The organism is Bradyrhizobium sp. YCK136 (assembly GCF_044570075.1).
In the GTDB taxonomy this organism is placed as follows: Bacteria; Pseudomonadota; Alphaproteobacteria; order Rhizobiales; family Xanthobacteraceae; genus Bradyrhizobium; species Bradyrhizobium diazoefficiens.
Genome location: NZ_CP172424.1, coordinates 2,014,413 through 2,070,939, shown reverse-complemented (window position 1 = coordinate 2,070,939; position 56,527 = coordinate 2,014,413). Strand labels below are relative to the sequence as shown.

Genomic DNA, 56,527 nt, shown 5'->3' with positions numbered 1-56,527 from the left:
GGCAACGAGCATAGCGCAACTGAGACTTACGAGTGCGATGTGCTCGTGGCCGGATCGGGCGCCTCCGGCATGTCGGCCGCGATCACCGCGCGCTATCGCGGCCTCGACGTGCTGATCGTCGAGAAGGAGCCGCGTTTCGGTGGCACCACTGCCCGCTCCGGAGGCTGGCTCTGGATCCCCGGCACCTCGCTGGCGAAGGCCTATGGCATCGAGGAGACGCCGGAGCAGGCCCGCACATACCTGCGGCACGAGGCCGGCAACAATTTCGACGGCGCGCGCGTCGATGCATTCCTGAGCGCCGGTCCCGAGGCGGTGGATTTCTTCACCACCAGGACAGCCCTGCGCTTCGACATGCCGCTGGTGTTCCCGGACTATCACGCCGAAGCACCGGGCGGCGCGCAAGGCGGCCGCTCCATGGTGACGCGCCCATTCGACGGCCGCGAGCTCGGCGAGCAGATCAGGACACTCGGCATGCCGCTGCCGGAGCTGACCGTATTCGGCATGATGCTCGGCTCCGGCAAGGAGATCATCCATTTCATGCGGGTGACGAAATCGCTGACCTCGGCGGTCTATGTCGCAAAGCGCCTGTCGCGGCATCTGATGGACGTGCTGCGCTACGGCCGCGGCATGACGCTGACCAACGGCAATGCGCTGGCGGGACGGCTGGCGAAATCCGCGCTCGATCTCAAGATTCCGATGTGGCTGTCTTCTCCGGTGCGCGAGCTGACGGTCGAGAACGGAGCTGTCACCGGCGCGATCGTGTCGCGCGAGGGACGCGAGGTGCGTGTTCGCGCAAGGCAGGGCGTCGTGCTCGCCTGCGGCGGCTTTCCGCATGACGTCGAACGGCGCAAGAAGATGTTTCCGCATGCGCCGACCGGCAACGAGCATTTTTCGCCGGGTCCCACCGGCAACACCGGCGACGGCTTGCGCCTTGCGGAAAGCGCCGGCGGACATGTCGAGGACCGTCTGCCGAATGCCGCGGCCTGGGTGCCGGTGTCGCTCACCACGCGCAAGGACGGCTCGAAGGGCGTGATGCCGCATTTCATCGACCGCGCCAAGCCCGGCGTGATCGCGGTGATGCGCGACGGCAGGCGGTTTGCCAATGAAGGCAATTCCTACCACGACTTCGTCCAGGCCATGGTCAAGGCGGCCAAACCCGGCGAGGAGATCGCGGCGTACCTCGTCTGCGATCACAAGACGCTGCGGAAGTCCGGACTCGGCTGCGTGCCGCCCTTCCCGATGCCGCTGGGTCATCACCTCAGTACCGGCTATCTCATGCGTGGCGACACGCTGGAGGCGCTTGCGGCGAAAGCCGGCATCGACGCCACGGCCTTCGCCGAGACGGTCAGGCAGTTCAATACGACCGCGCCGCTGGGACATGACGCCGACTTCGGCAAGGGCTCGAAGGCCTACAACCGCTACCAGGGCGATGCGCTGCACGGCCCCAATCCGTGCGTCGCGCCGATCGAGAACGGTCCGTTCTACGCCATCAAGATGGTGATCGGCGACCTCGGCACCTATGCCGGCATCGTCACCGATGAGAACGCGCGGGCGCTGGACGCCGAAGGCCGGGTCATCCCCGGCCTCTATGCCGCCGGCAACGACATGGCGAGCATCATGGGGGGCAATTATCCCGGCGCCGGCATCACGCTTGGGCCGGCGCTGACCTTCGGTTACATTGCCGGCCGTCATCTTGCCGACAGCGCCGCCAAGCGCAACGCGGCGTAAGCGGAACGCCAGGAGGCGCATGAAGAGAGAAAGCCGCGGCATCCAGTCGATCGAGGTCGGCGGAGAACTGCTCCGCGCCCTCGTCCGCAGCGGCGAGCCGATGATGCTGCGCGATCTCGCACGCGAGGCCGGCATGACGCCGGCCAAGGCGCATCCCTATCTCGCCAGTTTCTCGCGCATCGGGCTGATCGAGCAGGACGAGACCACCGGCCGCTACGAGATCGGCGCGCTGGCGCTGGAGCTCGGCCTCATCAGCCTGCGCCGCCTCTCCGGCGTGCGGATCGCCGGACCAAAGATCGCGGCGCTTGCGAGCCAGATCGGCCATGCGGTCTCGCTGGCCGTCTGGGGCACGCATGGTCCGACCGTGGTGCAGCTCGAAGAGCCGGGTCAGCCCGTGCACATCGTGATGCGGGCCGGCTCGGTGATGGCGCTGCTGGAGACCGCAACCGGCCGCGCCTTTGCGGCCTTCCTGCCGGAGAAGACCGTCAATGCCGCGCTCGAAAGCGGCCTCGACCGTCACGGCGTCGGTTACAATCCGAAGCGGGCGGTGAAAGGCGCGAAGGTCGCCGACATGCTCACCGAGGTTCGCAAGCACGGCCTCGCCCGCGCGCTGGGCGATCCCCTGCCCGGCGTCAATGCTTTCTCGGCACCAGTGTTCGATCACGCCGGCCATGTCGCGCTGGTCATCACCGCGATGGGGCCGGAAGGCACGTTCGATGCCCGCTGGGACAGCCCGATCGCGCATGCCTTGCGCGACTGCGCCGGCGGGATTTCGAAGCGGCTTGGCTACGGGATGACGATCGCGGCGGAGTGAGCGATAGTTCTCCGAGTCGTCCTGGCGAAAGCCAGGACCCATACCGCGTGATCTATCGAGCGCGGTCGGTCGTCGTACCGAACGTCGAGTTTTCGCCAAATATCTTTCCGGGGTAATGGGTTCTGGCTTTCGCCAGGACGACATCGAAGACATCGCCGACTGCTTCGTCCTCCGCTCGCGATGCCGCGCGCCCCCTACTTCTCCTTCACCGGCACCGTGTAGTTCAGGATCAACCGGCCGCCATCGGGATAGATCGTCTGCCCCGTGATGTAGGACGCATCGTCGCTCGCCAGGAACGCAACAACAGAGGCCACTTCGCTCGGCTCGCCGCCGCGGCCGATCGGTGTACGCGACAGCACGGTCTTGCGCGCATCCTCGGACGTGTAGATCGCGGAGGCCACCATGTCGGTCAGGATCGTGCCCGGCCCGACCGCGACGACACGAATGTTGTGCGGGGCGAGCGCGACGGCCGCGACCGAGGTCAGCTGCTTCATGCCGCCCTTCGACATCGCGTACGTCGCAAGCGCAGGGATCGCCAGCAGCGCGTTCACCGAGGACATGTTGATGATGACCCCGCCGCCGCCCTGCGCGATCATCTGCTTCGCCGCCGCCTGCACGCCGAAGAAGGCGCCTTTCAGATTGATGCCGATGATCTCGTCGAATTCCTCTTCGGAGATCTCGAGGATGTCCCGGTTGCGGGCGACGCCGGCATTGTTGACCATGATGTCGAGCCGGCCGAACTCCTTCACGGCGGTCGCAACGAGCTGGTCGACGTCGGTGCGCTTGGCGACGTTGCCGACGACGGCGCGCAAGGCATCCGGCCGCCCAAGCTCGGCGGCCGTCGCGGCGAGGCCCTCGGCATCGACGTCCGAGATCACGACCTTGACGCCGTCGTCGAGGAACCTCTTCGCGCAGGCCTTGCCGATGCCGCGTGCCGCGCCGGTGATGGCGGCGACCTTGCCGGATAGTCTCATGGTCTCACTCCAGGATAGCTGCTTAGGCAGCGAGCTATCCCGGAGAGGACCCCGGTTCAAGCCGCCGCAAATCCGAGATGAGCACGGAACCGGTTCTTGATAAAGACGGCATCGCGCGAGGGCAGCGAGCGCGGCGGATTTTCCGCCAGAACCTTGATGACGAAGAGTCGCGGCCCCTCGCCCGGGGAGGCAATCTGCGCCGCGAGACGTTCCACCTCGGCGATCGTCCGCGCGGTTCCGGTCGCGGCAAAGGCGCAGGCCATGGCAATCGCGGTGAGATCGACGCCGCGCCCGGTGTGGCTCGCCTGCATCCCGGTCTCGCCGAAATGCTGGTTGTCGATCACAACGATGTCGAGATTGCGCGGGCGCGCGACGCCGATGGTGGCGAGACCGCCGAGCCCCATCAATTGCTCGCCGTCCCCGGTCAAAGCGAGGACGCGCTTTCCGGGCTGCGCCTGCGCCAGTCCAAGCCCGATCAGCGCGGCACCGCCCATCGCGCCCCAGAGATAGAAATTGCCGTCGTGGTCGCCGACGGAATGCAGGTCGTAGGTGGGCGAGCCGAGACCGGAGACGACCAGCGTGTCCTTGCGGTCCTTCAGGAGCGCGGCGACAGCGGCGCGACGATCGAGTTGAGACATATTGGACATCGACATCACCATTTCTTCTTGCCGATCAGGCGTTGCCCGATCAGGACGGCGATCTGCTGGTCGGAGTCGTAAGCGAGCGAGGCCGCGGATTCGACCGTCTCGACCAGATCTTCCGCCGTCTCCGCCCGCATCACCTTCAGGCCGATCGCCTCCAGCGAGGGCTGCGTGGCCCGGCTCATCGGCACCTGCCAGGGATTGAACTCGGCCCACTCTCCGCGCATCGTCACCAGCATCAGCAGTGGAAAGCGGCCGATCGCCGACAGCGACAGCATGTTGATGCAATTGCCGACCCCGCTCGACTGCATCAGCAGCACGCTGCGCTGGCCGCCGAGCCAGGCGCCGGCGGCAATCGCGACGCCCTCCTCTTCCGTCGTCAGCACGTTGGTAGTGACATCGCGGTCGGCCGAGAACATGCGGATGAGCTGGCTGTGGCCGGCATCCGGGACGTATGACATCTGCCTGACGTCGGCGGCCTTCAGGACGCGATAGAGCTCGGACGGCCAATCGTCACTGGTCCGCGTTTCGAGATGAGGTTGAGGGCTGTGCACCGCTTGTCTCCGTGAAATTCGAGCGGCAAACTAGTACCCGGAATCAGAGCTGAGTGATACGGCGGCCTTTGAAACGGCGTTGACGGACCTTTTTCTTGGTCCAGACGAAGGGCTCGGCTCTGTCGTTGTATGCGTTGACGTAGGCATCGATGTGTTCCTGAAGCTGCTTGAGGCTCGTGAAGGAGGTGCCGCTGAGCGACTGCCCCTGCAAGATGGAAAACCATACTTCGACCTGATTGAGCCATGACGCACTTGTCGGCGTGAAATGAAATTGCACGTTGGGGTGGGCCTTGAGCCAGTCCTCGTTCTTTTTATGGGTGTTGAGGTTGTCGAGGATGACGTGAAGCTTGCGGTTCGGAAAAGCCGCGGTGACGCTGTTCATGAAATCGAGAAACTCGACGCGGCGCCGGCGTTTTGAATGGGTCGCGATGATCTTTCCGGTGGCGACTTCGAGCGCCGCAAACAATGTTGTGGTGCCATGCCGCTTGTAATCGTGGCTTTGGCCGGTCAAGGCGCGGCCATTGGGCAACTTCAGATAACCCTGCGCTCGCTCCAAAGCCTGGATCGAGGGCTTCTCGTCCACGCACAGCACAATGGCCTTCGCCGGCGGCGCGACATAGAGGCCGACAACATCGGCGGCTTTGGCCGTAAAGTTCGGGTCGTTGCTCTCGCACCAGGACTTGCGAGCCACCAGGTCAATCTTGTGGCTGCGCAGGAACCGCCAGACATATTGGACATCGACATCGCCCAGCGCCTCGGCCAGCAGGGGGCCGGTCCAGCGCGCAAACCCTTGCGGTGGCGGCTTATCCAGCAGCTTCAGAATCCGCTTGTCGGTCGTCTTCGTATAGATCGGCTGCTTGCCAGGCCGCGGCTTGTCTTGCAGCCCTTCAAGGCCATGGTCGGCATAGCGATGCCGCCAAAGGCTGACAATCCGCGGCTGGACCCCAACTTCCTTGGCGATCGACCGGGTGCTGCGCCCATCCGCCGCCAACAGAACTATCCGCGCCCGCTTCAAATCGCGCTGCAACGTCACCGGTGAGCGACAGCACGCCTCAAGCACCTTGCGATCTTTCCTCGAAAGGTGGACTTCTCTTGCTTCGGGTATCATCCTAGCGACGTTCGCGCGCGAAAGCTCTGACCGTCTGGCACGATCTGGTATCGACGGATTGTATAGCTGGCGCTCTTTCGGATGAATCTAATACGAGCGCGATGCGCATTGCTGCGCCCTCTCCCCCTGTGGGAGAGGGCATCACCGCAGGTTGACGCGAGCTCACTTGGGTGAGGGGTTTGTCTCCGCGCACTCATGCGCGTTTGTAATTCCCGGAGAGATACCCCTCATCCGGCGCTTCGCGCCACCTTCTCCCACAAGGGGAGAAGGGAGGGCACCATCATCGAGGCTTGCTGCTCAATTCGCCGCCGACCTCGCGGCCGGCATATAAATCTGCGCGTAGCCTTCCTTGATCGCGGACGTGATGCGGTCGAGGCGGCGGTCGATGTGCTTCTCCAGCACGGAGACGCAAGCCTCCTCATTGCGCGCCTTCAACCCTTCGACGACGGCGCGGTGCTCGGCTTGCGTGTTGGAGCGGTTGACGCGGTCCATGTCGATCCAGCGCACGAAGCGGATGCGGGCGTTGACGTTGCGCAGCACGCGCAGCATCTCGGCGTTGTTCGACATCGCCATCAGCCGTTCGTGAAAGGTCTCATCCAGCTCGACCAGCTCCACCGAGGAGCGCTCGCCGGGATCGGGACCGGTCGCTTCGAGGAATTTCAGGAGCGCGTCGATGTCCTCGTCCTTGGCGCGCTTGATGGCGAGACGGACCGAGGCGACCTCGATCGACTTGCGCAGCTCGTAGAGATCGAAGATCTCGTGTGCGTCGAGCTCACGGCAGAAGAAGCCCTTGCCCGGCGTGAAGCGCAGGAAGCCTTCGGTGTTGAGACGGTTGAGCGCCTCGCGCAGCGGCGTACGGCTGACGCCGAGACGTTTTGCCAGCTCGCCTTCGTTGAGCCGTTCGCCCGGCTTGAACTCGTAGCTCACGGCCATCGCCTTGAGCTGCTCATAGACGCGATCGACGATGCTATCGGAAGCCAGTTCCACGTTGCTTTTCATAAGCTGCATTCATGCCCGAACACAGCCCAATATACCGGGGCTGTGAAGACGATTGCAATGCAAAGGACAGCGTAGCAGCGTTTGTTCAGAGCTTTACGACACCCGGAATCAGGCGAAGACGCGCGGGCGCAGTCCAGCATGAAACCAGGTGATCATGGAATAGATATCATAGACCGGCAGCCCGACCTCGGCCTGCAACGCCGCCGCATAAGGCGGCATGTTGGTGCATTCGAGCACGATGGCGCCGACGTCGGGGTTCTTTGCGACCAGCAGCTTGCCCGCCTCGACCACGTCGCGCTCGGCCAAGCCGACGTCCATGTCGTCCTTCTCGGCCTTGATCAGGACGCGGAAAAATTCCTTGCCGTTCTCGGTGCCGACCAGCGGCGTGTCGAGCGGCACGCCGGCACCTTCGAGATGCGCCGGCGTCAACGTCGAGCCCGACACCGTGACGAGGCCGACGCGCTTGCCGGGCGGCAAGGTCGCCTGCACCCACGGCACCTGCATCAGCGACGAGGTCGCAACCGGCACGCCGACGGCCGCCGCGATCTCCTTCTGGAACAGCGAGAGGAAGCCGCAATTGGTGGTGATGGCCTCCGCACCAAGCCGCACCAGGTCCTTGGCCGCGTCGATGAAATCAGGCAGCAGGCCGGCCGCACCCTTCAGCACCACCTTCTCCGGCGAGGCGCCGTTCACCACGCGATAGAGCACGGGGAACGGCCAGGTCGTGCCGTTGCCCATGTCGCCGGGAATGCGCGGAAAGCGCGCTTCCAGCATCAGGATACCGAGCGGCGCGCCATAGATGGCCTTGCCGCCACGGGCGATGCGGGAGGATGAGTTGGTAGGAGTGGTCATGGTGCGACCTCAGAGGAAGCGAGTGGGCGAAAACGGCGCGAGCGGAATCTCGGGCTGCTTGCCGCTCAGAAGCTGGGCGACGAGACGCCCGATGCGGGCCGAGCCGACCAGGCCGACATGGCCATGGCCGAAGGCATAGACGATGTCGCGCGAGGCGCGCGCGTGGCCGATGCAGGGCAGTCCGTCCGGCATGCTGGGACGATGACCGAACCAGGTCTTGATGCGCGCGGCCGGAATGTCCCTCGGAAGTTTCGGGAACATGCTGAAGAGATGGTCGCGCAAGATCTCGGCGCGCTTCCAGTTCGGCGCGGCCTCGAGGCCGGCGATCTCGACGGTGCCGGCGGCGCGCAGGCCCTTGTTGGTCCAGTTCACGACCATTTTCGCGTCGGACGCCATCATCGAGCTGCGCGGACCGGACTCGGGATTTTCGATCATGACGTGATAGCCGCGCTCGGTCTCGAGCGGCAGTGAATCGCCCACGGACGCGGTGAGCTGCTTCGATCTGGCGCCGGCGGCGACCACCGCAGCATCGCAAGCAATCTCACCAGTCTCGGTGACGACAGCGACGAGCTTGTTGCCGGAAAGCTTCAGCCCCGTCGCCTTGGCGCGCACGAGCTTCGCGCCGCTGGCCAACGCGTGATTGGCCAGTGCCGCAACGTAAGCGCCGGGATCGCGGCAGCGGCCGGCTTCTTCCACCACCACGCCAAAGCTGTAGCGCGGATGCAGGTCCGGCTCGCGCTGACGCATCTCGTCGGCATTGAGCTCCAGCCACTCGACCCCGACACGCTTGCGCAGCCGCCAGCCGAGATCGTGGTCAAAGTTGCCGCGCGACGGGAAGACATGCATCACGCCGTTGCGCTCGACCAATTCGGAGACACCGGCTTCTTCCGCGAGCTTCCGGTGCAGCAGCGGCGCGTCCTTCAGTAGATCGCGGAGCGCGAAGGCGGTCTTTTCCACGCGCGCCTCGGTCCAGCCCGAGAGCAGGTACTTGATCAGCCAAGGCAGCGCCTTCGGCAAATACGACCAGCGGATCGCGAGCGGGCCGAGCGGGTCCATCAGATAGAACGGCACCTTCTTCCAGATGCCGGGTTCGGCCGGCGGAATCACCGAATGCGAGGAGAGCCAGCCGGCGTTGCCGTAGCTCGCCGCCTGTTCGCCACCGGGCTCGCCGGGATCGATCAGCGTGACGCGATGGCCCTCGCGCAGCGCCTCGATGGCGCTGATCACGCCGACCGCGCCGGCTCCGATGATGGCGACATGGCGGCCTTCGGGCATCGTTTACGCCTTCACCGATGGCACAAAGTCCTTGCCGACCGAGATCGCGCGCGGATCGATGATGCAGTGGAGGATCGACGGCTTGCCCGAAGCCAGCGCGCGCTCGAACGCCGGCGCGAACTCCTCGGTGCGCTCGACGCGCTCGCCGTGGCCGCCGAACGCCTTGGCGTACATCGCAAAGTCCGGGTTCTTGAGCTGGGTGCCGACGACGCGGCCGGGATAGTCGCGCTCCTGGTGCATGCGGATGGTGCCGTATTGCGAATTGTCGACGATGATGACGACCAGCGGCGCGTCGTACTGCACGGCGGTCGCAAACTCCTGGCCGTTCATCAGGAAGCAGCCGTCGCCGGCAAAGGCAACGACGGTGCGATCCGGATATTGGCGCTTTGCCAGCACCGCCGCCGGCACGCCGTACCCCATCGAGCCCGAGGTCGGGGCGAGCTGGGAGGCAAAACTGTGGAAGCGGTGATGGCGATGGATCCAGCCGGCATAATTGCCGGCGCCGTTGCAGACGATCGCGTCCTTCGGCAGCCGGTCGCGCAGCCAGGTCATGACCTGGCCGTACTGGAACGTGCCCGGCAGCTCGCGCGCCTTCTCGGTCCAGGCGAGGTAATCGGCATGTGCCTTGGCGGCCTCGCCCTTCCAGGCAACCGCCCCGGAGGGCTTCAGCGTCTCGCCCGCCGCGGCGAACGCGGCGGGCGTCGCCTGGATCGCGAGCGCCGGCTGATAGACGCGGCCGAGCTCTTCCGAGCCCGGATGCACGTGAATCAGCTTCTGCTGCGGGGTCGGAATGTCGAGCAGCGTGTAGGACGAGGACGGCATCTCCGACATGCGGCCGCCGATGAGCAGAACGACATCGGCGCCGTCGATGCGCGCCTTCAGGCCCGCGCTCGGCCCGATGCCGAGATCGCCGGCATAATGCGAATGGTCGGCGTCGATCAGCGAGGCCCGGCGGAACGAGGTCGCCACCGGCAGGTCGAACCGCTCGGCAAAACGCGCGATGCTCTTGGTCGCCTCATCCGTCCAGCGCGAGCCGCCGAGAATGACGAGCGGCGCCTTGGCGCTCGCGAGCATGGCGCCGACACGCTCAATGTCCGCGGGCGCGGGCCAGCTCACCGCCGGCTCGATGCGCATGGCATCGGCGACGGCGGCGGTCTCGGTCAGCATGTTCTCCGGCAGCGAGATCACCACGGGGCCCGGACGGCCCTGCATCGCGACGCGGAAGGCGCGCGCGACCAGTTCCGGAATGCGGTCGGGGCGATCGATCTCGACCGCCCATTTCGCCATGGTGCCGAACACGGCCTTGTAGTCGAGCTCCTGGAACGCCTCGCGTTCGCGCATGCCGGTATCGACTTGGCCGACGAACAGGATCATCGGTGTCGAATCCTGCATCGCGATGTGGACGCCGTGGCTGGCATTGGTCGCGCCGGGGGCCGCGGGTGACGAAGCAGACTCCCGGACGCCCCGTGAGCTTGCCATAGGCCTCCGCCATCATCGCGGCGCCGCCCTCCGCGCGGCAGATCATCACGTCGATCGGGCTGTCGTGCAGCGCGTCCAGCGCCGCAAGATAGCTCTCGCCCGGCACGCAGGTGACGCGCTCGACGCCTTGGGCGACGAGCTGATCGATCAGGATCTGGCCCCCGGTGCGGGTGTTACGAATGGTCATGACAGCTCCCTGCAGGCTTTGGCGACGCGCTCGGGCGCCTCGCGAAAATGTCGTTCGCAGGTGGCGTAGGACAGGCCAACAGGAGGTGCAAGATCGAAAGGCTTCCCGCTCCCTGCGCAGGCGTCATGCCCGCCCCTGCTGTTTGCACTACCGCCCATTCGCGATGATGCGGCGGCAATGATCGAGCGCCGCGCCGATCAGGTTGTCGCTCGCCTCCGGCGTGCGGAACGCCGAATGCGCCGATAGCGTCACGTTCGGCAGTTTGGTCAGCGGATGGCCCGGGGGCAGCGGCTCGACGGTGAAGACGTCGAGGCCGGCATGGGCGATGTGGCCCGAGCGCAGCGCATCGCACATCGCCTCCTCGTCGACCACGGCGCCGCGCGCGGTGTTGATCAGGATGGCGCCGGGGCGCATCATCCCGATGCGCTCGCGCGACAGGAAACCCTTGGTCTCGTCGTTGAGGAGCAGATGCAGCGAGACGACGTGGCTGTCCGCGAGGAGCTTCTCCAGCGGGACGAATTCGACGCCGGGATGCGTCTTCGGCGATCTGTTCCAGGCGATCACCTTCATGCCGCAGCCAAGCGCCATGCGCGCGGCTTCCGCCGCGATGCCGCCGAAGCCGATCAGGCCGAGCGTCTTGCCGGTGAGCTGCAGCGCATCGCGACGCAGCCAATTGCCCTCGCGCATGCCGCGATCCATCTCTCCGAAGCTCTTTGCAGAGGCCCACATCAGGGCGATCGCGCATTCGGCGACGGCGGTGTCGCCATAGCCCTTGATGGTGTGAACCGAGATGCCGCGCTGGCCCAGCTCCTCCGGATTCATGTAGCTGCGCGCGCCGGTGCCGAGGAAGACGACGTGCTTCAGGGCAGGACATTTCGCGGCAATCGCCGTCGGCACCGCGGTATGGTCGACGATCATGATCTCAACACCGTCAAGAAGGCGTGGCAGGTCGTCGGGAGTGATCGCGGGGTTGCGGTTGATGCCGACCGGAAGGCTGTCCCCGCGCAGCAGTTTCTCGGTCACCGCGGCAAGGGTGTCATTGGCATCGACGAAGAGAGCGCGCACGGGCCTGTCTTTCCTGTCCAGTTTAAAATACCGTATTGCATTTTAATCTGAATACAGAAATAGTCCAGACGCCGGGTTCGAATGTCCAGAAGCGACTGCCCAGGAGACTGCCATGAATCGCAGGGATGCACTCACCACTGTCGCCCTCGCCGGAGCCGCGATCGCCGCAACCGGTTCGGCCAAGGCCGACACCGCGCCGGGCTCGACGCTCGAACGGATCAAGAAGAGCGGCGTGCTGCGGATCGCCGTCATCGCCGGCCAGGATCCTTACTTCCACAAGGACCTCACCACCAATCAATGGTCGGGCGCCTGCATCGACATGGCGAACGACATCGCCGGCAAGCTCGGTGCCAAGGTCGAGACGCTGGAATCGACCTGGGGCAACCAGATCCTGGATCTCCAGGCCGAGAAGATCGACCTTGCCTTCGCCGTGAACCCGACACCGGAGCGCTCGCTGGTCATCGACTTTTCCACGCCCATCCTGGTGCACTCCTTCACCGCCATCACCAAAAAGGGTTTTGCCAAGCCGCAAACCTGGGCCGAGCTGAACAAGCCCGAGGTCAAGATCGCCGTCGACATCGGCTCGACCCACGAGACGATCGCGCGCCGCTATTGCCCGAAGGCGACGATCCTCGGCTTCAAGGAGCGCAACGAGGCGATCCTCGCCGTCGCAACCGGACGCGCGGACTGCAACATTTCGCTGGCGGTGCTTTCGGTCGCGACCTTGAAGAAGAACCCGACGCTCGGTGAGCTCGCGGTGCCACGTCCGCTGCTCACGCTGCCGACCAACATGGGCATCCGCGCCGAAAGCGACCGGCGCTACAAGGACTTCCTCAGCGCCTGGGCCGACTACAACCGCTCGCTGGGCCAGACCCGCGAATGGATGTTGAAGGGTTTTGAAGCCGTAGGTCTCGGCGCGGACGACATTCCCGGCGAAGTGCAGTTCTGAGCGCCAATCCGCGATGTATGTCTGGGGATTCGCGGTGCTCAAGCCGTACCGGAGCCCGCGTCGGCTTCATGAATGATGGCGTCATGGCCGGGATCGGTACGCCAGAGGAGATGATCCGCCAGCCGCGCAGCGAACGGCGGAAGTCCCTCCTCAGCCGGTTTCACGAAACGCATTAGACTGCCGGCCACGACCATCCCGAATCGGTGGGACGAACCATGAAACTCCGCGGCGGCTTCACGAATTACGGCGAGACGATCGGCATTCTGATGCTCGATACCCGCTTCCCGCGCCCGCGCGGCGACATCGGCAACGCGCTCTCCTACGACTTCCCGGTGCGCTACAAGATCGTGCGCGGCGCGCACGCCACAAGGATCATGGGCGACCAGCCCGATCCGACCCTGCTCGAGCCGTTCATCGCCGCGGCCCGCGAATTGGAAGCCGACGGCGTCAAAGCGATAACGACGAGTTGCGGCTTCCTCGCGCCGTTCCAGAAGCAGCTCGCGGCTGCCGTGAACATCCCGGTCTTCACCTCGAGCCTGATCCAGGCGCCGCTGATCCACGCCATGCTGCCGCCCGGCAAGGTCATCGGCATCTTCACCGAACGCGGCCACCACATGAACGAAGGGCACTTCCGCGGCGTCGGCTGGTCGCCGGACGACATTCTCGTTCAAATCCAGGGCATGAAGCCCGATGCGCAGTTTCCCGCAACCTACATTCTCGGCCGCGAAGAGCTGGACACTGACGTGCTGCGCGCCGAGATGATCGAGATGACGGAAGCCTTCATGGCGTCCTGCAAAAATCCCGGCGCGATCCTGTTCGAGTGCACCAACATGTGCCCATTCTCGCGGGACGTCGCCGAGGTGTCGGGTCTGCCGGTGTTCGACATCAACACCCTGATCAACTTCTTCCATCGCGCGGCCCATCCCGTGCCGTTCCTGCGCTGAACCAGCCGGGACAGGCGGCGAGGCGCGCGATGAACGCGCACGAGCCTAAAATAAGGCGGCGTTGACAGCCTGTCCGTAGATCATTGCAGCAACGAGTGAGAGCAGCAGGCCCGCTCCCGAGAATATGACGACGACTTTCAGAGTCTCGACATCGACATTGGTTCCCGTCGCGCGGGATATTGCTCTTGCCAGTGCAGCAATCATCGCCAGCTCCGAAGCGGGCCGCGCGGAAGCGAGGCCTCACTTCATCTAGCGTTACTCGGCGCATTCGCGTGTGAAGCAGATTACAGGTGATCCCGCTGCACCCAGCCCGTTGCAATCGCGCTCGCCCAGGTGAGCATTCCCCTGGCCCGCGCCAATGCTGCCATGGCCGTGGTGTCGTAGGCCACGTAGCGGAGCGTCGCGGACCAGCCTCTGTTGGCATGCTCCAGAATTGCGTAACACGCATGAGGGGTGCCGACCTCGACCACGTAGGGAACGGGCATCTTCCCGTCGTAACCGGGCAATCCAACGCTGCCGGGATTGACGACCAGCCGGCCATCCTTCAGACGCACCACGCGCGGAATGTGCGTGTGTGCGCACAGGATGATCTCGGCGTCGATCCCCTCGGCGCCGGCCTCAATAGAATCAATCCGGCTCGGACGCGGGCAGCCGTCGCCCGCGATGTGGTCGAGCCAGAACGCAGCATCATTCCCTGGCGATCCATGGCACAGGAACGCCCGCCCCCTATACATGAGCGTGGACGGCATGCTTGCCATCCACTCGAAATGCTTGCGTTCGAGCTCTCGGAAATCGCTGCGCGCCGATGTGCCGGCCTGCCACAGCTCCACGAGAATGCGGTCCTGATCGCCCTTGATGGACGGAAAGCCTCGCTCCATCAGCAGGTCAGCCGTTCGGGCCGCTTCGAGCGGACCGCTAACATGGTCGCCCAGGTTCACGACCTCGTTGATGCCGAGCGCAGCAATGTCCGCAAGGACGGCTTCGAGCGCCGGACGATTTCCGTGCACATCCGCGATGGCAGCAAATTTCACTTGGCCTCTCCATTCGAGATGGCCGACGATTCACCCAATGCGGGACGATGCAGGGATAGCGGGTCTCTTTAGCTGCATTTTTAGAAGCGCCCGCAAGCTGAGGATCAAATCGGCGCTGGACGAACGCTTACATGACCAAGGTGCTGCGATCAACCGATCTTCGCTCGCGCGGCCGGAGCCTGCGGCGCGCCGCGTTGGGCCGACAGCTCCGCCCACAGGCGGGAGCGCACGCCTTCATTGAGAGGCACAATGTGGAACGGCTGGCCGAAGATTGCGAGCGGCTCCTTGGCCGGCTCGAACCGCGGCCAGGCTTCCGCGATGTCGGGCGCGCCGGATGTGACGAAGCGCAGCACGCTTGCCTGAAACCGCGCGGCGACCTCGATATCCTCGGGCGTCATCGGCCCGCCCTTGCGCTTCAGGATCGGGCGGTCGATGAAATCCGGCGGGTGCGCCCAGAGGCAGGCATTGTCGGCACCGTGGGTCGGCCCCTGCGACAGGAACGGCTCCAGCGCCGGGCGATGGTCGAACCGGCTCAGCCACACCGCGCCGCCAGCCGCGGCATGAAGCCGCGCAAGATCTGCCATGGGGCGATGCCAGAACGCGTCGGACAGCAGCGCCTCGTACGGATCCTCGTCGACGCGCGCTGTGGCGCGGTAATACGCCAGCAGACGTTGCCAGCCGGCATCGCCGACTGCGGCGCGCACTTGTCGTTCGGTGGTGCGGATCATCGCGGCCGGCGGCGTGCTCTTCAGGAACATCACCATCTCGTCGCGGCAGGAGCCGAGCCAGAGCGGAATGTCGCGCAAGGTTCCTTCGGCGAAGACGTCCCGCGGCTCGCGCGGAATCACGATTCCGTCGAGCACCGGGCCGAACACGGTGCCTTGTTCGGTCTCGTCCGCAAGCCCGCGACTGACGCGCTCCACCGCCGCGAAGAGCTTTGGCAGTGGCAAAGAGGCAATCGCGGTTGGGTCGTACGCTAATTCGAGCTCGGCAAGCAGGCGGCGTGCAACGTCGTCGGCATGATCGGCGCTCATGATGTTCCGCCCGGGCGCGCTGAGCGCGAGGGCGCGAATGAACTTGCCTCTGGCCTGCGGCAGGGTTGCGAGCGCGATCACCATCGAGGCGCCGGCCGACTGGCCGGACAGCGTGATCGCGTCAGGATCGCCGCCGAAATCCGCGATATTGGCGCGCACCCAGTCGAGGGCGGCGAGCGAATCCGAGATCGCGAGGTTGTTGGCCTCGCCGAGCCCAAGGCGATGCAATTGCAGGAATCCGAGCGGGCCGAGCCGGTAGTTGATGGTGACGATCACCGCCGGACCGTGCGCGGCGAGGAATGCGCCGTCATAGTCGGCGCCGCCGCCGGTGACGAAGGCGCCGCCATGGATGAAGACCAGCACCGGCAGCGGCCGATCGGCCTCTGCCGGCGTCCAGATGTTCAGGCTGAGACAGGCAGCCTCGTCCGCATGATCGAGATGGCCCGGCTGCGGCGCGTAAGCGCCGTAGCCCGTGCAGCGGAGCGGCTCCGTCCACGCTTTCGGCGGCATTGCCTTGGCAAAGCGCGGCGCGGTTGCGAACGGCACGCCCTTGAAGGCACGCATACCGGCCTGCGTGGTGCCGACGACGGGGCCACTCGTGGTCTGAACTGCGCTGGTCAGCATGCGTGCCTCGTCTTCACTCAAGCGCGCCGCTTGCCGAGATCGGCGATGTCGACGGTGTGGGTTTCGCGCGCCGTCGCCGCAGCGGCTGCCGAGATCACGCAGCAGCAGGCGACGAAGATCGCGACGGGGACCCAGCCGTTCGGCCCCTCCCCGACCAGGCTCGCGCTCACCAGCGGCGTGAAGCCGGCGACGAGAAAGCCGAGCTGCGTGCCGATCGCGGTGCCGGAATAGCGCACGCGCGCCTCGAACATCTCGGCGTAGAACGACGGCCAGATCGCGTTCGGCGCGGCGTAGACGATGCCGGACAGGATCATCGCGGCGGCGAAGATCGCGATCGTGTTGCCTGACGTCACCAGCATGAAGTACGGGAACAGCAGCACCGCGCAGCCGAGCACGCCGCCGATGAACACCGGCTTGCGGCCGATCTTGTCGGCGAGCAGGGCCCAGAGCGGCTGGGTGAGCAGCGCCGTGACGTTGCCGAGCACGCCGGCCCACAGCATGGTCGGGCGCGCCACGCCGAACTTGCTGGTGGCATAGCCGAGCGCGAACACGGCGGTCATCGTGCTCACGGTCGCGATCAGCGCGCAGACGATGACGCGCAGCACGTCGGGCCAGTAGTCGCGCAGTAGGGCGACGACGGGGAAGCGCGCAACCTGCGCCTTGTCCTTGATGTCTTCGAACACGGGCGTTTCCGGCATGGTCCGCCGCACCAGGTAGGCGACCAGCAGCACCAGAGCGGAAAGCAGGAACGGAACGCGCCAGCCCCAGTTCAGAAGCTGGTCCTCCGGCAGGCTCGATACCGGAATGAATACCAGCGTCGCCAGGATCGCACCGGCCTGGGTGCCGCTCAGGGTCCAGCTCGTAAAGAAGGCGCGGTTGGAGTTGGCCGAATGCTCCAGCGTCAGCGAGTTCGCCCCGCTCTGCTCGCCGGCGGCCGAGAGGCCCTGTAACAGGCGAAGCAGCGTCAGGATGACGGGCGCGGCATTGCCGATCGCGTTGGCATCCGGCAACAGGCCGATCGCAAGCGTCGAGCCACCCATCAGTACCAGTGTGAACAGCAGCACCGTCTTGCGACCAATGCGGTCGCCGAAATGGCCAAGGATGACGGCGCCGACCGGCCGCGCGATGTAGCCGATGCCGAAGCTGAGGAGCGCGAGCAGTGTCCCGGTCGAGGGATCGACATTGGCGAAGAACACTTTTGGAAAGATCAGCGCGGCCGCGGTGCCGTAGATGAAGAAGTCGTAGTATTCGAGCATGCTGCCGACGAAGCTGACCAGCGCGGCGCGCTTCGGCAGCTTGCCCGGTGTTGCCTCCGCTGCGGATGACGCGTGCAGCGATGCGGTTGACGTCAACGTCATTGCAAGTCCTCCCCATGTGTCCGGTGCGGCTCGCGTCAGGCGGTCCGCCGCGCGCGCGTTTTGTGGTTCTGGTTGCCGCAACCGTGGTTTGGAGGGATAATGTACGAACTAGTACGTTTATGCAATACGCGTTGGATCAAGGCACGGACGGGTGAAATTTGCCTTCACCTTCAAGGTGATCCGTGGAAACTGGCGGGAGAAACAGTGATGCTCGAGCGCATGCCGCCCCCATCGAAGCGCACCAACGACCCCGAGCGCACCAAGCGCGACATCCTCGAAGTGGCGATGGCCGAATTCGCCTCGGAGGGCTATTCCGGCGCCCGCGTCGATGCGATCGCGGCCCGCACGCGCACGTCGAAGCGGATGATCTACTATTATTTCGGCGGCAAGGAGCAGCTCTACCTCGCGGTGCTGGAGGAGGCCTATCGCAGCATCCGCGCGCTGGAGGATCAGCTCGACATCGAAAGCTGCGATGCGCGCGAGGGATTGCGCCGGCTGATCGAGGCGACCTTCGACCACGACGAGCGCAACCCGAACTTCATCCGCCTCGTCTCAATCGAGAACATCCATCACGGCAAGCACCTGAAGCAGAACCTGCAACTGCGCCAGCTCAACGCCAGCGTGATCGCGACGCTCGACGGCATCCTCGAGCGCGGCCGCACTGAGGGCGTCTTCCGCGACGACGTCGACGCCATCGACCTGCACCTGGCCATCAGTTCCTACTGCTTCTTCCGCGTCGCCAACCGCCACACCTTCGGCGCCCTGTTCGACCGCGACCTGAGCGAACCCAGGATGCTGGCGAGGAGTCGGACGCAGATCGTGGAGATGATTTTGGCGTGGCTGGGGGCGAAGGGGTAAAGCGGCGAGAATAGCGCCAAATATTCCGTGTCGTCCTGGCGAAGGCCAGGACCCATAACCACCGAACGCAGTTTGGCGAAAACTCGGGGTTACCAGCTCGTGCGGCAACATCTCCCTGGGATAATGGGTCCTGGCTTTCGCCAGGACGACGAACAAGAATCACCCGCTCCGCTTCCCCCGCGTGCTCGCCAGCAGCACCAGCATGAAGGAGGCCGCCGTCATCAACGTCGAGATCGCGGCAATGGTCGGGTCGATCTCGTCGCGGAGCGCGGTGAACATGCGCTTGGTCAGCGGCTGGTACTGCCCGCCGGAGATGAACAGCGCGACGATGGTCTCGTCCATCGCCGAGATGAAGGCGAAGATGCCGCCGGCCACCACGCTGGACTTGATCTGCGGCAGCGTCACCGCGAAGAAGCTGCGCAGCCGGTTCATGCCGAGGCTGCGCGCCACCATCTCCTGCGCCGGATCGAAGCTCTGCAAGCCCGCGAGCACCGAAATGATGACGTATGGCAGGCCCAGCATCACATTGGCGAGCACGAGGCCCGGCAGGGTCGCGACCGACCTTGGCATAGACGAAGAAGATGCCGACCGCGGTGATGATGATCGGCACCACCAGCGGCAGCAGCAGCATCATGTGGATGAGGCGCATGATGCGCAGCTTGGACTGGCTGATGGCGTAGGCGGCGGCAACCCCGAGCGGCGTCGCGATCAGAACGGTCAGCAGCGCGACCGTCAGCGTCACCCGCGTCGCCTGCATCCAGGCCGGGTTTGAAAAATACTGCTGGTACCAGCGCAGCGAGAAGGACGGCGGTGGGAAGGTCAAGAAGCGCGCGCTGGAGAAGGAGATCGGCGCGATGATCAGCACCGGCAGGATCAGATAGACCAGCACCAGCGCGCTGATCACGTAGAGGGCCATCCGTGCGGGGGACAATCGCGTCATTTCTGCCCCAATATGCGATCGAGCGAAATGAAGCGGCTGACGACGAGGAAGATCAGGAGCACGCTGACGAGCAGCACCACCGCGACGGCGCTCGCAGCCCCAAACTGGTTGTAGAGCTCGACATTGCGGCTCACCAGCATCGACACCATCACGGTGCGGCCGCCGCCGAGCAACTCCGGCGTAATGTAGAAGCCGAGGCAGAGCACGAACACCATGGTGCAGCCGGCGAGCACGCCCGGCAGCGACAGCGGCAGGAAGACGCGGACGAAAGTGAGCGACGGGCTCGCCCCCAGGCTGGCGCCGGCCTGCATCAGGTCGCCGGGGATCTTCTGCATGGTGGCATAGAGCGGCAGCACCATGAACGGCAGCAGGATGTGCACGGTCGCAACCACCGTGCCGAAGGTGTTGTGCACCAGCGCGAGCGGCTCGGAGATCACATCGAGATAGCGCAGGAACTGGTTGATCACGCCGGTGCGCTGGAGCAGCGCGAGCCACGCATAGGCGCGGACCAGCACGCTGGTCCAGAACGGCAGCACGACCAGCGAGAGGATGAGGATGCTCCACCCTTTCGGGACAGAGTTGGCAAGATAGGCCACGGGATAGCCGAGCAGCAGCGCGATTCCCGTGACCGCGAGGCTGATCTCGAAGGTCAGCGCGAAGCTGCGCCAGTAGATGTCCTCGGTGAAGACGCGGCGATAGTTCTCCAGCGTGAAGCCGTCATGGTAGACCGACTGCAAGACGAGCCAGCCGACCGGCAGCACGATCAGAGCCAGGATCACCAGCAGCGCCGGCGACACCAATGCCAGCATCAGGCCGTGCTCGCGGCGCTGATGCTTTTGGGAGGGATCTGGCACTGATATCGTCAACGCTGCCTCGCTTCGCCTGGCTCTTCGTCTACTTCTGCATGAACGAGGCCCAGCGTTTCTCGGCCGCCTCGCCGGCCGGCGAGGACCACCAGGCGTAGGACATCAGCGCCTGCTTGGCCGCGTTGGCCGGCTCGCTCGGCAATTGCGCCGCGCGCTCGGGCTTGATCACATTGGTCTCGAACGCCTTGGGATTGCCCGGACCGTAGTCGATATGCAGCGGCAGATTGGCCTGGTGCACGGGATCGACGGCCTCGTTGAGGAATTTCACCGCGGTCTCGAGATTCGGCGCGCCCTTGAGGATGCAGAGCGAGGTGCTCTGAAGGATGCCCTGGTTGTAGGTGAAGGACACCTTGGCGCCCTCCTTGGCCACCGCGCTGACGCGGCCGTTCCAGGCCATCTCCATGTCGACCTCGCCGTCGTTGAGGAGCTGCGCCGACTGCGCGCCTGACGTCCACCACACCGTGATGTGCGGCTTGATCTCCTCCAGCTTCTTGAAGGCGCGATCGACGTCGAGCGGGTAGAGCTTGTCGGGCGCGACACCGTCGGCCATCAGCGCCGCTTCGAGCGTGGCGATCGGATGGTTGCGCAGCGCGCGGCGGCCGGGGAATTTCTTGACGTCCCAGAAATCGACCCAGCTGTTCGGCGCGTCCTTCGGGAAGGTCTTCTGGCTGTAGGCCAGCACGCTGGAATAGAACTCGTAGGACACCGAATAAGGGCTGCGATAGGCCTCCGGCATCGCCGCGGCGTTCGGGATCTTCGAGAAGTCGAGCTTCTCGATCAGCCCCTGCTCGCCGCCGCGCAGGCAATAGCCGGTGGGCGTGTCCACGACATCCCAGATCGGCTTGCCGCTGCCGACCTGGGTCTTGATCGCGGGCCAGGCATCGGGAATGGAATCCTGGTTGATGGTGATGCCGAGCTTCTTGGCGGAGGGATCGAGGATCGCCACCGTCTGCGCCGCCTGATAGGCGCCGCCTTGCGAGACGAAGGTGATCTGCTCGGCCGCGCTTGCCGCCGTGCCGCCAAACGCGATCGCGCCCAACAGGGCGTAGCCCAATGCAGAGTTCTGTTTCGTCGTCATCCTCGCCTCCTCCATCGCCAAAGTGATCTCACTGACCGATCGCATCGAGAAACTGGTACCAGCCGGCGACCATGCGCACGGCGGGCTCGCGCAGCGGATAGAATGGAATCGCCTTCATGCGCCGCGCGTCGAGCAGACCGACATCCGGCGTCTCGCCGCGCACGAAGGCGGCGAGATAGCGGCCCATCAGGCTCGACATCGCAACGCCGGCGCCATTGTAGCCCATCGAGAACAGCGTGCGGTCGTCGAGCCGGCCGATATGCGGCACCGAGTCCAGCGTCATGGCGACGAGGCCCGACCATTTGTAGGCGAGCGGCACCTCAGTGAGATCGGGGAAGATGCCGACCATCGCCTTGCGCAAGGCGTCGAACGCGGCTTCGGAGTCCTGCTTGCCGAAAGCGCCGCGGCCACCAAAGATCACGCGATTGTCGACCATGCGGAACCAGCGCATCATGCGCTTGGTCTCGGTGTAGGTGCGCCCCGTCGGCATCAATTTTCCGGCGAGATTGCGCGGCAGCTTGTCGGTCGCAATGATGGCGCTGCGGAACGGGATCAGCGTGCGCTGCATCTGCGCGGTGGCGCCGGTGAGGTCCGAGTAGCTGTTGGTGGCGATGATGGCCTGCTTCGCCCGCACCGCGCCCCGCGGCGTCTCCGCGACGATGCCGCCCTGCTCTCGCCTCAGCCTGAAAACCGGCGATTCCTGGAAAATCGGGACACCGCGGCGCGCCACGCCGTCGGCGAGACCGCGCAGATAGTTCAGTGGATGAATGCCGCCGGAGCCGGGGTTGAGCACGCCGCCGACGAAGATGTCGGAACCGGTCTCCTCGCGCACCCCGCGCTTGTCGAGGATGCGGACCTCCACATCGCCCATCTCGCGCGTCATCCAGTTGGCTTCGTCGATCGCGGCCCGCAAGGTCGTCTCGTTGTGCGCGGCCTTGACCTGGCCGGCGCGCGTCAACGCGGCGCTGCTGATGCCGAACTCGGACACCAGCTCCTCGACGATGTCGGTGGATTCATGCGCGATCTCGTACATGCGCCGCGCCATGGCGCGGCCGTGCACGGCGTCGATCTCGCGAAACGAGAGGCGGAACTTTGCGGTGATCACCCCGCCATTGCGCCCGCTCGCGCCCCAGCCGGGGCGGTTGGCCTCGAGCACGATCGGCGATAGGCCGCTCTTGGCGATGTGGTGCGCGGCGGAGAGGCCGGTATAGCCCGCACCGATGACCACCACGTCCGCCTGGCTCTCGCCCGACAGCACCGGAAACGCGCGCGCCGGTTCCGCCGTGGCTTCCCACAGCGAATTGGCCGATGGCAGCGCGCTCCAGTCCCGTGTCATGCCCGTGCTCACCCGTCTACGCCGCCGGGCCGATCGCGGCGTCGGCGAGCGCCTTCAGCGTCGGGAAATGGAAGTCCGGCTTGGTCAGCGTCTCCACCGCCGGCGTTCCGCCAAAACCCGCGATGCCCTGGCGGCGCTCGATCCAGCACACCTTGTAGCCGAGCTTCCGCGCGATCCCGATGTCGTGGTACTGGCTCTGCGCGACGTGGAGGATGTCGGACTGCTTGTAGCCGAAGGCCGATTGGCGACCCTTGTTGTAGGCGAAGAATTCCGGGTTCGGCTTGGCGACGCCGGTGTCGTCGGCGCAAACGGTGTCGTCGAAGGGATTGCCGAGCGCGTGTGCGTAACAAGACAGCGCGACGCGATCCGCATTGGTCATCGCCACGAGGCGGAATTTCGTGCGCAGGCGCTTCAGGGCCTCGACCGAGTCCGCGAACGGCCCCCAGCGCAGCACCGAGAGCTGGAAGACGTCGCAGGACGCATCGTCGGAAGGCAATCCGAGCTCCTTGGCGAGATGGCGATAGACGTGGAACATCGCCTCGCTGGAGCGCTCGTAGTGTTTGTCGCGGCCGCGCTTGTACGGCTCGAAGATCTGCTCGTCGCTGAGCTCGGCCGGCGACTTGCCCGAGATCTTGCGCACCGCGGAGAGCACGCCGGTCTCGAAATCGATCAAGGTGCCGACGACGTCGAAGGTGAGAACCTTGAAATTGCTGAACGCGGCTTGGGACGACATTTTGGTTTCTTCTCTCGGGTTGGACTAGGCTGGATTCAGTCCCCCACCCTGGGCACGACGATGGTGTCCTCGGGGTGGAGGGTGACGGTGAGGCTGCCGCCGAGCGGCGGGATGCGGCTGTAGGCCTGGTGGTAGCTCGGCTGGCGCAGGCTGAGCGCGACGCCGCCTTCGAGCGCCAGGAAGATGCGCAGGCTCTCGCCCTGGTAGACGATGTCGGTGACGGTGCCGCTGAGCCGGTTGCAGGCGGCATCCTGCGCGCCGTCGTCGATCAGCAGCTTCTCGCTGTGCACGGCCAGCATCAGGGCGTCGCCGTCGGGAATGGCGCGGGCACTGCGCAACAAGGCGCTGCCGAGCGCCACGCTGGAGGCATCGACGCGGCGGACGGGCAACATCGTCGCCTCGCCGATGAAGCTGACGAAGGAATCGGCGGGATGGTCGTGCAGACGTGCCGGCTCGTCGATCTGGATCAGCCGGCCGTCCTTCATCACGGCGACGCGGTCGCTCATGGTCAGCGCCTCGCGCTGGTCATGGGTGACGTAGATGATGGTGGCGCCGATGCGCCGGTGCAGCGCGCGCAGCTCGATCTGCATGGATTCGCGCAGCTGCTTGTCGAGCGCGGATAGCGGCTCGTCCATCAGGATCAGACGCGGCTCGAAGATCATGGCGCGTGCCAGCGCCACGCGCTGGCGCTGGCCGCCGGAGAGCTGCGCGATGCCGCGTTCCTCGTAGCCGGCGAGGCCGACCATCGCGAGCGCGGCGCGCACCTTCTCCGGCCAACTCGCTTTCGGCAGGTGGCGCGCGCGCAAGGGGAAGGCGACGTTCTCGCCGACGCTCATGTGTGGAAACAAAGCGTAGTTCTGGAACACGACGCCGATGTCGCGCTTGTGCGGCGGCATGTAAGTGACGTCGCGGCCGCCGAACAGGATGGTGCCGCTGGATGGCAGGATGAAGCCGCCCAGGATGCCGAGCAGCGTGGTCTTGCCGGAACCGGAGGGGCCGAGCAGGGAGACGAACTCACCGGCGCCGACATTGAGGGACACGTCGTCGAGGGCGCGAACCGCGCCGTAAGCCTTGCTTGCGGACCTGATCTCGACGCTTTCCGCTCGTTTGTCCAACGATCGACCTCGCCATGTCCTGAGCCGGCGTGCCTCACTGCGCGCCATAAGCCTGCTTTATAGACAGGGATTTGGAGCACTCCTGGTTGCAGCGTGCACTGCAACCAATCCTTTGCTCGAAGCCCCTGTCTTTAGGCTGTCATGCGAATGACACCAGACTTGGCAAAACTCGGCAATTGCCAAATTCTCACCCGGCTCATAACATGACCTTATGCCCGAGCTCCGCCGGATGCTGCCGTCCAGTAACGCCCTGTTCGTCTTCGACGCAGCAGCGCGCAATGGCAGTTTCACCGCGGCGGCCGCCGAATTGAACGTCACGCAGCCCGCGGTGAGCCGGATGCTCGGCCAGTTCGAGCAGCATCTCGGCGTCCGCCTGTTCGACCGCAAGGCCGGCCGCGCGGTGCTCACCGAGGAAGGCGAGTTGCTCTATCGCCGTGTGCTCGAAGGCTTTCGCAGCATCGAGAGCGGCCTCGTCGAGATCGAACGGCGGCGCAAGGGCACCGAGACGGTGACGCTGTCGGTCTCCTCCGCCTTCACCACGCATTGGCTGATGCCGCGCATCGACAAGCTGCAGCGGCAGTTTCCTGAGGTCGATTTGCGCTTCCAGCTGATCTCCGGCGCGCTGCGCGGGCCGGTGGAGAATGTCGATCTCGGCATGCGCTTTCGCGACCGCGACGAGCCGTCGTCTGGCGGCACGCTGGTGATGAAGGAAGTGATGCTGCCGATGTGCAGCCCCAGCTATCTCGACGAGACCGATCCTGCCGAGGGCAACACCATCATCCGCCTCGCCGAGACGCCGGGCGACTGGGCCGCGGATTACGCCTCGCTTCTCACCGGGCGCCGCGGCGCGGCCAAGGCGCTGAGCTTCACCGACTATGCCGTCGTGATGCAGGCTGCCCTGCTCGGCCAGGGCATTGCGCTCGGCTGGCTGACGGTCGCTTCGCACTGGCTCCTGACCGGCGCGCTGGTGCCGGCGTCCGACACGCTCACCACCACGCGCCGCATCTGCGAATTCCTGCCGCCGCGCAACCGGCCGATGCGCCCCATCGCCACTGAAATCCGCGACTGGATCATCGCGCAGATGAAAAGCGAGATCGCCGCGATCGACAAGCTCTATCCGAAACTCGGCGCGATGGCCGCGTGCTATTAGTTGCCCCCTCTCCCCGCAATCGGGGAGAGGCGAAGCGCACCACGCCGTCACCGATGCTCGATCGCCCTGATGGCGCCGCGGAGCTCGGCGAGGCCGCGCAGGCGGCCGATCGCGGTGTAGCCGGGATTGGTGCGCTTGGTGGCGGCGAGATCGTCCAGCATGCGGTGGCCGTGATCGGGGCGGAACACGATTTGCTTGTCCGGCGAACGCCGCGCGTTCTCCTTCAGCAGGGCCTTCAGCACCGCGACCATGTCGACGTCGCCGTCGAGATGATCGGATTCGTAGAACGACAGGCCATCGGCCTCGCGCTTGGTCGCGCGCAGATGCGCAAACGCAATGCGCGGGCCGAAGCGCTCGGCCATTTCAGGCAGGTTGTTCTCGGGCCGCACGCCGAGCGAGCCCGTGCACAGGCAGATGCCGTTGGCCTTCGACGGCACGGCGTCGAACAGCGCCTGGTAGTCGTCGGCGGTCGAGGCAATGCGCGGCAGGCCGAACAGCGGACGCGGCGGGTCGTCCGGATGCAGCGTGAGCGAGACACCGAGTTGTTCCGCAACGGGGGTGACGCGCTCCAAAAACTCGGCGAGATGCTGCCGCAGGATGTTTGGCGTGATATCGCGGTACGTTTCGAGCCGGTCGCGGAATTGCGGGATCGTCATCGGCTCGGTGGTCGAGCCCGGCAGCGCGCTGGCGATGACCATGACCAGATAGTCGATGTCGGCCTGGCTCATCTGGTCGAACAGCGTTTTCGCGCGCGCTTGCTGCTCCGGTGAATACTCCTGCGCGGCGGCCGGACGCTTAAGGATGTGCAGCTCGAACGCGGCAAAGCGGTCCTGGTCGAACCGCATGGCGCGGGCGCCGTTCGGCAGCTCCCATTCCAGATCGGTACGGCACCAGTCGACCACGGGCATGAAATTGTAGCAGATGATATTGATGCCGGAAGCGGCCACGGCCTCAAGGCTCGCGATCCACGCCTCAATCGACTTCGTCGCCTTACCGCCGAGCCGCTTGACGTCGTCAGGGATCGGAATCGACTCCACCACCGACCACGTCAGTTGCGAGCGGCCGGGCTGGCCGCGCTCGATGAAGTTCTTGCGCTCCTCGACCGCCTTGCGCGTCCAGGCTTCCCCGATCGGCACCTGATGCAGCGCCGAGACGATATCGCTCGCCCCGGCCTGCCTGACATCGTCGAGCGAGACCGGATCATCCGGCCCGTACCAGCGCCATCCCTCTAGCATCATGGGTCCCTCCGATCAGTTCGCCGTCAGTACGACCTTGACGCTCTGCGAGCGGTCGAGCGCCAGCCGCAGTGCATCGGGCGCGGTCGAGAGCGGCCGTTCCGCCGTGACCAGCGACAGCACGTCGACGCTGCCGGCGCTGATCAGTTCCACCGCCGTCATGAACTCGAAGCCGAAGCGGAACGAGCCGCGCAGGTCGATCTCCTTCGCCATCACAGCGTTCGACGGCGTCGGGATCTGGCCACCGGGCAGATTGCCGATCTGCACCACGACGCCGCCACGCCGGACGATGCCGATCGCACTGGCAAGGCCCGCGGCCGTGCCCGAGACCTCGAACGCGACGTCGTAGGGTCGTGAAGCAGCCTGCGCCTTCAAGCCCTCTTCGCCACCCGATACATTCTCGACATGAGAGGCGCCAAGCCGGCTCGCAAAGGCGAGCGGCACCGGCGCGATGTCAGCCACCGTGACGTCGGCCATGCCGGCGCGGTGCGCGGCGAGCATGGTCAGAAGCCCGATCGGGCCGGCACCGAAGATGATGCCGCGCTTGCCTTCGATGTTGCCGGCGCGCGCGACCGCGTGCAGGCATACCGAGAGCGGCTCGGCGAGCGCGGCGGCCTGGTAGGACACGTGGTCCGGGATCTTCACGCACTGCGCGGGGATCGCGTCGAAGTAATTGGCGAAGCCGCCCTGCATGTGCGGCGTCTTCGAGGCCGAGCCCATGAAATAGATGTTTTCGCACAGGTTCGGCCGGCCCTCGCGGCAGGCGACGCAATGGCCGCACCAGCGCGACGGGTTGACGGCGACGCGGTCGCCGACCTTCAGGTTGGCGGCGGCGCCGGAGATCTCCACGACTTCGCCCGAGATCTCGTGTCCCAGCACCAGCGGCGACTTCACCACGAAGTCGCCGGTGCGGGCATGGCGGAAGTAATGCATGTCCGAGCCGCAGATGCCGCCGGCGCCGAAGCGGATGCGCACCATGCCTGATGCGAGCTTGTCGAGCGGATGCTCGATCATGCGCAGATCTTCGGGGCCGAACAGGGTTGCGGCGAGAGCAGTCGAGGTCATTTGGAGAGTCCCATGTATTTAGGCAGCCAGAGGGTCAGTTCGGGGATGTAGGTGATCGCGATCAGCGCGAGCATCAGCGGCACCAGCCAGGGCAGGATCGCCACCGTCGTGCGCTCGACCGAGAGCTTTGCCACGCGGGCGAGCACGAACAGCACCATGCCGAGCGGTGGATGCAGCAGGCCGATCATCAGGTTCAGCGTCATGATCAGGCCGAAATGGATCGGATCGATGCCGAGCTTGAGCACGATTGGCAGCAGGATCGGCACCAGGATGGTGATCGCCGCCGTGGTGTCGATGAAGCAGCCGACGAACAGGATCAGCACGTTGGCAAGCGCCAGGAACACCCATTTGTTGTGGGTAATGCTGAGCATCCAGTCCGAGAGCATCTGGGCGGCCTGCGACACCGTCAGCAGCCAGGCGAAGATCGACGCAGCTGTCACGATGAACAGCACCGAGGCCGTGGTCTCGATGGTGTCGAAGGTCGCCTTCGCCACCGTCTTCAAGGTCATGGTGCGGTAGCGCACGAGCCCGAGGAATAGCGACCAGATCACGGCGGCGACCGCGGCTTCCGTCGGCGTGAACCAGCCCAGCGTCATGCCGCCGATCAGGATCACCGGCGCCATCAGCGCCATCACCGCGGAGAAGTCGAAGTACCAGTCGATCGCGAGCAGCACGCCGAGCCCGATGACGACCGCCATGTTGGTCGACATGCCGGCAACCACCATCAGCCAGATCGCGAGCGGGAAAGCCAGCACGATGGCGATCTCAAGGCCGGCCGAGCCGAGCTGCGGCCAGGAGAACGGCGTGTCGCTGCCCCATTTGTTCTTGTGCGCGAAGTAGGTGACGGTGGCCATCATCAGAAGCGTCATGACGATGCCGGGAATGACGCCGCCCAGGAACAGCGCGCCGATCGAGACGTTCGCCATCATGCCGTAGATCACGAAGGGCAGCGACGGCGGGATGATCGGGCCGAGCGTCGCGGACGCCGCGGTGACGCCGACCGAGAACTCGGTCGAGTAGCCGTGGTCCTTCATCGCCTTGATCTCGATGGTGCCGAGACCGGCGGCATCCGCGATCGCGGTGCCGGACATGCCGGAGAAGATCACCGAGCCGATGATGTTGACGTGGCCGAGGCCGCCGCGCATCCAGCCGACCAGCGCGACGGCGAACTTGTAGATGCGGCCGGTCACGCCGGCGATGTTCATGAGGTTGCCGGCCAGAATGAAGAACGGCACGGCGAGCAGCGGAAAGCTCTCGACACCGGCGATCATGCGCTGCGCCAGCGTGACGTCGGGCGTCACACCGCTGACCAGGATGTAGAGCAGCGACGACGCGGCCATGGCGATCGCCACGGGAACGCCGAGCAGCATCAGGAGGAGAAAACCACCAAGCAACAGCAGCATGACCTTACCCTTCAAAACCGTCGTAGGCGCCGGGACGTTCGAGGATCGAGTAGCCCTGTCGCAGATGTTGCAACGCCACCTGCACCGAGCGCGCGAACATCAGCACGAAGCCGGCCAGCACGGCGTAATAGACGTAGTCCTTGGGAAGATTGATCGTGGTCATCGACTCGTCGCCGATGATCTGGATGTAGACCCAGACCAGCTTGATGGCGTAGCCGAAGAAGGCGATCCGGATCAGGTCGATGACCGTCGACAGCGTGCGCGCGACGAGATGCGGCAGATAACGGTAGATCAGATCGACCTGGATGTGCCGCGACAGCCGCACGCACATCGATGCGCCGATGAAGACCACGCCGATCAGGCAGTAGGTCGCGATCTCCTCAGTCCAGGCATAGCTGTCGTTGAGGACGTAGCGGGTGAAAAACTGGAGGAAGACGGCGAGCGCCATCACCCAGAAGATCGCCAGCGCCACCCAGTCCTCGAAAGCGTAGATGCCGAGATCGACCTTCGGCGTCGCCTCCTCCTCGAAGGTGTGGGCGATCTCGTCCGCGGTGATCTGCCGGTGTATTTCGGCGGTCGACATGGGGTTACCTCTCTCCAAATCGTCGTTCCGGGGCGACACGTCAGCATCGAACCCGGAACCTCGAGATTCCGGGTTCTCGCTTCGCGAGCCCCAGAATGACAGCCACTGCTATTTGACGTCCTGAATCCGTTCCCAATCCGCCTTGCGATAGCCAAACGTCTCGAACGCGACGTTCTTCAGCACGGTGTCGCGGAACTCGTTCTTGTCGACCTCGGTCACGGTCAGGCCCTTCTCCTTGAAGAAGGCGACCAGCTTGGCTTCGTTCTGCTTGATCTCCGCGGTCGCCTTGGCGGCGGCCTCCTGCGCGACGTCGGTGAAGATCTTCTTGTCCTCGTCGGAGAGCTTCTTCCAGAGCGCGCCCGCCACCACCGTGTTGAGGTGGTCGACGATGTGGCCGGTCAGCACGATGTGCTTCTGCACCTCGTAGAACTTCTTGGCCTCGATCGTGGTCAGCGGATTCTCCTGTGCCTCGACGGTGCCGTTCTGGAGCGCGAGATAGACTTCGGCGAACGCGATCGGCGCGGTGTTGGCGCCGCAGGCGCGCGGCATTGCGAGATAGGCCGGAACGTCGGGCACGCGCATCTTCAGGCCCTTGAGGTCGGCGCAGCTCTTGATCGGCTTGTTCGACGAGGTCTGGCGCACGCCGTAATAGGTCACGGCGACGATGTGGTGGCCGCTCTTGTCCTCATAGCCCTTGGCGAGCTCCTTGAAGATGTCGCTCTTGGTGTAGGCAAGCAGGTGATCGGCGTCACGGAAGGTGTAGGGATAGTAGGTCACGCCGATCGGCGGGAAGCTCTTGGCCGCGAAGCTCGAGCCGGAGATGATGATGTCGACCGAGCCGAGCGAAAGGCCCTGGTTGATGTCGGCTTCCTTGCCGAGCTGGGACGCCGGATAGACATCGACCGCATAGCGCCCGTTGGTGCGCTTGCCGATCTCCTGCGCGGCCCAGACCGAAGCGGTATGGAACGGCTCAGAGGTCTCGTAGACATGGGCCCATTTGAGCTTGGTCTGCGCCATGCCGGCCTGGGTCGTTGCAAACATCGCCGCGACCGAGACCGCGAGCATCATCGTCATCTTCTTCAACACTGACTTTTCCTCCATCGTTCAAGTCTGCTTCTTGTTCGCCCGCCTCCAAGGAATGCGGGCCGCCCAATCTCATCGCCGCCGCGCGCTGCCGCTCTTGGCTTGCTTCTTGGCCTGTCTTTCGGCCTGCTTCTTCGGCGTTCGTTCTGGTTTTGCCGGCGTTGCCGGAGATCGTGCCGGGGACAATCCTGCCGCTGTCTCGGCGCCGAAATTCTGCGCAAAGCGCTCCTGCGAGCGCGCCAGGTGATTGCGCATCGCCTCGCGCGCGGCGTCCGGATCGTGCGCGGCGATCGCGTCGCGCACGGCGCGATGCTCGTCGAGCGCGGTGCGCCAGGTGCCCGGGTTCTCGAAATAATGCGCGAGCTGCGCGAAATAGGGATTGAGGCGCTGGTCGAACAGCTCGCCGACCACGCGCACCAGAACGGCATTGCCGAGACTTCCGGCGATCGCGACATGGAACGCGCGGTCGTGGACCATCGAGGCTTCGCCGGGGTGCTCGACATTCTCCATCGCGAGAAGGGACGCGTCGATGCGCGCGACGTCGTCCTTGGTCGCGACGCGCGCGGCCTGCTCGGCGATGGCGCTTTCCAGGAATTCGCGGGCGCGCAACAGCTCGAACGGACCCTCGATGACGGAAGCGGTTGCAGGCGCCGCAACGGCCGCCGGCTCGATCACATAGATGCCGGACCCGACGCGAATGCGCAGGCGGCCTTCGACCTCGAGCGCGATCAGGGCTTCGCGTACCGTCGGCCGCGACACCTTGAGCTGCTCGGCGAGCTCGCGCTCGGTCGGCAAGCGGCTGCCGACCGCGTACTCGCCGCTGTCGATCAGGCTTCGCAATTGATCGGCGACCTGGCGATAGAGCCGTCTCGCCTCCACAGCTTCCAGCGGCACGCTGGTCCTCCCCGAAAGGGTCGCGCGGGGTCGTCCAAACCCGCCGCCCGCCAGTTTTGGATAATTGGCCTTACCAATTGACCGGAGCATTGACCGAGGACGGGCGCCATGTCAAGCAGCGGCCAAAGACAGGGAGAGACGACCATGCGCCATAATTCAACGCGTCTTGGCCGCGCCAATCTCGACCGGCTGCCGCCGGCCATCCGCCGCCCGGCCTATGACCGATCGCGCGTCACGCCCGGCATCGTGCATCTGGGCCTCGGGGCCTTTCATCGCGCGCATCAGGCCGTCGTCATCGACGATTGCCTTGCCACCGGGGCCGCATCCTGGGGCATCGTCGGCGCGAGCCTGCGCAGCCCGGATACGCGCGATGCCCTCGCCCCGCAGGATCATCTCTACACCGTTGCCGTTCGTGCCACCGAAGGCACCGAGCACCGCGTCATCGGCGCGCTGCTCGACAGCGTCGTCGCACGCGAGAACCCGGCGCGGCTGATCGAGCGGATGGCCGATCCCGCCATTCGCATCGTCTCGCTCACCGTCACCGAGAAAGGCTATTGCCATACGCCGCAGACCGGCGATCTCGACGAGCGGCACCCTGATGTCGTGCACGATCTCAACAATTTTGACGCGCCGCGCTCGGCCCCCGGCTTCATCGTGGCTGCGCTGGCACGCCGCCGGGCGCAGGGGCTTGCGCCCTTCACCGTGCTGTGCTGCGACAACCTCGCCGCCAACGGCCACACCGTGCAACGGATCGTGACGCAGTTCGCGGCGCTGCGCTCGAAGGATCTCGGCAAGTGGATCGCGGATACCGCAGCCTTTCCCTCGACCATGGTCGACCGCATCGTGCCGGAGACGACGGATGCCGACCGCGATGCGGTGTCATCCGCGCTGGGCTTCCGCGACGCCTGGCCCGTGATGACCGAGCCCTTCACGCAATGGGTGGTCGAGGACCGCTTCGCGGCGGGCCGGCCCGATCTTGCCGCCGCGGGCGTCGAGCTCGTCACCGACGTCAAGCCGTTCGAGCTGATGAAGCTTCGGCTGCTCAACGCCAGCCATTCCGCGCTCGCCTATCTCGGCTATCTCGCCGGCTACGAGACCATCGCCGACACCATGCAGGATCCGCACTTCGCGCGTCTCGCCGCGCAGGTGATGGAAGAGGCCGCGGTGACGCTGACGATGCCGGCGAGCACCGACCTTGCCGCCTATCGCGCCTCGCTGCTCAAGCGCTTCGCCAATCCGGCGCTGCATCACCGCACCTGGCAGATCGCGATGGACGGCTCGCAAAAGCTGCCGCAACGCCTGCTCGGCGCGATGCGGGATCGCCTCGCCAAGAACCTGCCGATCGCGACGCATGCGCTCGCGGTGGCCAGCTGGATGCGCTACGTCACCGCGCGCGACGAGCACGGCCGCGCCATCGACGTGCGCGATCCCCTCGCCGGCGAGTTCGCAGGCTTGGCGCGCGAGGCGGGCCCTGTCGCCGAACGGCTCGCGCCCGCACTGCTCGGGGTCGGACAAGTGTTCGGGCCGCTGGGTGCCGAGCCGCGCCTGCGCGAGGCCGTGACCGCGGCGCTCGGCCGTCTCTATGCGGACGGCGCGCGGCGGGCGGTGGAGACGCACGTTTCTGCGTGACCACAAACTGGGCAGTAATGCTGCACTGCGGTCCAAATCGAACGCAAAGTCGACGGAAGTCGCGCTTGATTTTTGCCTGTCATTGCCTCACCCGAGAGCCATGGCAAAGGACAGCAAGGTCATCGCCGCGAACGCGGCCTTCTACGCCGCCTTTTCAACGGGCGACTTCGCCGGAATGGAACAGATGTGGGCGGATGACGACGCCATCTCCTGCATCCATCCCGGCTGGCCTGCGATCATCGGGCGGGCGACCGTGATCGGGAGCTGGCGCGACATCCTGCAAAATCCGGAGCGGCCGCAGATCGTCTGCGCCGAGCCGCAGGCCATCGTCGACGGCGACTGCGCGCGCGTGCTCTGCATCGAGATCGTCGACGGCACCGCCTTGGCCGCTGCCAACCATTTTCGCCGCGTCGGCGACGACTGGCGCCTGGTTCACCATCAGTCGAGCCCGATTGCGCAGATTGTCGAGCAGGCTGAAGACGATAGAACGAGTCACCGCGTCCACTGAAGGCGGCAGGCCCGCCGGCCCGTTCTACTGTGCATGGGGTTGTTTTTCAGTTTTTTAGTTGGCGACCTCATCGAAGCCCCGACAGATCGTCCAGCACGAACCGCGCCGCGCCGAAATCATCGTCCCGGAAGAACATGCTGCGGGTTATCAGAACCGGGATGTTCGCCCGCGATGCCGCAATCAGGCCGTTGGCGGAATCCTCGATTGCGACGCAGTCGGAGGCCTCCAGCGTCAGCCGCGCCAGGACTTCGAGATAGACATCCGGCGCAGGCTTCTTGTAGCGGACGTCGTCACCGGCAACGATCGCATCGAAGTCCGCGGCCCAGCGCATCCCCAGCGCCCGCGACAGCAGCGCATCGATGTTGCCGTGCGAGGTGGTGGTCGCGATCGCAAGCCGCTGGCCGCGCGCCTTCGCCGCGGCGAGAAGGTCCGTCACGCCCGGCCGCAGCGGGCAACAGCCGGTCTCGATCAGCTCGGCGTAATGCGCGGTCTTGACGCGGTGGAGTTCGGCGATGTCTTCGTCTGACAATGGCCCGGCAATCCGCAGCCGGGCGAGGTGAGCGCGAATTCGCTCCTTGCCGCCTGTCACCCGCAGCAGGTCCTTGTAGACGGCGCGGTCCCAATACCAGTCGAGACCGTGGCGGACAAAGGCATGGTTGAAGGCCTGCCGATGCAGTTCCTCCGTCTCGGCCAGGGTGCCGTCGACATCGAAGATCAGCGCGGCCGCGCGCCGGATCAGCTCCGCGGCGTCCAATGGCGGCATAGTGGCCGCTTCTGCCTGCATGATCGACGCTTCCCTGATGACATCTCCGCGACGAGCGATCATCGCCCGCACTGGCGGGCGCGTAAAATTGCAATATCTTTTGCCGGACCCAAAAATCCCTTATGAGCGGAAGCGCGCAGCTGGCGCGACGGGAACTCCGACCTGCACGGGAGAGGCATGCGGCTCTTCATTCTAGGCTTCGGCTACAGCGCCAGGCATTTCGTCCGCAGATTCGGCGGAACGTTCTCGCACATCGCCGGCACGGTGCGCGATCCCGCGAAACGGGATGACCTTGCAGGCATCGAGGTGCACCCGTTTTCCGGCAGCCGCCCGGCTCGCGAGACGGCCGAACGTATCAGCGACGCCGATGTCCTTCTCATCTCGATCCCGCCCGGCAGCGCCGGCGATCCCGCAATCGCGGCCTGCGCGGACGTGCTGGCCGGGGGCCGTCAGCGCAAGATCATCTACCTGTCCACGATCGGCGTCTATGGCGATCACGCAGGCGCTTGGGTGGACGAAAGCACGCCGCCGCAGGCCGCCCTCGATCGCACACGCATGCGGCTCGCAGCGGAGCAGGCCTGGACGGATATCGGGCGCGGCGATGTCGCGATCCTGCGGCTTGCAGGCATCTACGGTCCCGGCCGCAATGCGCTGGTGACGCTGCGCGCCGGAACGGCCCGGCGCATCATCAAGCCCGGACAGGTCTTCAACCGCATCCACGCCGACGACATCGCAAGCGCGATCATGGCCGCGGTTCGTCACCAGGGCAGCGGCACCTGGAACGTCTGCGACGACGAGCCAGCGCCGCCGCAGGACGTGATCGCCTATGCCGCCCAGCTCATGGGCGTCGCGCCGCCGCCCGAAGAGGCGTTCGAGACCGCCGAGATGTCGGCGATGGCGCGTAGCTTCTATGCCAGCAGCGCTCGCGTCTCCAACGCGAAATTGAAGCGCGAGCTCGGCGTCACGCTGGCCTATCCGACCTACCGCCACGCCCTGGATGCGCTGTGGCGCGCGGGCGAAGGACGATAGGGTCCACCTCCGACGCCTCCCAGACATGCCCTGCCTGCGCTTGACTTCGCCCCAGTGCGATCGTGATCTAGGTGCCGCGCGAGCCACAACGAAACGAGCTCGCCTTGGGAGGATACAATGAAGAAGACGATCGCCATGATCGCGGCGGCGGCTGCCGTCATCGCATTCGGTGCAGCGCGCGCCGCACCGCTGCCCGAAGCCAATCCTGACGACGCCGGTTTCTCGAAGCAGGGTCTTGCACGGCTCGACAGTTTCTTCGCCCGCGAAATCGCCGCAAAGCGCGTGCCCGGCGCCGTCGTCGCAGTGGCGCGTGACGGCAAGCTCGTACACTACAAGGCCTATGGCCTGCTCGATCCGGACAAGGGCACGCCGATGCCGGTCGACGCGATCTTCGCGCTGGCCTCGATGACCAAGCCGATGGCCGCAGTCGCAGGCCTGACGCTGATGGAGAAGGGCCAGTTGCCGCTCCAGGCCAGGCTGTCCGACTACTATCCCGGCTTTGCCGACATGAAGGTCGGCGTTCAGCAGGCCGACGGCTCGCTCAAGCTCGAGCCGCAGGCCTCGCCGATCTTCATCCACGATCTCTACCGGCATACGTCCGGATTGATGTATGGCGGTCGCCCGGACAGTTCGAGCCCGGTGGCGCGGCAATACCCTGATGGCGTCGCGCCGGCGATCGAAGGCGACACGCAGGCCTTCATCGACCGCATCACAAAGCTGCCGCTGGCGCATCAGCCCTCGACAGAGTTCGAATACGGCTTTTCGATCGATGTGCTCGGCGCCGTCGTCGAGAAGGTGAGCGAACAGCGGCTCGGCGACTATCTCGCCGCCAATGTGTGGCAGCCGCTCGGCATGAAGGACGCGACCTTCCACCCGACCGACGCGCAGCGCCCTCGCCTCGCCCGCCCGTTCGCCAACGATCCGCTGACGGGGAAGCCGCAAGCCATCAAGCTGCTGGACACGCCGACCAGGTTCGACTGCGGCGGCGCCTGTTCGTTCGCGACGGTCGGCGACTACATCCGCCTCGGGCAGATGCTGCTCAACGGCGGCGAGCTCGACGGCCAGCGCATCCTCGGCCCGAAGACCGTGCATCACATGACGACCAACCATCTCGGCCCCGAGATCAAGAACAACGTGGCGGTCATCGAGCCGCATCGCGCCGGTTTCGGCTTTGGCCTCGCGGTTGCGGTCCGCACCGGCGAAGGGGTGTCGTCGGTCCCCGGCAACCCCGGCGAGTTCACCTGGAACGGCGCGTTCGGAACGCAGTTCTTCTGCGATCCCAGGGAGCGTCTCGTCGTCGTGGTCGGAACCGCGGCGCCCGGTGAGCTCAGGAAATACTACCGCGAGCAGGTCCAGGACATCGTCTATGGCGCGATGGTGAAGTGAGATCGGCACGCTGAAACAGAAAGGGCGGCCGTGCGGGCCGCCTCTTGAATTGCTTGAGCATGATCTTGTCGGAAAACCGCTGCACACTTTTCCGGATCATGCTCCGGCGTCAGCTCAGGACGCCATATTTCTTGAACCAGGCCTCGGCCTGCTTCCAGGCATCTTCCGCGGCGTCCTTGCGGTAGCTGCCGCGGTAGTCGGCATGGAAGCCGTGCGGCGCTTCGGGGTAGATCTTGAATTCGGCCGTCTTCTTGTTCTGCTCGAGCGCCGCCTTGAGCTGCTCGACCTGCGCAACGGGAATGCCGGTATCGGCGCCGCCATAGAGGCCAAGCACCGGCGTCTTCATCTCGGGTGCGAGCTGGAGCGGGCTCTTTGGCCACAGTGGATTGGCGGGGTCGACCACCGTCCCATAGAAGGCGACACCCGCCTTGAGAGTACCGCCGTGAGCGGCATATTCCCAGACGGTGCGCCCGCCGCGGCAGAAGCCGATGATACCGAGCTTGGCGGTATCGCCGCCCTGCGATCCCGCCCACGCCACCGTCGCGTCGAGATCGGACAGCAGCTCGGTGTCCGGCTTGGCATTCACGACCGCCAACAGGTCCTTGATGTCGGTCACCTTGGTCAGGTCGACGCCCTTGCGGAAGTAATAGTCGGGCGCGATTGCGAATGCGCCGAGCTTGGCCAGGCGCCGCGTCACGTCCTTGATGTATTCGTGCAGGCCGAAAATCTCCATCGCCACGATGATCACCGGCGCCTTGGTGTTGCCGGCGGGGCGGGCGAAATAGGCAGGCATCTCCTCGGTGCCGACCTTGATCCTGGCGTCGCCGGCCTGGAGGCCCTTGGTATCCGTCGCGATCACCTCGGCACGGACGGGACCTGCCGCAAGCGTGTAGCCGGCGGCGACGGCCGCGGTCGCGCTCATGAATCCGCGACGCGAGACCGGGGCAACTTTCGTCAGCCCGACGACGTCGGATGTCATGATCGTTTCGAAACTCATCAGTCTATCCCTTCCTGCTGCCTGCAATGGTACCCCCGGGGGGCGATGCATTCGCCAAGAGTCGCCGGGGAAACGCAAATCACCAGCCTGCGAGCATGCGGTCTTCAGGCATGTCCCTGACGCCGCTCCCCCATGTCCTGCCTGAGCTGAATCGAGATGATGCCGCTGGCCGGCGATCGTCCGCGCAAGGCCCACGCGCAAGCTTTCCGGATTTGATCGTGTGCCCGATTTAACCGCGTGGCTGCGCTGCGGCGCAACATCCATTAACCGAAAATAGGGGTTCTTCCGCCGCACCTCACGCGGTCAGAAGCTGCAGACACTCCACCCCTCGCGCAATTCGAAACGCTTCGCCGCAACAAATGGGCTCCATCGCGACCGCAACGACACATCATGTTGCCGGGATGTTGCGCGCTATCGGAATCCCGCGCGCGAGCCGCCGTCATTTGACTGAAATTTTCAGAAGAGTTGAGCCGCGCGGTTTACTCGAACTTTCTTTGTGACGCTCTAGTTCCACGGCCGGAAGTTCCATCTCCGGAAACGGAGGACGTCTTCCCAGTGGGCGCGCCGTCCGACCAAGGATCGCCCGCGGGTTTCATTCTCGTCCACCCCGATTGCGCTCCCCCGAAGGCTCAGTTGAATAAAGCTTTATCCGACTTGGAAGTGAAATGAATTTGGCTCGCGAATCGATTGAACTGTTGGAGCAGGTCGCACGAATCCTCTGGTTCGAAGGCACCAAGCACGGCTTGCGCGATCGCGAGTGGATGGCGCTGCGCTTCCTCTCCCGCGCCAACCGGTTTTCCCGCGCGCCCTCGGCGCTCGCGAGTTACGTCGGCACCACGCGCGGCACCGCCTCGTTCATCATCGGTGAGCTGGAACGGCTCGGCTATCTCGAGCGAAAGCGCTCGGCCAAGGACAAGCGGTCGGTGATGCTGAGCGTCACGCAGCCGGGCAAGAAGTTCCTGGCGCGCGATCCCGTCAACGTTCTCGTCGAGGCGATTGCCGTGCTCGACGACGAGGCCAAGATCCGCTTCCGCGACGCGCTCCGCCACGTGCTGGACCAGTCGGACGCGGCCGAGCAGCGGCACCATACCGACGTCTGCAAGCGCTGCATCTTCCTCCGGGAAGATCGCACCGCGGCGGACGGCAAGACGACGGTCGAGTTCAGCTGCCGCCTGTTTCGCGCGCCAATCGCGGAGCCGGAGGTCGATCTGCTATGCACCAGCTTCGAGCATCACCGCCAATAGAGGCGGCGCTCGATCACGGCGTTGCCTTGCGCGACGAGTAGATCACGCCCCCGCTGGATTCGACCACAAGGCGCCCGTTCTCGTTCCGGATCTCCTCGATGCGGCCAAGGCCGGGCACCTGCTGCCCCAGCACGGCCTCGATGACGCCGTTCGGGCTTTGCAGGATCGCAATCCCCTCATAGGCCTGGCGCACCGACCAGCCCTTGACCACCTTCCGCGGCACTGATGCGCGCTCGGAGGGAGACACCGAGCCCGTGACCTCGGGCGCTGCGAGCGAAGCCATCATCGGCGCGGCCTGCGACGACGGCTGCGATTGCGCCACTGTCGGCGCCGGAGCCTGGGCTTGCGCCTGGGCGAGCTTGTCGAGCTTGACCGTCGAGGACGAGCTCACCCGCTCGATGCGGTCCAGATTCTCGGCAAACCTGCCGAAGCGATCGTTGGTCGCCTTGCTCGATTGATCGACCGCGGTGCGCAGGCCGTCGAGATTTTCGGACACGCCCGACACCTGCTTGCGCAGCTGGGCGACCGTCTCGCGCAGATTCCTGATCTCCGTATTGGCCGCGACATTGTTCTGGGCGGGCTGCGTGGTGAGATAGGCGATCACGCCGGTGCAGGCGCAGACCACCAGGATGGCGGCGACCGCCAACGTTGCGAGCGGCGCGACCCAGGTCGGACGGGGCGGCGGCGGCTTGGCCACGATCACGGCCGGCTTCATCACGACCGGCGCGGGCTTGGGTATCGCCATCTTGTCGAGGCGCGCCTTGGCGCGAATGCGCTTCAGCCCCTCGAGCGCCTCTTTCGCCAGCGCTTCGTCGCTCGCCGCAGCCGACGCACGCTTTGCGCTCGCGGCCGGCTTGGCTGTTTGCGTCGCGCTGTCCCTTGTATTGCGTGGCTCCGGAGCCGGCTTCGCCGCCGAGGAAACGTCAGCGGTCTCGTTGGGACGAGCTTTTCCATCGGACAACATGCGAGAATGCTCCGTTCGGTTAGATCTATCGAACGACGAATTTATTTGTCGAAGCTTGCCCGAAACGTGCGCATCGAAAACTTTTCATGACGCACGATGCGACGTCGCATGAGTCAAACGCGTCACGCACGTGGCGAGAGTGCGACTCGAAAGACACACCCTCGCCAAGATTTCGCCAAGCTGGAGTCGCCTCGCCACACATGAGTCGAATTGTCGCATGTGGAAAACCGGTGGAGAGAGTCAATCCGGGGTTGAAAACCCCTCCATACGCCTACCCCGCAGCACCACCCGAAATAGCTGTGATTATACGGGGATGCGGAACTATAGATCCGTCACGGTGCAAAACTAGTACCCGGAATCAGAGCTGAGTGATACGGCGGCCTTTGAAACGGCGTTGACGGACCTTTTTCTTGGTCCAGACGAAGGGCTCGGCTCTGTCGTTGTATGCGTTGACGTAGGCATCGATGTGTTCCTGAAGCTGCTTGAGGCTCGTGAAGGAGGTGCCGCTGAGCGACTGCCCCTGCAAGATGGAAAACCATACTTCGACCTGATTGAGCCATGACGCACTTGTCGGCGTGAAATGAAATTGCACGTTGGGGTGGGCCTTGAGCCAGTCCTCGTTCTTTTTATGGGTGTTGAGGTTGTCGAGGATGACGTGAAGCTTGCGGTTCGGAAAAGCCGCGGTGACGCTGTTCATGAAATCGAGAAACTCGACGCGGCGCCGGCGTTTTGAATGGGTCGCGATGATCTTTCCGGTGGCGACTTCGAGCGCCGCAAACAATGTTGTGGTGCCATGCCGCTTGTAATCGTGGCTTTGGCCGGTCAAGGCGCGGCCATTGGGCAACTTCAGATAACCCTGCGCTCGCTCCAAAGCCTGGATCGAGGGCTTCTCGTCCACGCACAGCACAATGGCCTTCGCCGGCGGCGCGACATAGAGGCCGACAACATCGGCGGCTTTGGCCGTAAAGTTCGGGTCGTTGCTCTCGCACCAGGACTTGCGAGCCACCAGGTCAATCTTGTGGCTGCGCAGGAACCGCCAGACATATTGGACATCGACATCGCCCAGCGCCTCGGCCAGCAGGGGGCCGGTCCAGCGCGCAAACCCTTGCGGTGGCGGCTTATCCAGCAGCTTCAGAATCCGCTTGTCGGTCGTCTTCGTATAGATCGGCTGCTTGCCAGGCCGCGGCTTGTCTTGCAGCCCTTCAAGGCCATGGTCGGCATAGCGATGCCGCCAAAGGCTGACAATCCGCGGCTGGACCCCAACTTCCTTGGCGATCGACCGGGTGCTGCGCCCATCCGCCGCCAACAGAACTATCCGCGCCCGCTTCAAATCGCGCTGCAACGTCACCGGTGAGCGACAGCACGCCTCAAGCACCTTGCGATCTTTCCTCGAAAGGTGGACTTCTCTTGCTTCGGGTATCATCCCGACCTTGAATCACGACTCACGTTCCAAGAAAAGTGGGTACTAGGTTTGTAGTTTTTTGTTGCGATCGACGACTAACCCGTCCTATTCGTGAGAGTGCGGCTTTTGGGCCCGATTGATGCGGCCGCACATCTTGTCTGACGAGGCGCACAGGATTGCCTTCGGCTTTTCGCCGCCTGACGACCGGTACTTTGCAACGCGCTTGAGGGATGGGTTGGGCGAACGGGGGCGGACGCCCCGCCGGTCAAGGACCGAGCGGCAGCAGCGCGCCGGGCAAGCCGCAGATCAGGTCGGCTTCGGGACATGCCGCGGCAAACGCAAGGCGAATGCGGCTCGAGGTCTCGACCACACGGGCGGCGAGCTTCAAGAGCCGAAGACGCAGCGTCGCGAACTCGGCAGCGGCCAATTCCCGGACTTTGGGAATGGCCTCGCGCACGGTCAGCATCAGCCAATAAGCGGCCGTATGGAGCACGAGACGGACCTGGTTGGCGAGCGCCGAACGGCAGCTGGTGCGGTCGGAGGCGAGCTGTGTCTTATGCAGCTTGATCAGATTCTCTGCTTGGCCGCGCGCGCAATACAGGCTGTCGTAGATCCACTCGGCCGAGCCGACATCGAGGCTGGTGACGACGAAACGGATGTCGAGGCCGAGCATCGTCGCCTCAATACGGGCGACGGTGCGCCGTTCGCGATCCCAGGACTTTGCCTTGTGGCGCGTCTCGGTATAGCCACGCAGAACCGGCAGGTTCTCGATGGCGCGTCGGGTGCGGATGTCGTCGGCGACCTCGTCGACTTTTCTGGCGAGAGGCTTGGTGCCGGACAGACCGAAGATGTAGTCGATGCCGTTGGTCTCGCACCACGCCATGGCCTCCGGCCGGGCATAGTGCCCGTCGCCACGGAACGTAATTCGCGTGTTGTGCCACCGCGTCCGGATATGCCGTACCAGGCGGCGCAGAAGGGCACGCACCTCGACGCCGCCCGGCGTCTTGCCGGGCCTCAGCACGACCGCCACGGGACGGCTCTTCTCCGTGTCGTAGACGTGGATCGGCAGGAAGCAGCGTTCGTCATAATGAGCGTTGAACAGCGAGAGCTGCTGATGGCCGTGGACGACATCGCAGGTATCATCGATGTCGAGCGTGACGGATGCCGGCTCGCGCGGGTAGCTATCCATCCATGCGTCGACCAAAATGTAGGTCAGTCGGATCACGTCGCGCAGGCGCGGAGCATTCTCCAGCCGCGACAGCGTCGGTTGGGAACACAGATCGCGGCCCGTGTCCGGCAGCCGTCCGCAGGCCAGCTTGAATGCGGGATCGGACCGCAGATGATCGAGGTCGTCGGCGTCCTCGTAGCCGCAGCAGATCGCGAACATGCGCGCGCGGAACATATCGACAAGGCTGTGCACGACCCGCGTCGGATCGCGCCGATCCGGGAACACCCGGGCCAGATTGTCGGCCAAGCCGAGACGCCGCTCGGCCATCGCCAGAAGCATCACGCCCCCGTTCGAGGTTAGGCGCCCACCATCGAAGGCAGCTGTGACTTTCTTGGCGTGAATGGCTGGAAACGAGAAGGGCAGAATCGTATCGTCGGTCATGGCGGGCGTGGCGTTCGCGGTTGAAGGTGATGGGGTGGCTTCGCAACCGAATCCTACGCCGCATCAGCGCTTTACACCACGCTCGCCAGCCCTCAGGCGCACTCTTACGAATAAGACGGGCTAAATATTGGCTGCCATTTGATGACAGAGGAGGCAGGGCCTGTGTCGGCTTTCATCGTGAACCTGTTATGACCCGAACCGGCGCGCCGCCAATCAAGATAGCGAAGAAAGATGCGGCGGATTGCCGCTTTCATCGATGGCGGCCGTCTTCGCCGCGGTTTTTTTGACTGTCGATGTCGCAGGAAAACTCGCGAGACGAACCATCAACGCCGCCCATCCGCACACGGTGCGCGAAACGTGACGACATACGATCGCCTTCTAGGTGAGCCGGATGATCGAGATATCCGACATTCCGAAATTCGGATAAGCAGCTTGCTGTGAGCAGTGCGAGGATCTGCAGACCCATAGCCGGCCAGGAATCGTCACACTCCTGGCGTCAGCAACACGGCTGCGCCGCCTGCCGGCCCCCTTGTATGCATTATCCCAGTTGCCATTATCGGGCACTTCGCTTTACATGCCGGCAACCTGCCCTCAGATTGCAGCCGGGGCACAAAAATCACATGACATTTCCAAGGGACGAAACATGGCGCGCAACATATTGATTCTCGGGGCTTCCTACGGCTCCCTGCTGGGCACGAAGCTGCTGATGGCGGGACACAACGTCACCCTCGTCTGCCGCGCCAAGACCGCGGAGCTGATCAACCGTGACGGTACCGAGGTCCGCATCAAGTTGCGCGACGAGGCGGTGCACCGGGCGATCTTCTCGCGCGACCTGCCCGGCAAGCTCGATGCGGTGACGCCGGCCGATGTCGACGTCTCCCGTTACGACATGGTCGGCCTTGCGATGCAGGAGCCGCAATACACCAACCACACGGTGCGCGTGCTCATGGTCAAGATCGCCGCGGCGAAGCTGCCGTGCCTGTCGATCATGAACATGCCGCCGCTGCCCTATCTGAAGCGGATTCCGGCGCTCGCAGGCATGGATCTCGAGGAGGCCTATACCAACGCGCAGGTGTGGGAGCGGTTCGAGCCGGGCCTGGTGACGCTGTGCTCGCCCGACCCGCAGGCCTTCCGTCCGCCGGAGGAAGCCGCGAACGTGCTTCACGTCGGCCTGCCCACCAACTTCAAGGCATCGGTCTTCGCCGACGAGAAGCACAACAAGGTGCTGCGCGAGCTCGAAGCCGACATCGACGCGGTGACGCTCGACGGCCACGACGTGCCGGTGAAGCTGAAAATGTTCGATTCCCTGTTCGTGCCGCTGGCGAAGTGGTCGATGCTGCTGACCGGCAACTACCGCTGCATCACGCCGCACGAGCCGCAGTCGATCCGCGACGCCGTGCACGGCGATCTCAAGCGCTCGCAGACGATCTACGATCATGTCGACGCGATCGCCCGCCGCCTCGGCGCCGATCCGCAAGACCAGGTGCCGTTCGCGAAATACGCCAAGGCGGCCGAAAGCCTGCTCAAGCCGTCGTCGGCCGCGCGCGCGGTGGCCAGCGGCGCGCCCTTCATCGAGCGCGTCGACCTGCTGGTGAAGCTGATCTCGCATCAGCTCGGCGTACCCAACCCCGAGATCGACCGCACGGTCGAGACCGTGGACCAGAAGCTGAACGAGAACTCGTGCAGGGCGGATCGGGCGCGCAGTAGCCGCGCGCCACGTCTGTCGCTATCGCGCGACGCAGGCGCTCACGCGCTCAGGAATGATTGAAGCCAGATCAGGCCGGTCACGGCGACGAGCGTGACCGCGCCGGTGCGCGTGATGATCTCAGGGTAGCCGAGACGACGGGCGCCGCCGCCAAGCGTTGCGCCCAACGCAATCCACGCGGCGCCCGCGGTGACGATCTGAAGCGCGATCATTCCGAGCCACGGCAGGAGCTCGAACAGTCCGGCCTGGAGCGGCAGGAGCAGGAAGGCGAACACCATCGCCTTCGGATTCAGCAGCGTGGTGATCAGCACCTGACGGAACGTCACCACGGCGCCGCCGCGCAGCTCGCGCGCGTTGACGCGCCAGAGCATGACGGCAAGGCCCAGGATGTAGACACTGACCGCCACGCGAAGCACGACGGCCGCGAGCGGAATGCCGCTCACGACGGGACCGAGCGCCAGCCGCAGCAGCACAATCGCCGCGAGATAGCCGAACAGCTCCGCCGCGAGCAGACGGAGCGACCGCGATATCCCGATCCCTGCCCCCGATGTCGCGAGCAAGGTGTTGGTCGGTCCCGGCATGGCGAGGAGAAAACAGGTCGCCGTGAAGAAGGTCAGGAAGTTCATAGCCCAGGCTAACAGCATCGCGCCGGCAAATCTTGATCTGCGTCATGCGGCGGCACCGCCATGCTCGACTTTGGCCGCGTTCGCACGGAACGGTTCTCGGTGTTGCCCGAACTCGATGAGAGCGATCGCGCCGTCCTGATCACGCGATCGTGTCGCTGCCCACGTCTCGTCGTCTTGCCTCGCGCTTAGGCGTGAGCAAGATAGCTTTGTAAGTCACCTTGCCCGGCATTGATTTGCGATGCCTGCGTTTGGGATCCAGACAAGAACACGAGAAGAAGCAATGGATCAGGCGATGCTGAGCGTCGTCCGTGCGGTCGAGGCAGGCGCGACGACCATGAAGGGCGTCATCGACGCGACCGGACTATCCCGTCTCAAGATCGAACGTGCGTTGGCTGCGCTGGAGAAACAAAAGCTCCTGGTGCGCGACGGCCAAGGCTTCAGGGCAACGGGTCTGCCGAGAACAGCGCCCAACCCGCGTCAATGCGGATCGTGCAACGCCTGCTGCGATATCCTCGAAGTCGCTGCGGTCGACAAGCCGGTGAACCAGCTCTGCAGGCATTGGCAGGCGGGCACCGGATGCACCATCTACGCGAGCCGCCCGCAGATGTGCCGGTCGTTCGCCTGCGCCTGGCTGCAAGGCCATCTCGACGATGCATGGTTTCCAGCGAAATCGGGCATCGTGGTGCATTTCAGCCAGGACGCCGTCAACGTCACGGTCGACGACGACTGCCCCGATCGCTGGCGCGAGGAGCCGTATTTCAGCAAGCTCGCCGAATGGTCGATGAACGGCATCAGGCGAATCGGAAACCGCGGCTACGCGACCCTCGTGGTCTCCAGCGAGAACCGATTCCTGCTGCTCGGACGCACCGTCGTTCCCGATCCGACGCCATCAGGCACCGCGTTCCTGCCGCTCACCCCCGACACGTTCCGGTTCTGGCGGGCAACGTCACCGGAACATCTGCAGCGGCTGCACGAGCGCATCGCCGAGATCGAGCGGATCAGGCAGGAATTCGGCTCCTGCGCTATTCCCCCGAACGAGGACGACGATCCCGTCCCGCCCTATCGCCCCGCGCTTCTACGGTTGTCGAATCACGCCTGAACGCCGTCGTGGGCAACAGAGCATGATTCGCGCTGTGGTGCTCGACGCGCCCCGGCCGGGTTGATAAGCCCCTGTCCGCGAATGATGGGGACTTGAGTCGGGACATGACGGTTGCGATCGAGATGGGGCAGACCACGGCGGGCGCCGCGGCGGCCATGGACCTCGAGGAACTGCTGGCGACCCGCCTCCTGGTGCAGGGCAATTCGGGCTCCGGCAAGTCGCATCTGTTGCGGCGGCTGCTGGAGCAGAGCGCACCCTGGGTGCAGCAGGCCATCATCGACCCCGAGGGCGATTTCGTCACGCTGGCCGAGCGCTTCGGCCATCTCGTGATCGAGGCCGAGGATCACACCGAGCGCGGCCTTCAGGTCGCGGGCGAGCGCGCGCGGCTGCATCGCGTCTCCACCGTGCTCAATCTCGAGGGCCTCGATGCCGAGAACCAGATGCGCCGTGCCGCCGCGTTTCTCGGCGGCCTGTTCGACGTCGATCGCGACCATTGGTACCCGATGCTGGTGGTGGTGGACGAGGCGCAGCTGTTTGCGCCGGCGGTCGCCGGCGAGGTGTCGGACGAGGCGCGAAAACTGTCGCTCGGTGCCATGACCAATCTGATGTGCCGCGGCCGCAAGCGCGGGCTCGCCGGCATCATCGCGACGCAACGTTTGGCAAAGCTCGCCAAGAACGTCGCGGCGGAAGCCTCCAACTTCCTGATGGGCCGGACCTTCCTCGACATCGACATGGCGCGCGCCGCCGACCTGCTCGGCATGGAGCGGCGGCAGGCGGAAGCCTTTCGCGATCTCGAGCGCGGCCAGTTCATGGCGCTGGGACCTGCGCTGTCGCGGCGTCCGCTGCGCCTGAACATCGGCCCGACCGATACCCACGCGCGCAACTCCACGCCGCGGCTGATGCCGATGCCGGACTCCGCACGCGAGGATATGCGCGCCGTGATCCTGGCCGCGCCGCCGCCCGATGCCAGCCGGCCGCAGCGCCGGCCCGCGCCGGATCTGCTCGAACAGCTCCGCGCCGCGAAAGCGGCCGCCACGCCGGAGATCCGGCCTGAGGTGGTCGAGGTTCAGGTCAGCGCGGAGGAGCTCGCGGAGCGGCGCGAACGCGTCGACCGGACCCTGCGTGCCGTGCTCGCCGAGCCCGATGCCGGCTTCCGCGCCGTCGGCGTGCTCTATCAGGAGTTCGTGGTCCGCTGCCGCATCGAGGGCCTCGGCGCGGCCGTGCCTGACCTCAACGAATTCCGCCGCATGCTGACGCGCGCGCGCGCCGGGCTTGGCGCCGAGCATGCCGAGGACGACGACTGGCAGGACGTGTCGCTGCGCGCCTCGATCCTGCCCGACGACATGCAGGGCGTCTTCATGATGATCGCGCGCGCGGCGAAGGAAGGCTGGCCCTGCCCGGGCGATGCCGCGATCGCCCGCGCCTATGGCTCGCATTCGCTGCGCCGCGCGCAGCGCCTGCTCAGCTACATGGAGGAGCAGGGTCTCATCGTCTGCCAGCTCGACGGCGGCGGACGCAGGATCGTGACGCTGGTGGAGCTGGCCTGGGCGACCGCGCCCGGTGATCCCAATGGCGACGATCTGCCGGCGGAGCCGGCACAGAGCGCAGCTTCGGCCTGATCGTTACGCGGCCTCGGCCCCGCCGAGATAGGCGTCGCGGACGCGAGGATCGTCCTTCAGCGCCCGCGCGGGGCCGGAAAGCACGATCTTGCCGGTCTGGAGCACATAGGCCTCATGCGCGATCTCGAGCGCGAGGCTGGCGTTCTGCTCGACCATGAACACGGACACGCCCTCCTGGTTGATGGTGCGGATCAGCTCCAGCACGCGGTCGACATAGAGCGGCGACAGGCCCATGGTCGGCTCGTCCATCACGATCATCCTGGGACGGCTCATCAGCGCGCGCGCCATCGCCACCATCTGCTGCTCGCCGCCGGACAAGGAGCCTGCGCGCTGGGAGAGCCGCTGGCCGAGCTTCGGAAACAGCGTCAGCATCTTGTCGAGATCCTGCGCCACCGCATCGCGGTCGTTGCGCACGAAGGCGCCCATCAGGATGTTCTCGCGGACGGTCATGTCCGCGAACAGCCGCCGCGCCTCCGGCACCGAGGCGATGCCGCGGCGGACGATCTGCGGCGTGGAGAGGCCAATCAGCGAAGCGCCGTCGAACGTCACGTCACCGGACCGCGGCTTGACGAGGCCGAGGATGATCTTCATCGTCGTGGACTTGCCGCTGGCATTGCCGCCGAGCAGGCAGACGATGTGGCCGCGCGCGACCGTGATCGACAGGTCGAAATGCACCTGGGCCTGGCCGTAGAAGGTGTTGACATCAGACAGCGCGAGCAGCGGCCCGGAAGAGGAATTCGTCATGCCGCGCTCTCCTGCTCCGCCGCCCCCGACAGGCCGTGACCGAGATAGGCCTCGATCACCTTGGGATCGCCACGCACCTGTTCGCCCGGCCCTTCCGCGATCTTCTTGCCTTCGTCCATGACGATGACGCGGTCGGAGAGGCGCATCACCATCTCCAGCTTGTGCTCGATCAACAGGATGGTCAGCCCTTCCGCCTTCAGCTCGGCGACGAGCGCCTGCATCTCCGCGGTCTCGGTCGGGTTCATGCCGGCGGTCGGCTCGTCGAGCAGTAGCAGGCGCGGCTTGAGAGCGAGCGCACGGGCGATCTCGACACGGCGGCGGTTGGCGTAGGAGAGGCTGTAGGCCGGCTGGTCGATCCGCGGCAGCAGCCGTTCGCCGAAGCGGGCGAGGATGGCTTTCACCTCCTCGCGCAGCCGCTCTTCCTCGGCCTTGACGCTGGCGGGACGCAGCAGCGCCAGCCCCAATTCCAGCAGCGGGCCGATCACCGGCACCGCCGGATTGACCGCGCGCAGCCGCGTGTGCGCGCCGATCAGGACGTTGTCCATGACGCTGAGATTGCCGAAGACGCGGCCGAGCTGGAAGGTGCGGGCAATGCCGTCGGCCGCGAGGCGCTCCGGCGAAAGGCCGGTGATGTCCTGGCCTTCGAAGTGGACTTGACCTGCGTCGGGCCGGTCGAGCCCGGTCACGAGGTTGAACAGCGTCGTCTTGCCGGCGCCGTTCGGGCCGATGATGCTGACGAGCTCGCCCCTGGCGAGGTCGAGATCGATCTCGTCGACCGCGGTGAGGCCGCCGAAGCGCCGCGTCAGCCCGCGCAGCGACAGCATGGATGTGTGCTGCTCTGCCATCACATCGTTCCCAACAGGCCCTGCGGCCTGAACCGCACCAGTAGCAGCAGCACGATGCCGTAGATCAGGATGCGGTACTCCGCCGCGATCCGGAACAATTCTGGCAGACCGACCAGCGCCACCGATCCGACGATGGCGCCGACGACATTGCCGAGGCCGCCGAGGATCACGACCGTCAGCGCCAGGATGGACTGCTGCGTGTTGAAGGTCTCGTGGTTGATGTAGGAATAGAGATGCGCGGCGATGCCGCCGCTGACACCCGCCGCAAACCCGCCGAAGATGAAGGCCAGCGATTTGTAGCGGTTCAGGCTGAGGCCGTAGGCGCGCGCGGCGATGTCGTCGTCGCGGATGGCGCGAAAGCTGCGGCCGAGATGCGAGCCGAGCAGGCGCGCCTGGAGCAGCGCCAGAACGACCATGACCGCAAGGCTGAACCAGTAGACCGACGACGGGCTGACGAGGTCGTAGCCGAACAGCGACAGCGGCGGAATGCCGGAGATGCCGATCGGCCCGCGCGTGACGCTCTCCCAGTTCAAGATCACCAGCGACACGATCTCGCCGATGGCGAGCGTCGCGATCGAGACGTAGTGCCCGCGCAGGCGGAACGACGGCGAGATCAGAGCGGTGCCGAGCGCAGCGCTCATCAGGCCGCCACCGATGATGGCGAGGCCGACGGGAACGGCGAAGGTCAGCGACAGCAGCGCCGACGTGTAGGCGCCGATCGCGAGCAGCGCCGCATGTCCAAGCGAGACCTGCCCGATCGTGCCTGCAACGAGCGTGAGGCTGAGCGCGAGCATGCCGAGCAGCCAGGCGTTGATCAGGGTCTGGAGCACGTAGAAGGACACCGGGAACAGCGGCAGGATCGCAAAGGCAGCGGCCGCCACCAGCAGCGCCCAGCGCGGAATGCGCACCGGCCGGCTCGGCGCGATGAAAGTCCCGGTGAGCGGCTCGGGCGGCGCCTGCCGCGCGCTGGCGAACAGGCCGTTCGGCCGCAACACCAGCACGACAACCAGCAGCAGGAACGCGAACAGATTGCGGTAGCTGGTGCCGAACACGGCTACGCCGTAGCTTTCGACCAGTCCCAGCAACAGGCTCCCGATCACCGCGCCCGGCACGTTGCCGGCGCCGCCGACGACTTCGGCGACGACGCCCTTGAGTGTCGCCTGAAGGCTCATCGCGGTGTCGATCTGGTTGTAATACATGCCGACCAGCATGCCGGAGACGCCGCCGAGCGCCGCGGCGATGCCGAACACCGCCTGATTGACGCGGTTGACATCGACGCCCATCTGCATCGCGGCATCGCGGTCCTGCGCGGTGGCGCGCACCGCCCAGCCGAGCTTGCTGTAGCGCAGGAACACGAACAGCAGCAGCGCGCTGGTGATGCCGACGCCGGCGATGAGCAGATCGAGCGGGCCGATCGTGCCGCCGCCGATCTGGAAGCGGACGTCCGGCAACTGGCTCGGCAGCGCACGCGGGTTCGGCGAGAACGTCAGCATCACCAGCTGGTCGAGCACGAAGCTGATGCCGATGGTCGCGAGCAGCGGCGCGATGCGCACCGAGTTCTGGAGCGGCCGCAGGCCGAACCGCTCGATGATCAGCCCGACCAGCGCTGCGGCCACCGCGACCACTATGATGGTGAGCGGCAGCGGCGTATGCAGCTGCACCACCGCGACCCAGCCGATATAGGCACCGACCAGATAGATCGAGCCTTGCGCAAAGTTGATCAGCCGGCTGACGCCGAAGATCAGCGCGAGCCCGACCGCAACAAGGGCGTAGACATTGCCGACGATCAGCCCGTTGATCGTGTAGTCGAGCCAGGAAGACAAACGTTGGTCCCCGCGTAGGAAGGAAGGCAGCCGGAGCGGCGCGCTCCGGCCGTCAGGTCAGGTCGGCTTGCCGTCCCAGAGCGCGAACTGGCCCTTGCGCACGACCAGTTCTGCGTTCATGGCGCCCTTGACCCGGCGGCTCTCGACGTCGAACGTCGCCGAGCCGAAAATGACGCTCGACACATCCTTCACCTTGGCGAAGGCGTCGCGGATGGCGCGGCGATCGGTGCCGCCGATCCTCACGACCGCGGCCGCCATGTTCATCGCGTCGTAGGCATAGGCGTTGAAGGCGTCGGGCTCCTGCCCGTTGTACTTGGCCTTGAAGCCCGTGATGAATTTCTTCACCTCGGGCCTGGGATCCTCGGGGAAATAACGCGTGCCGAGATGGACGTCCTCGACCGCCTCGCCGCCGAGCTCCAGAAATTTCGGCGAGTATACCGAGCTTGCCGCGCAGATGGTCTGCTTCAGCCCGACCTGGCGGGCCTGGCGCGCGATCAGCGCACCGTCGGAATAGTAGGAGATCAGGATCAGCCCGTCCGGACTGGCGTCGCGCACGCGCACCAGAGTGGAGCGGAAGTCGCGCTCCTCCGCGATGTAGCCCTCGGTCACCGCGATCTCGGCGCCGTATTCCTTCGCCGCCTTGACGAAATAGTCGCGGCTGGTGCGGCCCCAATCGGTGTTGAGGTGGAGTATCGCGAGCTTCTTGAGACCGAGGCGCTTGACGGCATAGGCCGCCAGCAGCGGCTGCTCGTCGGCCTGGCTCACCGACGTGCTCCACATGAAGTCGCCACCCTTGGTGAAATCGGGGTGCGAATTGGTGAAACCGAACTGCACGAGGCCGCCGCGCTGATAGATCGGGGATGCCGCCATCGAGGCCGGGCTGGAGAAATCGCCGAGCTCCATGACGATCCGGGGATCGGACACGAACTTCTGGGCGATCGCCACCGACTGGCGCGGGTCGCTCTGGCTGTCCTCGAAGCTGTAGGCGAGCTTGTGGCCGTTGATGCCGCCGGCGGCCTGGATCTCGTCGAGTGCGAGATCGAAGCCCTGCTTCCACTGCGTGCCATATTGCGCGTTCGGCCCGGTCAGGGGGCCGCTGACGCCGAGCAGGATCGGCTCGGACGACTGCGCAAACGCGCTGCGCGAGAAGGCCGCTCCCGCCATCATGGCGGCGAGCGAGCCCTTGACCAGGGTACGGCGATCGATGTTGCTCATCTACGGCTCCATCCACTCAATGTTGAAACAAGCAGCAATTTCCATGCCGGTGAGATTGCCTATTTCGAGGGCTCACCGAGCGACAGCATCAGCCGGTTCGCCCAGTTGAAGAACGAGGCGCCGTTGATGACGTCGACGATCTCGGCATCGTCGAGACCGGCGCGGCGCAGCTCCTCGACATTGTCGGGCCCGAACGCGATCGGCGTCGCGGCCAGCGCCACCGAGGCCTTGACCACGGCATTCCAGCGCTCGCCGAGATCGGCCTCGACGCCTTCGTCGAGCAGCCGCTGCACGTCGTCGCGGCGCTTGGAATAGGTGCTGGCAAATCGCGCATGCACGGAGGCGCAATAGATGCAGCCGTTGTAGCGCGAGGTCGCGGCGGCTGCGAGCTCGCGCTCGGCGCGCGGCAGGCCATCGGCGACGTTGTAGAAGATGTCCTTGTCGGTCTTGGTGCGGGCTTCCAGCACCTCGGGATCGCGCACCAAGAGGCGGAAATATTCCGACTTGGCGCGGGCGCGATCGACCAGACCGGCGAAGTGCCGCTCGGTCAACTCGGCCTCGGGCAGCGGGTCGATCCACGACACCCAGCCGAGTTCGTCCTGGGTGAAGACGACGGGCGGATTGACGGTGTTTGCAGCGCTCATGATTGCGGTCTCCTTACGCGCCAGCCGCGGCGTTTGCAGTGCGCCCAAGCGAGGCGCCGAGCACGCGCAGGCCCGTGACGACGCGCACCTGGAACGACAGGAACGCAACGAGCTGGGAGAAGGTGACGATGCCGGTATTCGACCAGCCGGCGGCCAGCAGCGCCTTCATGTCGGCGGACGCGGCATCGCGCGGCCGGAACACCAGCAGATGCGCATGCTCAAGCGCCGCAACGAGCCGAGGACCGAGGTCGGGTTTGCGCTCTGCGCTGACGCGATAGATCAAACCGGCCGTGTTCTCCACCGACAGCGGTCCAGCCGGGAAAGCGCCGTGCGGGCCCGAGGTCGCGCCGCGCGCTATTTCGACCTCGATCGCTTCGACCAGGCGCGCTCCTTCGGCGGTCGCCGCGAGCTTTGCCCGGTAAAACGCGGCGACAACGGGCTCGCGGTGAAGACCGATCACGAAGAACGCGACCGCGGCGCGCTCAGAAAGCGAAAAATCGCCGGCGTCGATCGGCTCGAACAGCGACAGATAGCTCTTCTGCGCATTCTCGCGCGCCTGCACGCGCTTCGCGCGGATGCCGTCCAGGGCGGACCCCGGTTCGATCCCGGCGAGCGTGTCGATGATATCCTTCGTCGCCATCATTCAGCCTCGTACAACGCGATCATGTTCATTCCGACTATTGCTTGAGCGCGATCTTTTCGGAAAACCACCTGCGCACCTTGCGCGAACGCAGCCCTTCGGGTCCGGATCATGCTTTAGCCCGCCAGCGCCACGTCTTGCGCCGCCGTCCGGGTCCAGCCCAGCGCCGGCGCCACTTTGTCCGCGACCAGCTCGATCGAGCGCAGGACATAGGGGTGCGGTGCATCGACCGAATGCACCTGGAAGACCAGGTCGGTCACCCGCTCCAGCGTCGCGTCGCCACGCAGCGAGGCGATGACCTCGTCGGCGGCGCCGACATGGGTGTCGAACGCGGTGATCATCTCCGCCAGCGTCTCGCCCGGCGGAAGGTGACCGCCCTTCATGAATTGCGGCAGCGCGCGCCGCAGTCCAATGTCGGCAAGGCGCATCGCCTCACGATGGTCGTCGGCGACGAAGACGCTGCGCGAGGCCATGATGCGCGGCTCGCGTCCCGGCGGCAGCGCTTCGAGATAGGCGTCGATGATCGGGTTCTGGATCTCGGCCAGCGTTGCGCGCGGCGCCTCCTTGGCCCGCGGCTGGGTACGCGAAAGCAGGAGGCCATCGCCCGCCTTGCCGGCGCGGGCGCCGCCGGCGACCGAGAATGTCGCCTGCCAGATCCGGCCATCCAGTTGCGGCCGCTGCGGATAGAGCGTGTCGCCGCCGGTGAGCGGCTTGCCGGCGAGCGCAGTGCGGACGACCTCGAGATTGCGCGCAAAGATCTCGTTGCGCTGGGCACCATCGAGACCGAAGGCGGCAAAAGCCGACGGATTGCCGCCGGTGCCGACGCCGAGTTCGAACCGGCCGTCGCAGAGAAGGTCGAGCACCGCGGCGTCCTCCGCCACCCTCACCGCATTCTCCAGCGGCAAGGTGACGATGCCGGTGCCGAGGCGGATGCGCGAGGTCTGCGCGGCGACATAACCCAGGAAGGTGAAGGGCGACGGCAGGCCGCCCTCGCGCTCGTGAAAATGGTGCTGCGCGATCCACGCGGAATCGAGGCCGGCCTTCTCGGCGCGCACGATCTGCTCGGCCGCAAAGCGATAGCGGTCCGCCGGCGGCGCCTCGTCGAGAAGCCGCGTGAAGAAGCCCAGTCTTTTCAGATTTGCGAACCGTTTCATGCCAACCGCGCCCGACGTTGCAACAGCCCGCATGATGTCTGCTGCCGCAGCGCGAGGCAAGCAGCCGCCGCGCAGGGCTGCCACTCCGGAGCCATCCGTTCCTGCCGAAGATACGACGCCCGCTGCCTACCAGCTGGGCAGCACCGCCCCTTTGAACTTGGTCAGGACGAACTCCTTCACCTCAGGCGTATGGTAGCTGTCAACGAGCACCTTGACCCAGGGCTTGTCCTTGTCGGCGGTGCGAACCGCGATCAGGTTGACGTAGGGTCCCTTCGGGTCCTCGCGCAGGATCGGATCCTTGACCGGATCGAGGCCCGCCTGGGTTGCATAGTTGGTGTTGATCGCGGCTGCGTCGACGTCGTCGAGCGCGCGCGGCGCCTGCGCGGCGTCGACCTCGATGAACTTCAGCTTCTTGGGATTCTCGGTGATGTCGAGCACCGTGGGCTTGAACCCCGTGCCATCCTTCAGCTTGATCACGCCCTTGTCGCGCAGCAGCAGCAGCACGCGGCCGCCATTGGTCGGATCGTTCGGGATCGAGACCTTGCCGCCCTCCGGGATATCGGCGAAGGCCTTATGCTTCTTCGAATAGACGCCGATCGGGAAGTTCACGGTCAGGCCGACGGCCTCGATCTTGTAGCCGCGGTCGGCTTTCTGGTTGTCCAGATACGGCTGGTTCTGGAACGAATTGGCCTGGATCTCGCCGGCATCGAGCGCGGCGTTCGGCACCACATAATCGGAGAACTCGAGCAGCTGGATATCGAGCCCCTGCTTGGCGGCGATCGGCTTCACCGCCTCGAGGATCTGCGCGTGCGGCCCCGGCGTCACGCCGATCTTGATGGTCTCGGCTGTTGCTGTGGCCGACCAGGCGGCGAGCACGGTCGAGAGGATCAGGTGGAGGCGAAACGACATCTTGGTCTCCATACGTCT

The 56,527-nt window shown here is 65.4% G+C and carries 50 protein-coding genes, 3 pseudogenes and 1 riboswitch (1 of these 54 running past the window's edge); of the genes and pseudogenes, 14 read left to right on the top strand and 39 right to left on the bottom strand.

Translation table 11 applies throughout. From position 1 onward, the window contains the following. On the top strand, positions 1-1,728 hold the 3' portion of the coding sequence (locus ACFLEY_RS09750; RefSeq protein ID WP_211434257.1) for an FAD-dependent oxidoreductase. 6 nt of this gene lie to the left of the window's left edge; only the last 1,728 of its 1,734 coding nucleotides appear in the window; the start codon falls outside the window, past its left edge; it ends in the stop codon at positions 1,726-1,728. 19 nt (positions 1,729-1,747) lie between these two features. Further along, the gene (locus ACFLEY_RS09745) at positions 1,748-2,542 is read left to right on the top strand and encodes an IclR family transcriptional regulator (protein WP_060908727.1); all 795 of its coding nucleotides are present in this window, start codon (positions 1,748-1,750) and stop codon (positions 2,540-2,542) included. Positions 2,543-2,736: 194 nt separating this feature from the next. On the opposite strand, the gene ACFLEY_RS09740 is transcribed toward ACFLEY_RS09745, so the two are convergent. From ACFLEY_RS09740 to ACFLEY_RS09700, 9 genes and pseudogenes are all read right to left on the bottom strand, one after another. Further along, positions 2,737-3,516, bottom strand: coding sequence for an SDR family NAD(P)-dependent oxidoreductase (locus tag ACFLEY_RS09740; protein ID WP_211434256.1), 780 nt, complete (start codon positions 3,514-3,516; stop codon positions 2,737-2,739). Between the two features lie 56 nt (positions 3,517-3,572). Beyond that, positions 3,573-4,163 carry a thiamine pyrophosphate-dependent enzyme gene (locus ACFLEY_RS09735; protein ID WP_060912683.1) on the bottom strand — a complete coding sequence of 197 codons (591 nt, stop codon included), beginning with the start codon at positions 4,161-4,163 and terminating at the stop codon, positions 3,573-3,575. 5 nt (positions 4,164-4,168) lie between these two features. Next, complete coding sequence (locus tag ACFLEY_RS09730; protein ID WP_060908729.1) at positions 4,169-4,711, bottom strand: thiamine pyrophosphate-binding protein; 543 nt, start codon at positions 4,709-4,711, stop codon at positions 4,169-4,171. A 43-nt stretch (positions 4,712-4,754) separates the two neighbouring features. Then, positions 4,755-5,819, bottom strand: coding sequence for an IS630-like element ISRj1 family transposase (locus ACFLEY_RS09725; RefSeq protein WP_026192128.1), 1,065 nt, complete (start codon positions 5,817-5,819; stop codon positions 4,755-4,757). A 297-nt stretch (positions 5,820-6,116) separates the two neighbouring features. Continuing rightward, positions 6,117-6,806 (bottom strand): GntR family transcriptional regulator, encoded by a 690-nt coding sequence (locus ACFLEY_RS09720; RefSeq protein WP_231166568.1) that lies wholly within the window; start codon positions 6,804-6,806, stop codon positions 6,117-6,119. 120 nt (positions 6,807-6,926) lie between these two features. Then, positions 6,927-7,670 carry an aspartate/glutamate racemase family protein gene (locus ACFLEY_RS09715; RefSeq protein ID WP_060908730.1) on the bottom strand — a complete coding sequence of 248 codons (744 nt, stop codon included), beginning with the start codon at positions 7,668-7,670 and terminating at the stop codon, positions 6,927-6,929. 9 nt (positions 7,671-7,679) lie between these two features. After that, positions 7,680-8,945 carry an NAD(P)/FAD-dependent oxidoreductase gene (locus tag ACFLEY_RS09710; protein WP_396604621.1) on the bottom strand — a complete coding sequence of 422 codons (1,266 nt, stop codon included), beginning with the start codon at positions 8,943-8,945 and terminating at the stop codon, positions 7,680-7,682. A 3-nt stretch (positions 8,946-8,948) separates the two neighbouring features. Beyond that, positions 8,949-10,611, bottom strand: a pseudogene (locus ACFLEY_RS09705) (thiamine pyrophosphate-binding protein). A 147-nt stretch (positions 10,612-10,758) separates the two neighbouring features. Further along, on the bottom strand, positions 10,759-11,676 hold the full coding sequence (locus ACFLEY_RS09700) for an NAD(P)-dependent oxidoreductase (protein ID WP_060908732.1): 918 nt from the start codon (positions 11,674-11,676) through the stop codon (positions 10,759-10,761). Between the two features lie 112 nt (positions 11,677-11,788). On the opposite strand from ACFLEY_RS09700, the gene ACFLEY_RS09695 reads away from it, so the two are divergent. After that, a complete protein-coding gene (locus ACFLEY_RS09695) occupies positions 11,789-12,625 on the top strand; it encodes a transporter substrate-binding domain-containing protein (protein ID WP_060908733.1) in 837 nt (278 codons plus the stop codon). A 215-nt stretch (positions 12,626-12,840) separates the two neighbouring features. Continuing rightward, positions 12,841-13,569: an aspartate/glutamate racemase family protein gene (locus tag ACFLEY_RS09690; RefSeq protein WP_038965675.1), complete on the top strand. Its 729-nt coding sequence runs from the start codon at positions 12,841-12,843 to the stop codon at positions 13,567-13,569. A 45-nt stretch (positions 13,570-13,614) separates the two neighbouring features. Here the strand turns inward: ACFLEY_RS09690 and ACFLEY_RS09685 are convergent, their stop codons facing one another. The 4 genes from ACFLEY_RS09685 to ACFLEY_RS09670 all read right to left on the bottom strand — a co-directional run bounded on the left by ACFLEY_RS09685 (position 13,615) and on the right by ACFLEY_RS09670 (position 17,616). Next, the gene (locus ACFLEY_RS09685) at positions 13,615-13,773 is read right to left on the bottom strand and encodes a hypothetical protein (protein WP_165448172.1); all 159 of its coding nucleotides are present in this window, start codon (positions 13,771-13,773) and stop codon (positions 13,615-13,617) included. Positions 13,774-13,853: 80 nt separating this feature from the next. Continuing rightward, positions 13,854-14,600: a metallophosphoesterase gene (locus ACFLEY_RS09680; protein WP_011089558.1), complete on the bottom strand. Its 747-nt coding sequence runs from the start codon at positions 14,598-14,600 to the stop codon at positions 13,854-13,856. Positions 14,601-14,647: 47 nt separating this feature from the next. Then, positions 14,648-14,726, bottom strand: a riboswitch (SAM riboswitch). A gap of 23 nt (positions 14,727-14,749) precedes the next feature. Then, positions 14,750-16,258, bottom strand: coding sequence for a carboxylesterase/lipase family protein (locus ACFLEY_RS09675; protein WP_396604620.1), 1,509 nt, complete (start codon positions 16,256-16,258; stop codon positions 14,750-14,752). Positions 16,259-16,275: 17 nt separating this feature from the next. Continuing rightward, positions 16,276-17,616, bottom strand: coding sequence for an MFS transporter (locus tag ACFLEY_RS09670; RefSeq protein ID WP_060908735.1), 1,341 nt, complete (start codon positions 17,614-17,616; stop codon positions 16,276-16,278). 207 nt (positions 17,617-17,823) lie between these two features. On the opposite strand from ACFLEY_RS09670, the gene ACFLEY_RS09665 reads away from it, so the two are divergent. Beyond that, positions 17,824-18,474, top strand: a complete 651-nt coding sequence (locus ACFLEY_RS09665) for a TetR/AcrR family transcriptional regulator (RefSeq protein WP_028174499.1) — start codon at positions 17,824-17,826, stop codon at positions 18,472-18,474. 159 nt (positions 18,475-18,633) lie between these two features. On the opposite strand, the pseudogene ACFLEY_RS09660 reads toward ACFLEY_RS09665, so the two are convergent. From ACFLEY_RS09660 to ACFLEY_RS09635, 6 genes and pseudogenes are all read right to left on the bottom strand, one after another. Continuing rightward, a pseudogene (locus ACFLEY_RS09660) lies at positions 18,634-19,414 on the bottom strand (ABC transporter permease). After that, positions 19,411-20,223, bottom strand: coding sequence for an ABC transporter permease (locus tag ACFLEY_RS09655; protein WP_060912684.1), 813 nt, complete (start codon positions 20,221-20,223; stop codon positions 19,411-19,413). The pseudogene ACFLEY_RS09660 and the gene ACFLEY_RS09655 overlap by 4 nt, the downstream one beginning before the upstream one ends. Before the next feature lie 85 nt (positions 20,224-20,308). Beyond that, positions 20,309-21,358: an ABC transporter substrate-binding protein gene (locus tag ACFLEY_RS09650; protein ID WP_028174496.1), complete on the bottom strand. Its 1,050-nt coding sequence runs from the start codon at positions 21,356-21,358 to the stop codon at positions 20,309-20,311. Between the two features lie 28 nt (positions 21,359-21,386). Continuing rightward, positions 21,387-22,694: an FAD-binding oxidoreductase gene (locus ACFLEY_RS09645; RefSeq protein WP_060908736.1), complete on the bottom strand. Its 1,308-nt coding sequence runs from the start codon at positions 22,692-22,694 to the stop codon at positions 21,387-21,389. A gap of 16 nt (positions 22,695-22,710) precedes the next feature. Next, entirely contained in the window at positions 22,711-23,427 is a 717-nt protein-coding gene (locus tag ACFLEY_RS09640) for an HAD family hydrolase (protein WP_011089566.1), read from the bottom strand. A 35-nt stretch (positions 23,428-23,462) separates the two neighbouring features. Beyond that, complete coding sequence (locus tag ACFLEY_RS09635) at positions 23,463-24,542, bottom strand: ABC transporter ATP-binding protein (protein ID WP_396604619.1); 1,080 nt, start codon at positions 24,540-24,542, stop codon at positions 23,463-23,465. Positions 24,543-24,753: 211 nt separating this feature from the next. Here ACFLEY_RS09635 and ACFLEY_RS09630 point away from each other — a divergent pair, with 211 nt between their 5' ends. Next, on the top strand, positions 24,754-25,692 hold the full coding sequence (locus tag ACFLEY_RS09630) for a LysR family transcriptional regulator (protein WP_028174492.1): 939 nt from the start codon (positions 24,754-24,756) through the stop codon (positions 25,690-25,692). A gap of 47 nt (positions 25,693-25,739) precedes the next feature. Here the strand turns inward: ACFLEY_RS09630 and uxuA are convergent, their stop codons facing one another. The 6 genes from uxuA to ACFLEY_RS09600 all read right to left on the bottom strand — a co-directional run bounded on the left by uxuA (position 25,740) and on the right by ACFLEY_RS09600 (position 31,955). Then, on the bottom strand, positions 25,740-26,930 hold the full coding sequence (uxuA, locus tag ACFLEY_RS09625) for a mannonate dehydratase (RefSeq protein ID WP_211434042.1): 1,191 nt from the start codon (positions 26,928-26,930) through the stop codon (positions 25,740-25,742). A gap of 12 nt (positions 26,931-26,942) precedes the next feature. After that, entirely contained in the window at positions 26,943-27,992 is a 1,050-nt protein-coding gene (locus tag ACFLEY_RS09620; RefSeq protein WP_060908738.1) for an L-idonate 5-dehydrogenase, read from the bottom strand. Next, complete coding sequence (locus tag ACFLEY_RS09615; protein WP_011089571.1) at positions 27,989-29,395, bottom strand: TRAP transporter large permease; 1,407 nt, start codon at positions 29,393-29,395, stop codon at positions 27,989-27,991. Before ACFLEY_RS09615 ends, ACFLEY_RS09620 begins: the two co-directional genes overlap by 4 nt. Positions 29,396-29,399: 4 nt before the next feature. Continuing rightward, positions 29,400-29,978 carry a TRAP transporter small permease gene (locus ACFLEY_RS09610; protein WP_011089572.1) on the bottom strand — a complete coding sequence of 193 codons (579 nt, stop codon included), beginning with the start codon at positions 29,976-29,978 and terminating at the stop codon, positions 29,400-29,402. Between the two features lie 108 nt (positions 29,979-30,086). Continuing rightward, positions 30,087-31,046, bottom strand: coding sequence for a sialic acid TRAP transporter substrate-binding protein SiaP (locus ACFLEY_RS09605; protein WP_060912685.1), 960 nt, complete (start codon positions 31,044-31,046; stop codon positions 30,087-30,089). Positions 31,047-31,133: 87 nt separating this feature from the next. Further along, positions 31,134-31,955, bottom strand: a complete 822-nt coding sequence (locus ACFLEY_RS09600) for a FadR/GntR family transcriptional regulator (protein WP_060908739.1) — start codon at positions 31,953-31,955, stop codon at positions 31,134-31,136. A gap of 144 nt (positions 31,956-32,099) precedes the next feature. On the opposite strand from ACFLEY_RS09600, the gene ACFLEY_RS09595 reads away from it, so the two are divergent. Both ACFLEY_RS09595 and ACFLEY_RS09590 read left to right on the top strand, forming a co-directional pair. Further along, positions 32,100-33,584, top strand: a complete 1,485-nt coding sequence (locus ACFLEY_RS09595) for a mannitol dehydrogenase family protein (RefSeq protein WP_060912686.1) — start codon at positions 32,100-32,102, stop codon at positions 33,582-33,584. 100 nt (positions 33,585-33,684) lie between these two features. Continuing rightward, positions 33,685-34,092 carry a nuclear transport factor 2 family protein gene (locus tag ACFLEY_RS09590; protein ID WP_028174485.1) on the top strand — a complete coding sequence of 136 codons (408 nt, stop codon included), beginning with the start codon at positions 33,685-33,687 and terminating at the stop codon, positions 34,090-34,092. Positions 34,093-34,159: 67 nt separating this feature from the next. Here the strand turns inward: ACFLEY_RS09590 and ACFLEY_RS09585 are convergent, their stop codons facing one another. Then, positions 34,160-34,876 (bottom strand): HAD family hydrolase, encoded by a 717-nt coding sequence (locus ACFLEY_RS09585; RefSeq protein WP_060912687.1) that lies wholly within the window; start codon positions 34,874-34,876, stop codon positions 34,160-34,162. 156 nt (positions 34,877-35,032) lie between these two features. Between ACFLEY_RS09585 and ACFLEY_RS09580 the strand changes: the two genes are divergently transcribed. After that, a complete protein-coding gene (locus ACFLEY_RS09580; protein WP_060908740.1) occupies positions 35,033-35,884 on the top strand; it encodes an SDR family oxidoreductase in 852 nt (283 codons plus the stop codon). A gap of 117 nt (positions 35,885-36,001) precedes the next feature. Next, positions 36,002-37,270, top strand: coding sequence for a serine hydrolase (locus tag ACFLEY_RS09575; protein ID WP_060908741.1), 1,269 nt, complete (start codon positions 36,002-36,004; stop codon positions 37,268-37,270). 109 nt (positions 37,271-37,379) lie between these two features. Here the strand turns inward: ACFLEY_RS09575 and ACFLEY_RS09570 are convergent, their stop codons facing one another. Then, positions 37,380-38,267, bottom strand: a complete 888-nt coding sequence (locus ACFLEY_RS09570; protein ID WP_060908742.1) for a dienelactone hydrolase family protein — start codon at positions 38,265-38,267, stop codon at positions 37,380-37,382. A gap of 665 nt (positions 38,268-38,932) precedes the next feature. Between ACFLEY_RS09570 and ACFLEY_RS09565 the strand changes: the two genes are divergently transcribed. Next, positions 38,933-39,511, top strand: coding sequence for a MarR family winged helix-turn-helix transcriptional regulator (locus ACFLEY_RS09565; protein WP_211434043.1), 579 nt, complete (start codon positions 38,933-38,935; stop codon positions 39,509-39,511). Between the two features lie 13 nt (positions 39,512-39,524). Here ACFLEY_RS09565 and ACFLEY_RS09560 read toward each other — a convergent pair whose 3' ends face one another. From ACFLEY_RS09560 to ACFLEY_RS09550, 3 genes are all read right to left on the bottom strand, one after another. After that, positions 39,525-40,475: a hypothetical protein gene (locus ACFLEY_RS09560; protein WP_011089583.1), complete on the bottom strand. Its 951-nt coding sequence runs from the start codon at positions 40,473-40,475 to the stop codon at positions 39,525-39,527. A 358-nt stretch (positions 40,476-40,833) separates the two neighbouring features. Next, positions 40,834-41,898, bottom strand: a complete 1,065-nt coding sequence (locus ACFLEY_RS09555) for an IS630-like element ISRj1 family transposase (protein WP_026192128.1) — start codon at positions 41,896-41,898, stop codon at positions 40,834-40,836. Positions 41,899-42,142: 244 nt separating this feature from the next. Continuing rightward, positions 42,143-43,486 (bottom strand): IS1380-like element ISBdi2 family transposase, encoded by a 1,344-nt coding sequence (locus ACFLEY_RS09550; RefSeq protein ID WP_060907971.1) that lies wholly within the window; start codon positions 43,484-43,486, stop codon positions 42,143-42,145. Between the two features lie 643 nt (positions 43,487-44,129). Between ACFLEY_RS09550 and ACFLEY_RS09545 the strand changes: the two are divergent. Continuing rightward, positions 44,130-45,193 (top strand): annotated as a pseudogene (locus ACFLEY_RS09545) (ketopantoate reductase family protein). 39 nt (positions 45,194-45,232) lie between these two features. Here the strand turns inward: ACFLEY_RS09545 and ACFLEY_RS09540 are convergent. Next, positions 45,233-45,835 (bottom strand): LysE family translocator, encoded by a 603-nt coding sequence (locus ACFLEY_RS09540; protein ID WP_082755432.1) that lies wholly within the window; start codon positions 45,833-45,835, stop codon positions 45,233-45,235. A gap of 262 nt (positions 45,836-46,097) precedes the next feature. Between ACFLEY_RS09540 and ACFLEY_RS09535 the strand changes: the two genes are divergently transcribed. Together ACFLEY_RS09535 and ACFLEY_RS09530 are read left to right on the top strand one after the other, a co-directional pair. Beyond that, the gene (locus tag ACFLEY_RS09535; RefSeq protein WP_038965652.1) at positions 46,098-46,916 is read left to right on the top strand and encodes a YkgJ family cysteine cluster protein; all 819 of its coding nucleotides are present in this window, start codon (positions 46,098-46,100) and stop codon (positions 46,914-46,916) included. Between the two features lie 104 nt (positions 46,917-47,020). Further along, positions 47,021-48,535: an ATP-binding protein gene (locus ACFLEY_RS09530; protein ID WP_060908746.1), complete on the top strand. Its 1,515-nt coding sequence runs from the start codon at positions 47,021-47,023 to the stop codon at positions 48,533-48,535. A 3-nt stretch (positions 48,536-48,538) separates the two neighbouring features. On the opposite strand, the gene ACFLEY_RS09525 is transcribed toward ACFLEY_RS09530, so the two are convergent. From ACFLEY_RS09525 to ACFLEY_RS09490, 8 genes are all read right to left on the bottom strand, one after another. Beyond that, positions 48,539-49,279 carry an ABC transporter ATP-binding protein gene (locus ACFLEY_RS09525; protein ID WP_011089634.1) on the bottom strand — a complete coding sequence of 247 codons (741 nt, stop codon included), beginning with the start codon at positions 49,277-49,279 and terminating at the stop codon, positions 48,539-48,541. Further along, positions 49,276-50,124 (bottom strand): ABC transporter ATP-binding protein, encoded by an 849-nt coding sequence (locus ACFLEY_RS09520; RefSeq protein ID WP_060908747.1) that lies wholly within the window; start codon positions 50,122-50,124, stop codon positions 49,276-49,278. The genes ACFLEY_RS09525 and ACFLEY_RS09520 overlap by 4 nt, the downstream gene beginning before the upstream one ends. Next, positions 50,124-51,947, bottom strand: a complete 1,824-nt coding sequence (locus tag ACFLEY_RS09515; RefSeq protein ID WP_060908748.1) for an ABC transporter permease — start codon at positions 51,945-51,947, stop codon at positions 50,124-50,126. The genes ACFLEY_RS09520 and ACFLEY_RS09515 overlap by 1 nt, the downstream gene beginning before the upstream one ends. A 57-nt stretch (positions 51,948-52,004) precedes the next feature. Beyond that, positions 52,005-53,162 (bottom strand): ABC transporter substrate-binding protein, encoded by a 1,158-nt coding sequence (locus ACFLEY_RS09510; protein WP_011089637.1) that lies wholly within the window; start codon positions 53,160-53,162, stop codon positions 52,005-52,007. A gap of 59 nt (positions 53,163-53,221) precedes the next feature. Further along, positions 53,222-53,806: an alkylhydroperoxidase domain protein gene (locus ACFLEY_RS09505; RefSeq protein ID WP_011089638.1), complete on the bottom strand. Its 585-nt coding sequence runs from the start codon at positions 53,804-53,806 to the stop codon at positions 53,222-53,224. 13 nt (positions 53,807-53,819) lie between these two features. Continuing rightward, positions 53,820-54,446, bottom strand: a complete 627-nt coding sequence (locus tag ACFLEY_RS09500; RefSeq protein WP_211434290.1) for a CMD domain protein — start codon at positions 54,444-54,446, stop codon at positions 53,820-53,822. A gap of 116 nt (positions 54,447-54,562) precedes the next feature. Further along, entirely contained in the window at positions 54,563-55,600 is a 1,038-nt protein-coding gene (locus tag ACFLEY_RS09495; protein ID WP_060908749.1) for a putative FMN-dependent luciferase-like monooxygenase, read from the bottom strand. A 126-nt stretch (positions 55,601-55,726) separates the two neighbouring features. After that, entirely contained in the window at positions 55,727-56,521 is a 795-nt protein-coding gene (locus ACFLEY_RS09490) for a MetQ/NlpA family ABC transporter substrate-binding protein (protein WP_060912688.1), read from the bottom strand. Between the last annotated feature and the right edge of the window lie 6 nt (positions 56,522-56,527).

Coding starts and splice junctions, on each gene's coding strand:
- ACFLEY_RS09710 (WP_396604621.1), bottom strand. CDS start 8,945: ATGCCCGAAGGCCGCCATGTCGCCATCATCGGAGCCGGCGCGGTCGGC.
- ACFLEY_RS09525 (WP_011089634.1), bottom strand. CDS start 49,279: ATGACGAATTCCTCTTCCGGGCCGCTGCTCGCGCTGTCTGATGTCAAC.
- ACFLEY_RS09620 (WP_060908738.1), bottom strand. CDS start 27,992: ATGACCTCGACTGCTCTCGCCGCAACCCTGTTCGGCCCCGAAGATCTG.
- ACFLEY_RS09640 (WP_011089566.1), bottom strand. CDS start 23,427: ATGTCGTCCCAAGCCGCGTTCAGCAATTTCAAGGTTCTCACCTTCGAC.
- ACFLEY_RS09495 (WP_060908749.1), bottom strand. CDS start 55,600: ATGAAACGGTTCGCAAATCTGAAAAGACTGGGCTTCTTCACGCGGCTT.
- ACFLEY_RS09690 (WP_038965675.1), top strand. CDS start 12,841: ATGAAACTCCGCGGCGGCTTCACGAATTACGGCGAGACGATCGGCATT.
- ACFLEY_RS09550 (WP_060907971.1), bottom strand. CDS start 43,486: ATGACCGACGATACGATTCTGCCCTTCTCGTTTCCAGCCATTCACGCC.
- ACFLEY_RS09490 (WP_060912688.1), bottom strand. CDS start 56,521: ATGGAGACCAAGATGTCGTTTCGCCTCCACCTGATCCTCTCGACCGTG.
- ACFLEY_RS09530 (WP_060908746.1), top strand. CDS start 47,021: ATGACGGTTGCGATCGAGATGGGGCAGACCACGGCGGGCGCCGCGGCG.
- ACFLEY_RS09630 (WP_028174492.1), top strand. CDS start 24,754: ATGCCCGAGCTCCGCCGGATGCTGCCGTCCAGTAACGCCCTGTTCGTC.
- ACFLEY_RS09535 (WP_038965652.1), top strand. CDS start 46,098: ATGGATCAGGCGATGCTGAGCGTCGTCCGTGCGGTCGAGGCAGGCGCG.
- ACFLEY_RS09610 (WP_011089572.1), bottom strand. CDS start 29,978: ATGTCGACCGCCGAAATACACCGGCAGATCACCGCGGACGAGATCGCC.
- ACFLEY_RS09605 (WP_060912685.1), bottom strand. CDS start 31,046: ATGATGCTCGCGGTCTCGGTCGCGGCGATGTTTGCAACGACCCAGGCC.
- ACFLEY_RS09745 (WP_060908727.1), top strand. CDS start 1,748: ATGAAGAGAGAAAGCCGCGGCATCCAGTCGATCGAGGTCGGCGGAGAA.
- ACFLEY_RS09575 (WP_060908741.1), top strand. CDS start 36,002: ATGAAGAAGACGATCGCCATGATCGCGGCGGCGGCTGCCGTCATCGCA.
- ACFLEY_RS09670 (WP_060908735.1), bottom strand. CDS start 17,616: ATGACGTTGACGTCAACCGCATCGCTGCACGCGTCATCCGCAGCGGAG.
- ACFLEY_RS09500 (WP_211434290.1), bottom strand. CDS start 54,446: ATGGCGACGAAGGATATCATCGACACGCTCGCCGGGATCGAACCGGGG.
- ACFLEY_RS09665 (WP_028174499.1), top strand. CDS start 17,824: ATGCTCGAGCGCATGCCGCCCCCATCGAAGCGCACCAACGACCCCGAG.
- ACFLEY_RS09645 (WP_060908736.1), bottom strand. CDS start 22,694: ATGACACGGGACTGGAGCGCGCTGCCATCGGCCAATTCGCTGTGGGAA.
- ACFLEY_RS09570 (WP_060908742.1), bottom strand. CDS start 38,267: ATGAGTTTCGAAACGATCATGACATCCGACGTCGTCGGGCTGACGAAA.
- ACFLEY_RS09715 (WP_060908730.1), bottom strand. CDS start 7,670: ATGACCACTCCTACCAACTCATCCTCCCGCATCGCCCGTGGCGGCAAG.
- ACFLEY_RS09725 (WP_026192128.1), bottom strand. CDS start 5,819: ATGATACCCGAAGCAAGAGAAGTCCACCTTTCGAGGAAAGATCGCAAG.
- ACFLEY_RS09740 (WP_211434256.1), bottom strand. CDS start 3,516: ATGAGACTATCCGGCAAGGTCGCCGCCATCACCGGCGCGGCACGCGGC.
- ACFLEY_RS09555 (WP_026192128.1), bottom strand. CDS start 41,898: ATGATACCCGAAGCAAGAGAAGTCCACCTTTCGAGGAAAGATCGCAAG.
- ACFLEY_RS09505 (WP_011089638.1), bottom strand. CDS start 53,806: ATGAGCGCTGCAAACACCGTCAATCCGCCCGTCGTCTTCACCCAGGAC.
- ACFLEY_RS09580 (WP_060908740.1), top strand. CDS start 35,033: ATGCGGCTCTTCATTCTAGGCTTCGGCTACAGCGCCAGGCATTTCGTC.
- ACFLEY_RS09560 (WP_011089583.1), bottom strand. CDS start 40,475: ATGTTGTCCGATGGAAAAGCTCGTCCCAACGAGACCGCTGACGTTTCC.
- ACFLEY_RS09590 (WP_028174485.1), top strand. CDS start 33,685: ATGGCAAAGGACAGCAAGGTCATCGCCGCGAACGCGGCCTTCTACGCC.
- ACFLEY_RS09675 (WP_396604620.1), bottom strand. CDS start 16,258: ATGCTGACCAGCGCAGTTCAGACCACGAGTGGCCCCGTCGTCGGCACC.
- ACFLEY_RS09585 (WP_060912687.1), bottom strand. CDS start 34,876: ATGCAGGCAGAAGCGGCCACTATGCCGCCATTGGACGCCGCGGAGCTG.
- uxuA (WP_211434042.1), bottom strand. CDS start 26,930: ATGATGCTAGAGGGATGGCGCTGGTACGGGCCGGATGATCCGGTCTCG.
- ACFLEY_RS09520 (WP_060908747.1), bottom strand. CDS start 50,124: ATGGCAGAGCAGCACACATCCATGCTGTCGCTGCGCGGGCTGACGCGG.
- ACFLEY_RS09615 (WP_011089571.1), bottom strand. CDS start 29,395: ATGCTGCTGTTGCTTGGTGGTTTTCTCCTCCTGATGCTGCTCGGCGTT.
- ACFLEY_RS09650 (WP_028174496.1), bottom strand. CDS start 21,358: ATGACGACGAAACAGAACTCTGCATTGGGCTACGCCCTGTTGGGCGCG.
- ACFLEY_RS09595 (WP_060912686.1), top strand. CDS start 32,100: ATGCGCCATAATTCAACGCGTCTTGGCCGCGCCAATCTCGACCGGCTG.
- ACFLEY_RS09735 (WP_060912683.1), bottom strand. CDS start 4,163: ATGTCCAATATGTCTCAACTCGATCGTCGCGCCGCTGTCGCCGCGCTC.
- ACFLEY_RS09540 (WP_082755432.1), bottom strand. CDS start 45,835: ATGCTGTTAGCCTGGGCTATGAACTTCCTGACCTTCTTCACGGCGACC.
- ACFLEY_RS09655 (WP_060912684.1), bottom strand. CDS start 20,223: ATGCTGGCATTGGTGTCGCCGGCGCTGCTGGTGATCCTGGCTCTGATC.
- ACFLEY_RS09565 (WP_211434043.1), top strand. CDS start 38,933: ATGAATTTGGCTCGCGAATCGATTGAACTGTTGGAGCAGGTCGCACGA.
- ACFLEY_RS09695 (WP_060908733.1), top strand. CDS start 11,789: ATGAATCGCAGGGATGCACTCACCACTGTCGCCCTCGCCGGAGCCGCG.
- ACFLEY_RS09510 (WP_011089637.1), bottom strand. CDS start 53,162: ATGAGCAACATCGATCGCCGTACCCTGGTCAAGGGCTCGCTCGCCGCC.
- ACFLEY_RS09685 (WP_165448172.1), bottom strand. CDS start 13,773: ATGATTGCTGCACTGGCAAGAGCAATATCCCGCGCGACGGGAACCAAT.